We start from the raw sequence: 49204 nt of genomic DNA on the forward strand, positions 1-49204 counted from the left end.
GGATTGTTATGCGCGTAGCTATAACCATTCAAGCTTGCTGGAATATCACTCCAACCACCAAACGTATCCTCAGTGATAAAACGCCCTTCATTCGGACTATACCATCTTGCACTGAAGTCTATCAAGCTAGCTTTTGCGTCGTAGGACTTTCCAGTGAAACCAACTGCGTTGTATGGTGCTGCCATATGCGTAAATAGGTTTCCAAATGCATCATAACGGTATTTCGTGATTTGTTCACCAATTCGGTCGGATACATCCATAATGTTTCCTTGCGCATCTTGGTGGTAGTACAGTAATCCACCACGTGTACGGATGTTGCCTTCATAGCCTTCTTGTTTACGGCCATGGTAGCCAAACATCTTACGGGCGATGACTTGATCATTACCCATGTAGTACTGGGCTAATGGTTGTCCGTTTTCACCGTATTCCTTGAATACGTTCATGCCATCGTACATATATTGGGTGGTTTCAGTGTATAATGCTTCTCCGAACTTTTTCTTCAGTCCGTTCTTTTCACCGTTCCCATTTTCTAATGCATGTTCAGGGCCTTTTCCTTTTCCAGGTAGGTTTACATCATAGTAAGATTGTTCACGGCTTACTTTTCGGCCTAATGCATCGTACTTGAATTCCACTTGCGATCCGTCTGGGTAGTAGACACCTTTTAGACGGTTGTCTGTGGTGTAGTCGTATTTGACGAATCCTTCTTTTGTTTCTTTTTGGACAAGGTTTCCGTTCGCATCGTAGTAGAAGTGATCGTTTCCTTCTTGTACAAGTTCATTGTTTTCATTGTAGACGTAGTTTGTTTCTTTTCCGTCCTCAACCTGTTTGGTACGGTTTCCAACTTTGTCATAACTGTAAGTTACTTGATGAATTGGATCCTTGAAGTAATCTGGTACCTCTGGGAATTCCTTTGGACCTTCTTGATAGAACTCTGTCCATGTTTTTGGACCTTTTCCGTTACCATGGTAACGTTCTTCTTTGCCCTTACCATTGTTTGGCTTATCTTCTGGTTTACCAGTCTCTTTGTCTGGTTTGCCTTTTTCCCCATCAGAAGGTTTGCCTGTATCCTTGTTGTCTGGCTTACCTTTTTCTTTCTCTGAATCAGCTGGCTTTTCAGATTGATCAGGCTTTCCAGTCGGTTTATCTTCAGGTTTGCCTAGTGCTGAATACTCCTGTACAACCATGGCATTAGCCTTTGATCCACCAAAGAATTCCGCTATGGAGTTCCAAACTCCTTTAAAGAAGTTTACAACTGCTTCAACTGCAGCATTGAAAGTTTTGGCAATTGACGAAATGAATCCACCTTTTTCTTCGGATTTCTTGTCTTCCTTTTCAGCCTTGGTTTCTTTATCTGCCGAACTTCCCTTTGCTTCCTCTAATACTTCATCATCTTCTACAGTTTCTGTCTCAGAAACAGCTTCATTTTCATTAGTAGATGTTTTCTTAGAGCCTGTCACCAACGTTTTCACACGATTAAAGAATGAATCTTCATTAGAATCACTTGATTCTGTTTCAGCCTTATTTTCTTTCTTGTTGTTCGGTGGTGTGTAAGAAGCATTTCGAATGCCTTCGATTTTCTCCTTTGGATACGTTGCTTTCGTTAGACGAGATAGCTCATCGTATTCAAAGGTCGTTTTAGCTCCGTCTTCTTCCACTTGAGTCAGTCTGTTTCCTAGATTATCGTATGTGTAATCAAATGATACATTTACACGATCTCCGTCACCCTTGTGTTTAATAGAAGTAACTTGATCCTTTTCATCGTAAGAATACGTCGTTTTCACTCCGTTAGAACGATTTACTTCTGCTAATTGTCCATCAGGCTTATATGAGAAAGAGGTAATGTATTCATCTGGATCTGTTAGTGACGTCATTTCATTTCGTTCGTTGTATGAATAAGAAATGATGCGGTCTTCTGGATCCTTAATTTGTGTACGATTCCCTTCTGCGTCATACGTAAACTGAGTCGTTTTTCCGAGCTTCTTATTCGTGATGGACGTTACTTGGCTTAGCGCATCATACGTATAGACTTCAGTAGTGGCAGCACTTGCTGCCTTCGTCATGTTACCTAATGCGTCGTATTCATAAGCATGTTGTTCGTTTCCTAAGTTCACACCCGTTAATTCTTGGCGCTTGTTGTACGTATAAGAAATCGTTTGACCCTTTGGATCTACTTCTTTTGACAGATTTCCTACTTTGTCATAGTAGTATGAACGAGTTTCCCCAAGCGCGTTGATTTCTTTAATTAGTTGTCCCACTGAATCGTACTGCCATTCAGTAGGATTTCCATTGGCATCCACTGTTTTGGTTAACTGACCTAACTTGTCAAATAAATGAGTGGTCTTGTTTCCAATCGAATCCGTAATAGATGTCATGTTCCCTACTGCATCATAGCCGTAGTCTGTTACATGACTGTTTGCATCCTTCTTGCTAATCATGTTACCTAGTTCGTCATAAGCATAGGTTGTTGTGTAACCCTTCGGATCAATTTCCTTCGTTAGACGAGATAATGCATCGTATTCATAAGAAGTTACATGCTTTTCTTGGTTGTTAATTTTCGTTACATTTCCAACTAAGTCATAACCATACGAAATACTGTATCCTAATGGATCCGTTACTTTTGTCACGTTACCCATTGAATCATAGGCCATTGATGTGACAAATCCTCGCTTGTCTTTTACAGATTGAATGTTTCCTAGCTTTGTATAGGTAAAGCTAGTTGAATTCTTCAACGGGTCAAGCATTTCTGTCAGTTGGTCGTTTAAGTCGTACTTATACTCCCACTTCTGATTCTTTTGATCCGTATAGCTCGTCATATTCCCTGCTGCATCATAAGCCATGCTTGTTTTATAGCCTTCTTGATCCACCATTTCGAGAATATTTCCAACCTTATCATAAGATACCTTTGTCACATTCCCTATTGGGTCTGTTACTTGTGTTAGACGTTGCAATTTATCATATTGATAGTTTGTGATTTCACCTAAAGGGTTTTTACTTGTTTCTAGTAACCCTGCTTTAGTGTACGTATATTCTGTTTTCTTTAGTAACGCATTGATTTCACCTGTTAACTCACCAGCTAGATTGTATTCATATTGAGTAGTTGCACCATCTTTATCAATGATGGAAGTTAATTGATTCAATGCATCATAGCCATATTGCACTTTTTGGCCTTTTGGATCTATTTCTTCTTTTAGTCGTTGTAACTTGTCATACACAAAGCTTGTTGTGTAGCCTTTTGCATCCTTAACAGAGGTTACCTGACCAAATGCATCATACCCATATTCCGTGGCATTTCCTTTTGGATCAATTACCTTGTGAAGCTGCTGTTTATCCGTATAAAGATACGTATAAGTGGCTTCATTCGGCATTTTTACCGTTACGGATTTTCCAGCTAAATCGTACTCATACGTCGTTGCTTTTCCTTCTTCATTGACATATTTCGTTAATCTACCTAACTTGTCGTACTCGAACGAGGATTCATGCTTTAATGGATTGATGATTTTTTTCATCTGTCCTAATGAATCATAGCTGAATTCATATGTCGCATTTCTTGCATTTGTCACAGATGTCATGAATCCTAAACCGTTATAGGAATAAGTTGTAGCATGTCCATTTGTATCTATTTCTTTTACAAGCTGACCAATATCATCATATTCATACTTCGTTTCTTGTAATAAAGGATCTACAACCTTCACTAATTGACCGACATTATTATAGGAATATTGCGTCTCATTCAGTAAAGGATCAATCACTTTCACTACTTGCTGTAAGTCATCGTACTCGAACTTTGTTTCGCGTTCAAGAGGATCGATGGTTTTCGTTACATTACCAAATACATTGTACTGATAGGAAGTGACGGCCCCTTTTGGATCTTTTACGGATAAAACACGTCCCATTTTGTCATTTGTCATGATGAATGTTTTTCCATCTGCATTTGTTACTGCATCCGCAAAACCATTTGCATCATAAGAGTACGACGTATGAAGCTCTCCGTTTAAGAAAACCTTTTCTGTCTGTCCATCTGCATTGTATTGATACCTCCACGTTCCATAAGGTGTGACCGTTTTTGTAGGACGATTTAATACATCATACTCATAGGATTCATTATCCACCATTGGACCCGATTGGGAAGCTAAGCGCCCTAGGTCATCGTACGTATACGTAATCGTAGCCCCAGATGGTCCTTGAATCTTATCTACCTGTCCTCTTGCATTATATGAATAAGTAGTTACGGCTCCATTCGGTTCTTCCTTTGAAGTCACTTGTCCTTTTGAATTATACCCGAATGAATATACAGCTCCATTTGGTAAACTAGTGGATACTAATCTACCTTTACCATCATAGTTATACGTAATCGTTTGGTTCTTAGCATCCTTAACCGTTTTTATTCGATTTCCTGCATCATACGTGTAAGATGTCGTTGTGTTATCAGGAAGTGTCACGATTTTTAGGCGACCAGCTTTATCGTAATCATAGTTAGTTGTTTCACTTTTAGCATTTGTTACTGTATCAAGCTGTCCATAGGAATCATACGTAAATTTAGTAATTTTGTTATCAATACCTTTTACTTGTAAAGCTAATCCCCTTGAATCATTTGTGAATTCTTCTTTTTCTCCTAACGGATATTCACTTGAAAGAAGATTCCCCTTTGCATCATAGTTATGCTTCCAAACACGTCCTTCTCCATCCGTAATGGTTGTAGGAAGCTGGTGTTCTGGATGATAAGTAACCCTGGATGTCACTCCTAGAGAGGACTGCTCAAGTGTAACGTTATCGTTTGCATCATATTGAATCGAAATCGTCTCTTTTGCATTAATAATTTTCGAGAGACGTTTTTCGCCATCATATTCATACGTATACGTATTATTTAACGCATCTACCTTCTTCGTGACATTAAAGTCACCATTGTACCAATAAGTAGTCGCCTTCCCTAATGCATCCTTTTCTGTAACTTTACTCTCTTCATAAATATAGTTATTTAGTAGAGTACCTTCATGATGAATACTTGTAACTTTCTCTCCTGAATAACCATATGTTTTCGTTCCAGTTGTAGAATGAGATATAGTAAGGATTCGGTGATTACTATCATACGTAAAGGATTCAGTCGTTCCATCTGGATAGGTTACTTTTCGTAGTTCTTTGTTTTCATATGAATAGCTTGTCACTCGACCAATTGAGTCTGTCATGGAAGAGATAAGATCGCCATTGTAACTAAATGAAACAGTACGCCCGTCCTGGATTTTAATTTCTGTTAAACGTCCTGCGGAGTCATAAGAAAGTGTCATTCGATCGCCTTTCTTATTTTCAACTGCAATCAGCTTTCCTGCTACAGGATCAGCGTTTTCACGCCATGGAGCTTTATACCCCTTGAAAATGTATGTCATCCCATGTGGGTGCGTAATTCGATACTCATCCTTTGACACACGAGCAAGTGATGATTTTGCTTCTCCCTCTGTTGTATAGCTTCCTTGATCAAGTGGATAATAAATCGCTGTATCCTCGTCATATTCATCAACAAGTAAACTTTCATCCTTCTTATGGAAAGTATAGTTGACTTGTGACCCATCAGATTTGAATTCTGCAATATTGAAATCGGCAAACATTTGAATCGAATGCTCATACGGAAAACTCCATCCATAGCCAAATGGTGAGAGCTTTTCCTTTTGAGAGGTCTTATATAGACGCTGAGCTGTAATTGGGAACCCGTAAGAAGGAAGAACAAAATCATTCCTCTGCAGGAGAAGCTCTCCTTTTGGAAGCTCTACTGGGGATTCCTGAGACGGATTTTCAACTGGAAGTTGTCCAGATTGATTACCTATTAAGCTAGGAATCTCGGGTTCACCTTGAGCAGCTCCTTGGTTTTGTAATCCTAAAAAGTTTTGAGATTGGTTTGGTACTGCTCCTGGCTGTGGTAACCACTCCTCTAAAAGGGGATCCAAAAACAGTTCTGGTGTTGCTGCCTGTACTTTATTTGCAAACCCTGGTAGTACAGAACTTCCGATTAATAAAAAGATTAATAGATAAATAATTGCTTTGTTAAAACGAAACCTAGACAAAAATAAAAACTCCTTTCCCTCAACGATTAAAAACTGACCTCGGTAAAAAGTCATAGCTTTGTTGACAGAAAGGAGCTTCCAAATATTCTCATCAATTCGGCAACCCAGCCGTCTTCGCATTTCTATGCATTAGACCCGAGGCTTTGCGTCCCCGACTTTCGACCGGGTTTGCTAGTATCGTTGATCTATTTAATTAATTAGTAATAAGACTATTAGACTACTTCATAAGTTTACAAATTTCGCCATTAACCTGCAATAACTTTCAAAATATTACAACTAAATTGAGCATAATTACCTAACTTCGTTATTTGAAAACATGACAAAAGGAGGATGTTATATCCTCCTTTTCCCAAATAATTCGCTTACTTTTACTTAAACGTAATCGTCGCACGAATCGCTTTCGTCCACCCACTATACAAAGCATCTCTTGTTTCCTCATCCATCGCAGGACTAAAGCACCTATCCAGTGCCCAACCGTTAGCAATTTCATCCTGGTTATTCCAATACCCTACTGCAAGACCAGCTAAATAAGCTGCGCCTAACGCAGTGGATTCATTAATAACCGGACGTTCTACTGGTACATTTAGAATATCGCTTTGGAATTGCATCAGGAAGTTATTTGTGACTGCTCCTCCATCTACTCGAAGTCTCTGTAAAGGAATGCCTGAATGAACTTCCATTTCGTGAAGGACATCCTTTGTTTGATACGCTAATGATTCCAGTGTCGCACGAATGAAATGCTCCTTCGACGTACCTCGAGTTAACCCGAATACTGCACCCTTTACGTCCGTTTCCCAATATGGTGTGCCAAGCCCAACGAATGCCGGAACAACATACACACCATCCGACGATGTTACCCTTGTGGCATATTCTTCGCTATCCTTAGCATGACGTAACATTCGAAGTCCATCACGAAGCCATTGAATCGCAGAACCTGCTACAAAAATACTACCTTCTAGCGCGTACTCTACTTTTCCGTCAATTCCCCATGCAATTGTTGTTAACAGGCCTTGATCGTTTTTGATCGCTTGCTCTCCTGTATTCATTAACATGAAACAACCTGTTCCGTACGTGTTCTTTGCCATCCCTCGTTCAAAGCAGCCTTGGCCAAATAGCGCTGCCTGCTGATCTCCCGCTGCTCCTGCAATTGGAATTTGTTGTCCGAAGAAAACAGCTGTGTCTGTATGACCATATACTTCTGATGAAGGACGAACTTCTGGTAATAAAGACTTCGGTATGTTTAATATCTCTAGTAACTCGTCATCCCACTTTAACTCGTAGATGTTGTACATAAGCGTACGAGATGCATTCGAATAATCCGTCACATGAACACGTCCACCTGTTAACTTCCAGATGAGCCATGTATCAATCGTTCCGAACAACAACTCGCCTCTTTCTGCCTTATCACGTGCTCCTTCAACATTGTCTAAAATCCACTTCACCTTTGTTCCAGAAAAATAGGCATCAATGAGTAAACCTGTTTTCTCACGGAATAAGGAGTTGTATCCGCTTTCCTTTAATTCCTCACAAACCGAAACTGATTGTCTGGATTGCCAAACAATTGCATGGTAGATAGGTTGCCCCGTTGCTTTGTCCCACACAACCGTCGTTTCACGTTGATTTGTGATGCCTATCCCCGCAATTTGTTCTGGACGGACATTTGCTTCTGCTAAACAAGAGGAAATAACAGAAACAATTGAACCCCATATTTCATTCGCATTATGTTCAACCCAGCCTGGTTTCGGAAAATGTTGAGTAAATTCTTTTTGTGCTGTATGAACAATTTCTCTGCCCTGATTAAACAAAATTGCACGTGAACTCGTCGTTCCTTGGTCTAATGACAAAATATACTTTTCCAATTCCTCTCCTCCTGACTATTTCTCTTATCTCTATTACATGTGAAGAAAACTACTCTCGTCAAGTTTTTCTATTCCTTTAAATTTTGTTATGATGTTAGTTGAATGAGAATGAATTGAAGGTCATATTGCGAAAAGGTGCCAATAAACAAGAGTCTATATGCACGTAGAAAGAGAGTTTAAGTAATTTTCTAACGGGTAGGTACAAACAATCTAAAAGAAGTATGTTTCTAATTTTTTGTAGTGATACGTAAAAAATCAGTTCGTTCCATTTCGCTCCAGACACTTGCTTTCCGCGGGGAGGAAGCTGAGCCGCCTCGTCTTCGCCTGCGGGGTCTCAGCCTTTCCTCTACTTCCCGCAGGAGTCAAGTGTCCTCCACTCCATTCCACTTAGTTATTTAACTTAAAGCTCTAACACATAGGTTTTAACAACAAAAATAAAAAACGTGAATTCGTATATGAATTCACGCTGAAAATCTTATTGTGATTTACGTTTTGCACCTCGAATTGGAATCAGTTAGAAATTCTCCTAATTTGTTACATAAATCAATCATCATACTTTTCAATCAAACTTTCTAACCTCTTTAGTTCAGTTATATCGCGTCCGACTACAATGTAATGTTTAACTTCACCGTTCGTATCTTTCACCGGATTAACTGTCATTTCTAGATGAAGCCATTCTCCATTAACATGTTTCAAACGGAAATTGATTTTACTTGATGTCTTATCTTTTATCATCGTTTGAAAGTGTTCATCCACTAGTTGTACATCATCTGGATGACAAAGCTCTAGTATATTTTTCCCTTCAAAATATGAAGGCGAGTGGCCAAGTATTGTTTCATGTGAAGGTGAAGCGTATGTCAATACTCCATTTTGATCAACAATCCCAATGAGGTCTAACATATTTTCGGTAATTAATCGGTATTTTGTCTCACTTTCCTTTAGTGCCTTTTCGATTTTCTTTCGTTCCGAAATATCGATACACGATGCGATTACCTCAACAATTCTTCCACCTTTTTTGACAGGACGTAATGAAGCTAAATAGACAAGATCTCCTACTCTACCTTCATACGTCACTTTTTCACCTTTCCAGGCTCTTTCATAATAAGTTGTCTTCTGCTCAACTTCATGCAGTGGATAAAACTCTTTAAGTTCCTTTCCCACTACATCCTCGGGAATTAACCCAATACTATACAATAATTCCCCATTACATAATGTATGGATGAATGTATTGCCTTTCTTCTCAAATTTAAAAATCATCCCTTGCTGCTGGCTAATCATATCCACTAATTCCTGACGAGCTAAATGCAAGGTTTCTTCCATTCGTTCATTGTGATAGGAATCTTGTGGTACACCATTTTGTTGTACCATTTTTTCAAGATTTTCAAATTGTTGAACGAATTCATCTGGAGGAATCGGTCGACTAAATAAATAACCTTGTGCTACATCACATAAGTTGCGTTGCAGGAAAATTAAGTGCTCTCTCGTTTCCACACCTTCTGCGATAACCGTCAGTTTGAGCTGATGTGCCATTCCAATAATCGTTTTAACAATGGCTCTATCATTTGAATCACTCGTACTGTTCCTTACGAACGATTGATCTACCTTTAGTTTATGAATTGGAACTTCCTTTAAATAGTGTAAGGAGCTATAGCCTGTACCAAAATCGTCTAAACTGATTTGAATTCCTAAACTTTCTAGCTCCTTTAGTACTTTAATTCCATGCACTTTATCTAATAACATACTTTCCGTAATTTCAACTTCTAGACACTCTGGTGATAGTCCTGTTTCCTCTAGCACTTGACGAATCGTCTCGATAAGATTCGGTTGGTATAGCTGTCTTACAGATAAATTTACCGACATGACGAACGGAGGAAGACCTTGTTTTTGCCATTTAACATTTTGCTCACATGCTTCCCGTAATATCCATTCACCCAGTGGAATGATGAGTCCTGTTTCTTCTGCAAGAGGAATAAAGTCAAGAGGTGGAATAAACCCTTTCGTAGGATGATTCCAACGTACTAACGCTTCTACTCCTGAAATCTTCCCAGTTGTTAAATCAAGCTTCGGCTGATAATAAAGGATAAATTCTTTTGCTTCAATTGCTTTCCGTAAACTTGTCTCATATTTTAATTTTTCAAACGTTGTATCTTCATTGTTTGAACAGTAGAAATGAAACATGTTCTTTCCATTTTGTTTCGCTTGATACATTGCTGAATCTGCCTTTTTAATTAACGTATCCACGTCTTTTCCATCCTCAGGGTAAAGACTAATTCCGATACTTGGCGTAACATAAAGCTCATAATGTTCAAGTGAAAAAGGTGTTTCGAAGCATTGGAGAATTCGTTTCGCTACTTCCTCCGCTTCCTTTCGATCCTTTACTTTTTGAAAAACTGTAAACTCATCTCCACCATTTCTAGCTAAATTCCTATCCTGAAACAACCGATTCTTCAACCTTAGTGCAACAGCTTTTAATAATATATCTCCTGTTGAATGCCCAAGCGAATCATTGACGTGTTTAAATCGATCAAGATCAAAAAAGAACACGGCTAACGGTTCGTCACCATTTTGTTCGATCTCAGCCTTCAACTGATCGTAAATATAATTACGATTGTATAGTCCTGTTAAGGAGTCATGGTACGCCATAAATTTAATGGTTTCTTCATTTTTTTTGCGCTCGGTAATATCAATGACAGTACCAATGATTGCAGGTTTTCCCTTATATAATGCTCGAGCTCCATGAACTTCAATATATACAGTAGAACGGTCTTTTTTCATGGCGCGATATTCATCTCGGAAATTTGCACCATCTTTGTATAACCGCTTCTTCATTTTTTTCAACACATAGGAGCGGTCATCAGGGTGAATGAGTTCAATGGCATCCATGCCAATTAGCTCTTCCTTTTCGTATCCCGATAATTCTACAAGCTTTTGATTCACAAACACGTACTTACTATCTTGAATCATATATATACTGACAATCGAATCCTCTGTCAAATTACGATATTGTGACTCTGCTTCTACTAAAGCATTTTGAGTTTCTTTATATGACGTAACATCCTTAAGAATTGAAAATACCCCTTCTACCTTATTATTAACGATGATCGGTAGATTGGTGATGTTCATCTCGATTGGCTGGCCCTTTTTATTATAGACCGCGGTATCGTATGTAGTAGGTATACCTTCTGTCGCTTTCTTAAAGCTTTCAAGCGTAATTTCCAATTTTTCTTCTACGATGAACGGTAAAAACGACTTATTTAATAACTCTTCTACTGTATATCCGTAATTACCAACTACATCGTTTGCACTTAACATTTTACCTTCTAAGTCAAATGTAATGATCGTATCTGGATTGTTCTTGAATAACGATTCGTAAAATTCCCCTGTTTTTAGGTCGAAGTTCAGTTTTCTCTCCGTTCTAACATGTAAAATTATATAAGTAATAATAATGGCAAGAAGTCCAATGACAATCCAATATACCACCAGTTCACCCCCCAATACTGAAAACTCCTAGTGTTCGAGTTATCTTGCAGGTACTATATCATCAATTTCACTAAAGTTATAATGCTCGACTATTTTCGCATCATCTAAATAAACTAAAAGACTCATATCATTTTGGTTAAAATTAACGATTCTACCTACTAGTATGTGTCTTCCTTTCTTTTTCAACACTACTTTTATGTGCAATAAACACTTTTCTTTTTCCCATTGCTGAATCTCCATCATTAACTTTTCCATCCTTATCTACCTCTCTCGTGTTGTGAATTACATTAAGGGTGGAATAGAAACTTGCTTATTCTTCTAGTGAAAACAATAAAACCACCTTTTAAGGTGGCTTATCATTGTCCATCCCTTCGGCGGCCCGGCGATCATCGCATTTGCATGCATTAGACCCGTAGCTTTGCGTCACTACCTTTCGATAGCTTTGCCATTATCGGTGGATAAAAAATTATCCTATTGTATTTATATCGGTTCTTTCCCTTCATTCTTTAATGTTTTATATATTTATACATAAATAGAAGTACTGATTGAATATAAAGATAGATTGGAATTGAATAAAGCCAACGATATCCATTCTTATAGGTAAATACACCAAATTTAACATTTAGTAATTCTATTAGAACTCCGATACAAGTCCAAACTATAATATAGACAATATTTCTTTTTCCTCGCACATGAAATTTCTCGTGAAAATAAATAAACAGATACCCATAGGGGCCATATATTAAATATGCGACAATATCCATTACTGTGTATTTGGGACCATCTAAAATATCGTAATAATCAAAAGGAGTAGCCCCTATCGTATTATCAAATAAGCTCGCTACTGTAATTCCATAAAAGAGAAGAAGAAAAGTTATAAATCGATTCTTAAACAGTCTTGGGAGAAAATAAATCATGGTGTAGGACAAGATAATAACAGTTAGAATGTAAAAGTCATTTCCATTAAAGCTTTTCTCAACGAATTGAATAGAACCCATCTATGTCCACCCTCGCTTTCTTACCAGTTGCATTATTGTTAACTCCACAAGCAAAAGACTGGTTAAATAGAAGATAGAGGCAAAAACAGACCAGTTTTTATACTGAAATAACTGAAGCTTTATATTCACCACTTCAATTACCCAAAATAATCCGATTGAGATTACCAACAAGCTGAGGATTTTTCCAACCGACCGATAATATATAAACCTATTAACAATAATTGTTAATAACAACGGAAGAACGAAGCTTCGATAAAGAACAAAGCCTATATACTTAGTTGGTTCCGTGGAAACATGAATCAATTTTATAGGATCAGAAATAATTAAATAAGCATGAGTATTTATAAATACTCCAAACATTAAAAGAAGTACTTGACCTTTCTTTCCAAGTAAATTTTTTTCAAATATAAGTAAAGCAACCAACAACCAGCATAATATTACATAAATGGTAAGTGCCATCTACATCATCCAAACTTTTTTTACTTATCTTCCCCCATCCTGTTGTTTTCTACTACTTTGTTTATCCCCACAAACATGAAATTCCAGCGAACTATATGGAGTAACAATCATTGAAACGTATATTGATAAAAGGATGAATTGTAATGTCTAGAATAGAGCGAAAAAAACGTTTAACGAATTCAAAATTCACTCAATTAAAACTCAAAAATCAAGTGTTATTCGCTGTAGTAGCACTAGGTTTAATTGGGATTCTTGTACTAAATCTTCTGATTCAGTTCTCGGATGTTAGTAAATTAGAGAATCCCGAACCAATACCTACACTGATATTTGATAAAGATGGAGAAATTGCCAGCTCCATTTCCAATTCAAAAATTGAAGGAGTAAAGCTAGAGCAAATATCTCCACATTTAATTCATGCCGTTATTGCAACAGAGGATCAACGCTTTTACAAGCATAACGGACTTAACTATGTCGGAATCGCTCGTGCACTTTTTAACAACGTGACAAGTGGTGAAATCGTAGGAGGTGGAAGCACCATTACACAACAGCTATCGAAAAATGCATTTTTAACTCACGAGCAAACGTACACTCGAAAATTCAAAGAAGTGTTCATCACGAAAAAAATTGAACGCACCTACTCAAAAGACGAAATTTTAGAAAGATATTTAAATCAAATTTACTTTGGCGAAGGTTCGTGGGGAATTGGCCGTGCTTCGCAAGTTTACTTTGGTAAAGCACCTTCTGATTTAAACATCAATGAAGCGGCAACACTCGCGGGTCTACTAAAGGCACCCACCCATTATTCACCGTATAAAAACATGGAATTATCGCAAAAACGTAGAGATATTGTACTTGGGTTAATGAAGGAAGAAGGCTATATTTCTCAAGCAGAAATGGAAAAAGCAAAACGTGAACCAATCGCTTTATCTGAAAAAGAGGTAGAAGATTACAAAGGACGTTATCCTTATTATGTTGACAAAATTATTGAGGAAGCAGTTGAGAAATATAACATATCAGAAACAGAGATTCTATCCGGAGGCTTGCGTATCTACACAGAAATGAATGCAAGCATCCAAAAAGTTGCAGAGCAAGTGTACAGAGAAGAAAATAATTTCCCACAAAGCACTTCTGATCAGATCGTTCAAAGTGGGTCTGTATTTATAAATCCGAAAACAGGAGGCATTGTCGCCTTAGTCGGAGGACGCGGTGAATTTTCATACGGAGGCTTCAACCGAGCTACTGATTTAGTCCGTCAGCCAGGGTCTACAATGAAGCCACTTGCTGTGTATACACCCGCACTGGAAAAAGGCTATGAACTATATGATTCATTACTTGATCGCCCCATTCGTATTGGCACCCACGAACCTAAAAATTACGATGGGCAGTATCGTGGTGAAGTTTCCATGTATGACGCAGTTGTAAACTCTTACAACATTCCCGCTGTCTGGTTAATGTATCAAGTAGGATTAGATCAAGCTATGATATCAGTGGAACGATTTGGTATTCCGCTTGTGGAGAAAGATCGCGGGCCAGGAATTGCACTTGGAGGAATGAACGAAGGAACATCTCCCCTTGCTATGGCACAAGCATTCTCCACATTTCCAAACGAAGGGGAAATGATTGAAGCACATGCAATCACAAAAATCGAAAACGTAGAAGGACAGCTCATCGCAAGTTGGAAGGAAACAGCTACGAAAGTGACCGATGAACGTGTTGCACAAAAGATGAATTACATGCTAAAAGGTGTTGTAGATAAAGGAACCGGACGAAAAGCACAAGTTGCAGGATTTGACGTAGCCGGAAAAACTGGCACTACCGAAGTTCCTTTTGAAGGGACCAACGGTGGTTCAAAAGATCACTGGTTTATCGGATACACCCCTACAATTGTCGGTGCAGTATGGCTAGGCTATGACGATACGAACAAAAACAACTACTTAACTTCTTCCAGCAGCCAAACTGCCACGGTCCTTTTTCAAAAGATTCTCGAAGGCTCAAAAGCTGAGATTGAAAATGAAAATTTTAACTTTACCGCTGTAGCAAAATATGCGAAAGAGTACGAAAAGAAAAAGGAACAAGAAGAGAAACAGAAACATAGGAAAGAGAAAGATAAGGGGAAAGGTAAAGGACGAGATAAAGAAGGAGAAAATAATGGAAAAGGAAAGGGCAAGAAAAAAGACGATGATGATGAGGACGAAAAAGATGATGATGAAGAAGATGATGATTAACGGAGTAACAATATTAACACTTAGCCCAAGTAAAAATTTACTTGGGTTTTATTTTATACCGAAACTTTTCTTTCAATGATTGCATCGCACTTGATGATCATAGTTGAAAGCTCATTCATTAAATCGATATCAAAGAACTCCTTTATTGATAATCTTCTACCTTCTTTATCCTGATAGACTCTTACCTTAGGTCTCTGGGGATATTTCGGGTCATTACCTACAATAACACCTTTTTCCCCAGTATTTAATGTAACGGTTATTCCTACCGGGAAGATAGTAACCGCTTTCTTAAATGCTTCTATAACAGAAATATCATATCTTGTGTAGCAATATCCATATAGAATTTCCATTGCTTCATGAGGAAGAAGTGCTTTCCTGTTTATTAGAAAATCGAATTTCTCGGCTACACCAATAATCCTGGCAAATAGGTGAATGTCATCTCCTTTTAACCCTCGTGGATAGCCACTACCATCGATATTTTCATGATGTTGGTATGCACAGTGTGCAACCAAAAGATGTAACTCCGATTCTCTTCTAAGCATATCGAATCCAAATTCAGTATGTTTTTTTACTAAATCTTTCTCTTCCTCTGATTTTTCCTCTTTTTCAAGTAATTCTTTTGGAAGCTGTAATTTTCCAATGTCATGAAATAAAGCGCCAATCCCTAGTATATGGAGAGATTTTTCATCAATTCCAAGTGCCTTTCCTATGGAAATAGAATATAAACTCGTGTTGAGTGAATGTTCAAACATGGTATTATCATTTTTGATTTGAAGATGTGATAGAAGATTAATAAGATTACTTGAATGATGCAATTCTATTAATAATTGATCTAACACACTTTTCAGTTCATTTATCCCGTTGATCCGCGATGATAAATTGTTTTTTTGTGAGCTTTTGTTTGTCATTGACGAAAAAATAGATGAGAGTGTAGATGTGGTCTTTAACCTTAACTCAAAAGGAATATTATCATCCATCATCTCTATATCATCTGTAACGTCAGACTTTACATAAATGAAAGTAATGCGCTTTTTTAGTCTGTTTATGTGGGAAGTCGTTAATGAAGTACCTACATTAAGAAGAATTCTAGCATTTTCATCATAAATAGGTCTTGCTAAGATTAATCCTTCTTCTACACTTTCAATAGCTACCATTCTCATGTTGTCTCCCACTTTCCGAAAACATAGTCATTTTTCCCTAAGAAAATTATATCACCGGTAAATTGTTCCTACAATGGAATATGACAAACTTTTCAGAAAATGGAGAACAAAAAAAACATTACTCCACAAAGAAGTAATGTAAGTATAAACTATTAGAGTTCCCCGAACTGCCAAACACTGTGACTTAAGTTTCCATAACGATAACTACGGTGAAGTAAGCTTGCTTTCTTGCTAGTATCAGCTGCCCCCATCGCATAGAAAATTGGAATAAAGTGCTCGTTCCCGTAAGGAGGTACCGCAAGTTCCGCAGCTGGAGCTAACTTTTCGTATTGAAATAAGGAGTTTGTATCCCATTTTTCAAAATGCTCTGCTAACCAATTATCAAAATCAAGTGCCCATTGATCCGTACTTCCATTGTCCGCCATCATTTTTACAGCTCGTAAATTATGGACCGTACCACCACTTGCGATTACTAACACATCTTTTTCCCTCAGTGATTCGATTGACTTCCCAATCTTATACTGTTCTTCTGGTGTAAGGTTAGGGTTTACCGACATTGACACAACTGGAACATCTATATCCGGGTACATCATTTTCAGTACAACCCATGCTCCATGATCTAAGCCGCGCTTCGTGTCCACTTGAAACGAAACGCCTGCATCCGTAAACATCTGCTCCATTTCTTTTGCCGTGTCAAGATGACCTTTCGCAGGATACATAATACGATATAATGCTTCTGGAAAGCCACCGAAATCATAAATCGTGGAATACTCTGCTACCTCACTCACCATTTGAACAGGCGCTTCCCAATGTGCCGAAAATAGTACAATTGCTTTCGGCTTCGGCAATGTCTTCCCTAAAGACTGCAAGAATTGTGTATATTCATTATCCTCAATCGCTAATAACGGTGCACCATGTGCAACAAATAAAGATGGTAACATGTTTATTCCTCCTTTAATTTTACTATCCAATTTATTAAATCCTGTTGATTTTGTAATGAAACCGCATGTGGTTCTTCATAGCTTCTGAATGTAACGCGTGCACCTAACTGTTCAAAATACTCTTTACTTTCAACTCCCCACTCATATGGTAACACTTGATCATGCTTACCATGAGAAATGAAAACAGAGAGATCTGTTACTTTCTTAATTGTATATTCCTCTTTTACAAAGGCTGGAATATAACCACTTAATGCAACAATTCCCTTGATCTTATTGACGAGTGTTAATGCTAGTGTTTCTGAGAGAATAGCACCTTGGCTAAATCCAAGTAAGAATAGATTATTTGTGTCTATATTATACTGTTCAATCGTATAGTCAATGAAACTTGAAAGCCTTGTAATCGCCTCATCGAACACGTCACGGTGTGGCTTCCCGTACCCTTGAATCGTAAAATAAGCATACCCCGGAGGCTGATTTAAGTGGCCACGAATGCTAAATATATAAAATTGTTCTTCTAATCCGTCTAGTAAGGAGAGCATATTTCTTTCATTACTACCCATTCCGTGCATAAGGAATATGGCAGGATATCTTTTAATAGGATCGATATGATTTGGTTTACGTACTTCATATATCATTGGTTCGTTCATGCTCTTCACCTCACTACTGTATTAACTATCTAAGCTAAAGCAAATGGCTTATACAAAATGCATATTGAGTACATAATGTTGTATCTTAATATAGATATTTGTTATTTATAAGTTAACAAGAAACTATGTAGATTGTCAACGGTAAATTTGCTATTATAGAAATAAGTTTTTTATTAGAAAACCCCTGAGGTGATAACATGGATATTGGTACGAAAGTACGCGCAATACGCAATAGAAAGAAAATTACAATTGCCCAAATGTGTGAAGGAACGGGATTATCGAAGGGATTCATTAGTAATGTTGAAAACAACAACACCTCCCCTTCTATCTCTACATTACAAACCATCGCTACTTTTCTAGACGTTCCACTCCCCTATTTATTACTAGAAAAGAACCAGCACATGAATGTCGTTCGAAAAGAAGAACGAACGACTACAACGTTTAATGGTTTAACCATTGAGCATTTAACATCTAGAGGTGGCTTACGAACGATGATTGTAGAAGTACCTCCAGGAGGTTCAATTGGCAAGCCTCATGCTCACGAAGGAGAAGAATGCCACCTGGTGATACAAGGGAAAATTTTAGCCGAGCAAGGTGAAGATTCATTTTTATTAGAAGAAGGCGATTCATTCAGTTGGAATGCTAGTGTACCTCATTATGTAAAAAACATCAGTGATGAGAAGGCAATCGTGCTTATTTCCGTATATTCAGATACAGAACTGCGTGATGTATTTTAACATTCATATTCAAGCCAGGACTTGGAGATGCTAGAGTGAGGAAGTATAGCATTGATGGGTGGGCATTATATGGGATATATCGGACAGATCACAGTTGAGCTTGTCGTGGGACTTCTTGCGTTGTTAGTTGCTACTAAAATTGTAGGTAAAACACAAATTTCACAGCTAACTCCCTTTGATTTTATTTCAGCAATTGTTTTGGGCGAGTTAGTCGGCAATGCTCTCTACGATTCTAAAATTCATGTTTGGAGCATTTTGTATGCCATTGCCATGTGGACTTTATTAATTTATATCATTCTGATCATCACACAAAAATTCAGAAGTACCCGCACGTTTCTCGAAGGCAACCCGGCAATTCTAATTCGAAATGGAGTCATCGACCGAGAACAGTTAAGATTAAACAAATTGGATATTAATGAACTTCAGCAACTTCTTAGGCAGGAAAAAGATATCTTCTCTCTCCGCGAAGTAGAATTTGCTATCCTCGAACCAAATGGACAAATAAGTGCAATGAAGAAACCAAGATACGTAAACCCTACCGTTCAAGATCTCGGTCTACAGCAGAAAAAAGTATTTTTGCCCATCTCTCTAATCAACGATGGTGTCATTGACTATGATAATTTAAAGACCTCTGGATATGATGAACAGTGGTTGCGAGACCAACTTATTGAAAATGGAATAAATCGAGCAGAAGATGTTTTATTCGCAGATTGGATCGAGGAAGAAGGATTTTTCTATCAAAAAAAGGAGCCTCGTTAGAAGCTCCTTTTCATCCTACATGTTCTTGTATCGCCAGTTTTTCATCATGAACAAAAAGCATACCTAATTCATGATGCTCTCCATCATAAAGTGCCCGCTGCACTAAACGCAACTCACCATTATGATCTTTCACTTCTAACTTCACAAACGCTGCATTTTTTTGCAATGAATAATAAAACTCTTCTACACTACTTATTGAATTCCCATTTACTTTTGTGATTAATTCTCCAACTTTTAATGCCATTTTTTCGGCTGGAGACTTTGGGATAATTCCTAGTATCACAAGACCTTGATCACGGCGAGAAAAAAATAAATGGTCGTCATCCTGAATACGTTGCTGCAGAGACATGAGCTCTCTTCCGATAATAGCTAGTAACGCAACTGCTAGTCCCATTAGTGGAATCCAGTACGTTGACACTGCTAACAATGTCATAAAAATAGCTAATGCCATCACACGGCGCCCTGTAAAATGAGTTGCTTCACTCGGTAATCCACTGCGTGTTCGTTGGAAAAATCCTATCCCAAACGGAACTAAACATAACGCATACGCTTCTTGACCAATTGCTAAAAGCGGCCACCAAGGAAAGAAAGACGTCACTGCTTCTCCAGGTAGTAAAACGAATACAGGAAGCATCCAAAGTCGATTCGATACATGCAAGCCTATCATTCTACCTCGTTTACTAGTTTCCAAACGAGGAGAGCTAAATCGCTTGCCATCCTTCATAATGAGGTATCCCTCTGCAAGTAGCAGCAAAGCTAGTAAACTACTAAGCGCTAACGGATTCATCGCTGCAATATCTGCTACCATCGTGTCGATTGTTGCTACCCCGGTTGTTAGATGACTTGCAAATAGAGAGAATAATAGAGTCAAGCCGACAACATAAGCCGGTGACAGTAAACGTGTCTTGAATGTCAACCCAAGTACTAGCGTAAGTGCCGCCAAGAGGACAAGAGCACCGAATGGAACAACTAGCCCAAGTGCGATTGTCACTAATGATACAATCAAGCCTGGAAGCAACCCTTGTGTCAGCATCGCCTTCGTCTCACTAATCATATCAAAAATACGAACGTGGAAAAACTTCCTCTCCTGCTTGACTCGATACATCCCCATCACAATCGACAAGATAATGAAAAAATAAAACAATGGATGAACAAAAAAGCGACCTATCCCCATTAATAATTCAAAAAACCAACTATCCATACTCGCTCACCACCTCTAAAACTAGAATTCAACTACTAGTTTTCAAACTTCCGATAATTATTATCTCTATTTTACCAAATCCTTCTTCATTCGTAATTGTTTTTTAATGGAAAAGTGAAAATGTGCCTGATATTTTGTTGGTTTTTGTTGTTTTGGGGTCTTTTGGGTAGATTTCCGCTAGTTTTGTTCTGGTGTTTGGGTAGAGTTTAGTAGTTTCTTGGCCCGTTTGCGTTGGTTGAGGTGGGGTTTAGTAGATTCTTTGGTGAGTTTGTGCTGGTTTTGGGATGGAGTTGATGTATTTGGGAAAAGTTTGGGGGATTTTTATCAGCGGGTTTAGATGGTTTTCGGCGAAGGTGGCCCTTATCGGCGAAAATGAGCAGTTTATCGGCGATTTTTGCACATTTTCCGGCGATATTCTATGATATATCGGCGAAAATGATAGTTGTTTCGGCGATTTTTCATTTATTCGGCGAACCCACAACCGTTTCGGCAAATCCACCTTAATTCTGCGAAGAACATGCATCTTCTCCCACATACAAAAAAAGGCACACCCCCTAAAGGATGTACCTCTCACACTTTATTTAAATAACGCCTTCATCGCCTCATCTAGCTGTGCATCGTTTTTCGGATCGCGCACTTTTTCAATGAGAAGTTGTTGCAGCTTACCAGCTGTTTCTTTTGTGACTTTTCCAGTCTCTTCAAGCTTAGCTGACTTTTGGAACGCTTTTACCGCTTCTTCTGTTTCCTTACTGAAGTAGCCATCGACACGTCCTGGGTCAAAGCCTAATCCTTTTAACATGATTTGAGCGTTTTTCACTTGTTCGTTGTTTGCATCTACTACTAAGTCTTTTTCAATGTTCAATGGATTTGCATAGAAGTATGCAGGCTGATTAACTGGGATTGTTGGTTCCACACCTTTTTCATGAATCCAGTTTCCATCAGATGTTAACCATTTAAAGAACGTTAACTTGATGTTACTTCCATCACCCATTGGCACAGCGTTTTGAACGGTACCTTTACCGAATGATTTCTTCCCAACTAACTCATAGCCACCCGCTTCTTTCATGGCAGCAGCCATAATTTCTGAAGCAGATGCGCTTCCTTCATCGATTAGAACTGTAATTGGATATGGCTTCTTCTCTGTAATTGAAGAGAAATAACGCTGCTTTTCACCTTTACGATCCTCAATTTGCACATAAGGCTTATCCTTTGGAATGAATAGCTTTAACATTTGCTCAACACTTTCTAAGTAACCGCCTGGGTTTCCACGAACGTCGATCACAAGCCCCTTCATACCTTTATCTTCTAAATCCTTCACTGCTTTTTCGAAATCTTGTGCTGTATCTTCAGAGAAAGATGTCACTTCAATGTAGCCAACATTTTTCCCGTCTACCTTTTTCATTTCAGGATAAACTGTCTCAAGCGGAATTTCATCACGTACAACAGGAATCGTCATGACTTCATTCACACCTGGACGCATAATATCCAACTTCACTGTACTGCCCTTTTCGCCGCGAATTTTTAAAACGGCTTCATATAAGTCAAGCCCTTCAATACTCTCGCCATCCACCTTCACAACTTGGTCATTTGGTTTCAAACCCGCTTTTTCTGCAGGTGAATCTTTAAATGGTGCAACAATTGTTACCTTCCCGTCCACCATACTAACCTCAGCACCAATTCCTTCAAAGGAAGATTCAAGGTTTGATGAAAATTGATCTGCCGTTTCTTTATCCATATATACTGAATAAGGGTCTTTCAGCTTGCCAATCATCCCTTCGATTGCACCCTCTATCAGTTCTTCACCTTTAATTTCCTCTACATAGTTCGTTGAGATAAGCTCATAAGCTTGCATCACTTTCTCGAAGCCAACAGGATCTTGCGCATCGCCTTCTTCTGTTTTATTCGATCCTGACTCTACCTTTGTTTCGTTACTAGCTGATTCATGACCAAACTGATTCATAACTAAGTACGTTCCACCGCTACCAACAAGTAAAGAAACTGCCATCAATAGTGCTGTGACTTTCTGGTTCATAAAACATCCTCCTCACCCAAGCTCCAAGTTCAAGTTATGTACTATTTTAAAGCTTTCTTATCCAAATTACACTTTTTTGTTTAAAAAAACACCACAACGAACTAAAGTGTGATGCTTTCTAGTCAATCTTATGCAGTGCTTGTACATAATATGAATAACTTCTGATTGAAATACAATAGTAAATATTTTCTACTAGTTAATGATAGTTTCCTCCCTCTGCCTTTGCAAGTAATAAGTGATAAACCATCTTGTTCCTAAACAACAAAGCAGTCCCCCGAAAAGTAGAGGACTGCTTTTGTATCATTATTTCTTAACGATGACTGTCGTATGACCTTTTACTAAATAGCCATCAACGTAACCTTCAAACTCTACCAATACCTCGGATGGTGTCCAAGTAAAATCAGATCTCTCAAATTTGAATTGGCCATTTTTAGCTTGGTTGTAGTAACCGTTGTTACTATTTAGAGCACTAACACCGTTTAGTGTCGCTGAATCTAGGTTGATTTTCCCTTTAAATTCAGCTGGTACATCAACACGAACTGTGAAGACTCCTTTGTTTCCTTTAATAACTTTTGGAGTTACTTCAATAGTAGCAGGAATATATACGTTGAACGTTTTAGAAATCGTTGATTGGTTTCCTACTTTATCAATTGCAGTTACATTGATCGTGTAAGTACCCGGCTTGTTTAGAGATAAAGTTGACCCATTTTCTACTTCTAAATCATTAACTGTCATAACTTCTGATGCCATTCCAGAAAGCTTGTCCGCAGCCTTGTAAGTTAACGTTACAGAGCTTCCTAATTCATATAGTTCATTTACATTCATTGAAAGTTCCGGAGCTGTTTTATCAATTTTGACTTCAACAGTTCGAACTGCTTCCCAGTTCCCAACATGATCTATTGAGAAGTAAGAGATTTCATTTACATCTTCTTGGTTAACTGTAAAAGCAGTTCCTTCCTGATAATCAGATCCATTGATTGAATAGTAAGTCAAAGCTGAACCACTATGTTCATCAGTTGTTGTTAATGTAACCTGTACATCATCCTTAGACCATTCTTCTGTTACATTTGAAACTGTAACGGGAGCGGTTTTATCGATCATCACATTTGAAGTTTGAGCTTGTTCAATATTACCCGCTTTATCTACTGAGTAATACGAAACTTTGCTTATACCTTCTTGTGAAACCGTAAAGCTAGTTCCTTCTTGGAAATTAGATTCATTAATTGAATAGAATGTTTTTGAGATACCACTATGTGCATCTTCTGCAGTTAGCGTAACTTGTACATCTTCATTCGTCCATGCCTCTGTGATAGTTGATTGTGTCACAGGTGATGATTTATCAATCTTCACGATTACCGTTTGGATATCTTCTCTATTACCTGCTTTATCAATTGAATAAAATACAACTTCATTTAAACCTTCTTGATTAACAGTAAAAGTTGATCCCTTTTTCAATTCAGAACCATTGATCGAATAATACGTTGCTTCTACTCCACTTAGTACATCAAGGGCTGTAAGAGTCACAGGTACATCATCTGTATACCAGTTTTCCGAAACATTTGATGCAGTAGTTGGAGCCGTACGATCCACTTTTACTGAAAGTGTTTTAGCTTCTTCCTTGTTACCTGCATGATCAATAGAATAGTAAGAGACTTCATTTGTTCCTTCTTGATCAACCGTAATGCTTGTCCCCTCTTGGTAAGCTGAACCGTTGATAGAATAGAATGTGCTCGATACTCCACTTAATTCATCTGATGCTGTTAGTGTCACTGTATGTGATTGACTGAATGCAGTAGTGATCTCGTTCGTTACAGTGGTTGGAGCAGTTTTGTCAATCTTGCTATAAATTGTTTTAACTTCTTCTTTGTTTCCTACTTTGTCGATTGAGTAGAACTGAACTTTATTTGAACCTTCTGCTGTTACAGTAATAGTTGTTCCTTCAACAAATGGTCCTTCATTTACAGAATAGAACGTCTTAGCAACTCCCGTTTCATCATCTGTTGCTTGCAATGTGATTGTCTGGTCGCTATTGACCCACTTCTCGTTCTCCACTGTCGTAGTTACAGGAGCTGTAGTATCAATAATTAGCTTTGCAAGTACAACATTAGATGGCGTGGATTCACCGAATGAATTACTATAGGATGTCACCACATATTCATGGTTTGCATAAGACAAGTTTTGAATTGTATAAGAAAGATTGTTAATTTTCTCTGCAACTAACACTTTTTCACCATCAATTATCTCATATAAATTATAACCATTTGCATACGTGACAAAATTCCACACAACGCGTGCACTAGTATCACTTAACAGCGTTAGGTTTGCCTCTGGAGCTTGCATTACCGGATACACAATGGTTTCTGTTACTTTGTTAGAAGGAACAGAATCAACAAATCTTGTACTGGATGCAACTACCTCAAAAGAGTGAGTGTCTTCTGATAAATTGTAAACCTTGTAGGTTAGAGCTGTTCCTTTATAAATCTGCTCTTTCCCTTCCTGGGTTACCTTGTACACTTTATATTCGTTTGCCCATGGTACACCTTTCCAGGCAAGTGTAATGTTATTTGCATTAAAAACAGTACTCGTTACAACTGGCGGTTGAACAATCGGCCAAGTTAAATTAAATATTAATTTACTAGATTCAGGTGATTCTCCAAAACGTGTACTAAATGAGTTTACCTCATATGTGTAATCACCTTCTGGCATATTTGTGAATGTAGTAGTTGTTGTGTTGTTAACAGTTCTTTTAAAAATCTTTTCTCCGTCTACAACTTGATAAATATGATATCCATTTGCATACGTTGATGCTGTCCAACTCAGTTTGATGTCATTTCCATTCACAATACTGTTTACCACCGTTTTAGGTGCTTGCATGATTGGATGAATTAATTCAAAACTAAGGTCACTACCTTCTGCTGATTCTCCAAAGCGAGAACTAAATGATTTCACTTCATAGTGATAATCACCTTCTGGCATATTGACAAATGTATAAAATGTACCAGTAACTGTTGTCTTCAGGATTTTTTCTCCATCAACAACCTGATAGATTTTATATCCAGAAGCATAGCTTGATGCACTCCACTGCAATTTAATATCATTTCCATTCACAATGCTTTTCACCAAGTTTTCAGGAGCTTGCATTGTTGGATGCACTAAGTCTAAGCTAATTTCACTACTCTCTTCTGATTCACCAAATCTATTACTATATGAATGCACCTCATATTGGTAATTTCCTTCCGGCATGTTCACAAAGGTTGTTGTAGTGGCATTAGGTAAGTTTCTAAGAAGAACTTTACCTTCCTCCGTTATCTGATAAACGTTATATCCTGTTGCATAAGAAGATGCATTCCAACTTAACTTTATATCGTTTCCAAGTAGAACAGTTTGGGTTAATCCTATTGGTGCTTCCATCTTTGGATGAACTAAAGTTAACTTTAATTCAGTTCCATCCACAGACTCCCCAAAACGGTTACTTACAGAACGAATAATGTAAGAGTGATCACCTTCTGGTTGGTTTGCGTATGTTACAGATTTAGTAGTAACTGTGCTTTTTAATACTTCCTCACCATTAATAAGCTCGTAAACTTTATAACTAGTAGCATAAGTAGCTGTGCCCCAACTTAACACTACATCATTACCATTTTGAACTTTATACGTTACATCTTCCGGGCTTTCCATTTCAGGGTGTACGATAGAAACTTGTACTTGTGAACCTTCAGGTGATTCTCCTAGTAAAGACGAATACGCATAAACTTCAAATGTGTAGTCTCCCTCAGGCATATTAGCCAATGTAAAGAACGTTCCACTTTGAGTTTTCTTTAATATTTTCTCACCATCTACAATCTGATATAGCTTATATTCTTTTGCATATTGTACAGAATCCCACTGTAATCTAATATCGTTTATATTCGCTAAAGAATACGTAAAGTTAGTAGGTGTTGCTAATGATTCCCCATTTAACGTAACTTCAATTTTAGTACCTTCAGCAGATTCACCGAAACGTGGAGAATAAGAATAAATTTCATACGTGTACGTACCAGCCATCATTGAAGTATAAGTAGTTTGGGTTCCTGCCAGATTTCTCAATAACTTCTTCTGTCCATTTACAATCTCATAAACTCTATACTGCGTTGCGTATTCTACAGCACCCCAACTTAACGTAAACTGTGTTGGATTATTAATTTCATTTGTAACATTTGGAGGAGCAACCATCTCTGGATGCGCTAATGCAAATTCTAGTTTACTACCTTCATCTGATTCACCAAATCGAGTACTATTTGAGTGAACTTCATACACATAATCTCCCTCAGCTGAGTTCGTGTATGCTACTGATGTTCCAGTCACTGCCGTTTTAAAAACTTTTTGCCCGCCAATGATTTGATACACTTTATAATTTGTCGCGTTAGTTACTGGATCCCAAGATAAAGTAACATCATTACCGTTTTGTATCTTATAGTTAAGATTATTAGGCTTCTCCATCACAACCGTTTCAACATTAACGGTCACACTAGCACTGTCTTCTGATTCCCCAAAACGAGAACTGTAAGCTTTAACGATAAAAGTGTAGCTTCCGCCTGATTGGTTTGTATATTTTACTGAAGTGCTAGTAACCGTACCCTTTAAAATCTTCTCACCATTCACTACTTCATAAACATAATAACCAGTAGCATAAGGTACAGCGTCCCACTTCACTGTAACGTCGTTAATATTGGACGTTTCAACTGTAACATTAGGAGTCTCTAATTTAATATCTTGAATTGTAAATGTAATCGCACTACCCTCAAGTGACTCACCAAAACGATCACTTACAGAGTATACTTGATAACTATAGTCACCAGCTGGTTGATTTGTTAGCTTAAAGTTAGTGGAAGTAACTTTATTGATAGACTTCTTTTCTCCATCAATTAATTGATAGACGTTATATCCAGTAGCATAGCTTACTGATTGCCATTTAAGTTCTATGTCGTTACCATTTGTAATGTTGTAGCTTAAATTTAAAGGATTAACCATTACTGGATGCACAACATCAACTTGTACTCCTTGTGAAAAAGGTGATTCACCATATAACGAATGAAAAGCTGTAATTTCGTAATGATATTTTCCTTCAACTGCATTTGTAATTGTATACGTTCTAGCAGAAGTGGATGTTACTAACGTTTTTTCCCCATCTGTGTTTACTTCATAAACATTGTATTTCTCAACATAAGGAGCTGCAGTCCAGTTAAGAGTTATGTCATTTCCATTTTTCATTACATATGTCAGTGACGTTGGAGCAGTCATATCTGGATAAGATATATTAAACGTAACTGGTGCATTCGGACCTGACTCTTCGTCATTTAATAGTGTTGTGACAACATAACTATACGAACCTTCCGCGAGGTTATTAAAGGTAAAGCTATTTGTCTTAGAAGTCCCTACTAGTAATAATTGACCTTCTTTGATTTCATATACATTGTATCCTGTTGCCCCAACTACCGCACTCCAAGTAAGCTTTATATCATCAGGAGTAAGCTCTTGATAAGTTAGATTACTGGGAGGAAGTAAAACTGAGTTTGATTCTGCTGCAAATGCACTACTAAACGGTAGTACTAGTTGGTACATAAGCATTAGCGCAACTAGGAAGGTTGGTAAATTCAACATCCTTTTACTCATAAATAATCCCCTTTCAAATTAGGAAAAAGACAATAAAAAAAGAACCCCGACAAGGTTCATAGTTTATGAGCTATGTTTCCTTGTGGTAACCGGCTACCTTCCATTTTCATGGGTCAGGCCCTTGGCTTTGCGTCTCATAGTTTCCTATGATTTGCCTTTTTCACTAGAGTTATGTGACTTTAACTCTATGATACTGTTAATAATCACATCCTGTGAATAGACCTATATACCTATATTTATGATTATTTTACTATTTTTCCTTCTACCTCCTCTTTATAAACTATTGACTTCTGAACTATTTATAAAAAGAAGTCTACGATTATTATCGGTCCACAGCAGAAACTTTTCATAGAACTCAAACATTTACCAATAAAAAAGGCACTGCCCAAATGGACAGTGCTAATTTTAGTTAATTCAATCTTTGAATACGACCTTCAGCCTTGTATTCAAATGGCTTTGGAAGTGATTTGACATATTCCATTGTAGCTTCAAGATCACTTGGCCCAACTTCAATATTTGTAGCTCTAGAACTGAAAACTTCTTTTCCTGACATATAGTTGTTAACAACAACACTGTATTCTTGATTTGGATCTATCTTGCTTCCATCAGGAAGGAACATATCCACAACTTGCCCTGTTTTCGTTGTATCCTCATAAACGTACGTATAAGTGAAGCCAGCAATGTGATAGTCTAAACCTTTTGCTGTAATTTGATCGTTCATAATGTACAGTAAGTCTTCACCACTTAAGTTCAACTTAACTAATGTGTTACCAAACGGTTGAACAGCGAATAACTCTCCAAATGTTACGTCACCAACATCAACAGCAGAACGTACTCCTCCACCATTCATTAAAGCCATATCTGCATTCATCACATACTTCATGCCATCTGCAAGTAAGTTACCTAGGTTTAGGTCACCAAACTGACGACTAACAGTTGGGTACCCTTTTTCAAGAGCTGTTAGGGTTTTTCCAACAACCTCAGCCTTTATTGGTTCTACTTTTGCTGCATACTTTTGCATAATCGCAGCTACTGCTGGATCTGGAGTGTATTGATCTTGAAATACAGTTACAATTTCAGCCGTTTTCTTAAAGATATCCCCAGTATATGGATCAATTTCTAAATCAACATCTGAAAATGCAGATCCATAAGAGTATGCTTGTACAATTAACTTGTTGTCTACTAATCTATTTACCTTCACGTGATTATGTGCTGCAAAAATCACATCAACCTCATCATTTACTTTTTCTGCAATTTCACTTACGTCAAATGCATCTGTATATCCTGTTTGTGCTGCTGGATTATGAGCTAGAACGACAATTGCTTCTACACCCTGACTCTTAAGCTCAGCCGTATATTTATTAATGGCTTCTACTTCATCTGTAATCTTTAATGATTCATTACCTTTTCTTACAATCATATCAGGAGTTTCTTGAGTAACTACTCCAATGATTCCAACCTTTTGACCACCGATTTCTTCAACTGTATATGGTTCTGTAATTAATTGACCATTTCTAGTGTCATAGGCATTGGAAGCTACAACCGGAAAATCCATTCCGTCATAACCTGTTGTACCGTTTGGATGGTCTCCACCATTAATCATACGGTTTAACTCATCGATACCTTCATCAAATTCATGGTTACCTAACGTACCTGCATCAAAGCCTATTGCTTCAAGTACTTCAATTGTCGGCTCGTCTTGGAATAAAGCAGAGATTAACGGGCTGCCCCCAATCATATCACCTGCATGGACCATAAATGTATTTGGATTTGTTGCTTCTTCTTGCTTGAGTGCAGCAGCTAAATATTCAGCCTGTCCTGCAAAAGAAGTTCCTACTTTAGTAATGGTATCTAATTGACCGTGTAAATCATTTACTCCTAGTAATTGCACTTGTACTCCGCGGTTTAAATCTAAATTGAAGATACCGAAACCTTTTAAATCAGTTCTTCCAGTATACGTGATATCTCCACCAGCATATTGCTCTGCTTTTGGTGAAGAAGTGAATGTTACATTTACATCTTCAGAAATCGGAGCAATAGACCAGTTTTGGTCAGCTGTTGGTGTGATTTCCTTCATTTCAGAAATGTAATCCATCAAGATTTGACGGTTTTCATCTGCAGAGTCAACAACCATTTCGCTTCCTTTAACTCCAGGGAAGTTACCTCCACCACCAGCACGGTAGTTGTTTGTAACAACAATAAAGTCTTGGTTTGGATCTACTGTTTCACCGTTGTACTCTAAGTTTACAACACGGCTTGAATCAGGGTTAATGACTGCACCAGTTGGTGAATATTTAGGTGCTTTTGTTACATCGATTTGATACGTTACACCATCAATGATATCAAAATTATAAACTGGGAAACTATCATTTAATAAAGGTTGTTCCGTTGTGATAGTAGGATCAATTGTGTTGAATTTCCCTGCAGACATTTCAATCCATTCTTTAACGACAGATCCTTTTACTTTAATTGCTTTTAATGTGTTGTCATACAGGTATAAGTCACCTGCACTACGAATCGTTAAGTCACCTACTTTAATTTCTGTATATTCCTCAACACCATTACGACCAGCTTTGAACGGAGCACCTACAGATAATATAGGTAGATCTTTATATTCAGGTTTATTTAATGCAACATACTTTTCAACAAACCACTTTTGCGCACTTGTCACAACCTGAACAGATGGATCATCTTGCACTAAAGCAAAGTAGCTGTAAATATCATCTGTTGTTTTACCAATCGGTGTATTTACGTACTTAATTGTTGCTTCATGATCAGCTTGAACAGCTTTTAGAATGGCTGCATCAGGTTGGACAGTGTCAATTGCTCGAGTTGAAGATTGTGATTCAGCAACTTCCCACTTGCCTCTTACCTTCTCCAGAGTTAAATCAATAAGACCAAGAGCTCCTCCACCGTAACCAGCCTGAACAGCAGGTACTCCATTTATTGTTCCTTTTAAATAATCAACGCCAGGTAACGGTTGACCGTCAGCATCTTTGAATAGTGAATCTAGTGATTTTAAATCTTTTGCAGGGAATACTTTATGAGTATGAGAAAACGTAATTGCGTCAATTCCCTCTACTTTACTTAATGCATAAACAGCATCCTCTGTATTTGATACGTTTCCATTGAAACCAGAGTGAGCTTGTGCAATAATCACATCTGCTCCTTCTTCAAGCATTTGCGGTACAAATTTGTTAGCGGTTTCAACAATGCCTTTTGTAATTACTTTTCCATCTAAATGAGCCTTGTCCCACTCATTCACTTGTGGTGGTACAAAACCAATAAATCCTACTTTAATTACTTTTGTTTTTCCACTTTCATCTGTTACCTTTTTGTTTACAATTTTATATGGAGAAAATTGATTTCTATCATTTTTTGGATTGTTATCTTTGTCATCTACATATACGTTAGCATTTACAAATGAGAAGTTTGCATCATCATATACTTCATCTAAATAGTCAAGGCCATAGTTAAACTCATGATTTCCTAGAGTGGCCATATCGTAGCCCATCATATTCATTGCCTTGATAGCTGGATGTACTTCTCCCTCTTCTAGTGGATCAATCTTTGCTTTGTAAGTGCCAAGTGGAGTACCTTGTATTAAGTCTCCGTTGTCAACTAAAACAGAGTTTTCTACTTCTTGTTTTGCTTGTTTTACTAATGTTGCAGTCTTAGCTAATCCAAGCTTAGGAGCAGTTGCATTTTTGTAATAATCAAAGTCTACTAAGTTCGTGTGAATATCTGTAGTCTCTAAAATACGAAGCTCGACTATTGAAGAAGCTTTCTTGTTACTTGCTGTCGGCTTTGCAGCACTAACATAGCTAGTCATGAATGGAGTTGCTAAAATACTGAATGCAAGTGTACTGGACAAAATCTTTTTTGCATTGATTTTGCTGCGCTTTTTCATGATTGATCCATCCTTTTAGTTTATTGAGGAGAGAAATCTCCTCTAGTAATATAGCAAATTAAAAGAGAGATAGATATTAAGAATTTGTAAAATACGTTATTTTTGGTAGAATATACCTAAAGCCTATTTCTCTGCACATTACTTTCTATCTATAAATTTCGTAAGAAAAGTAGTTTTTTGTCTAAATTTATCAATAAAAGTTAAAAATATTTTAGCAAATAAAAAAAACACCACCCTAAAGGGCAGTGCTTTGATTCTAGTAAACTCCTACATTGTTCCAAGCAGACTTTACCACATTGTATTCTGTTGAAGTACTTCCATATAAATCGGCTGCTGCTTGAAGTGTTGCAGCACGGGCTGCACTAAAGTTACTAGTTGGACCTAAGTAACGAGTAAGTGCACGGTAGTAAATTTTTTCAGCTTTTGTAGTACCTAAACTACTAATCACGTAGTAACCAGCTTTGTTTGGAATACCACTGTTAATATGAACTCCACCATTATCTGCTGTTGTGTTGTTATAGTTATTCATATGTGCAGGTTGTCCATAGCGAGTTGGGTCGGATACGCTACGCAGAGCATCTCCGGAGATAGAAGGTGTATAAACATCTTCTCCAATTAAATAATCCGGTTCTACGAATACAGCAAAAAGGTCAGACATTGATTCATTTAGTGCACCAGATTGATTTCTGTACTCAAGTCCTGCCGTGTACTCTGTTACGGCGTGAGTTAATTCATGTGCCACTACATCAAGCGCACCAGATAGTGAGCGGAATTGAGAACCATCGCCATCCCCATATACCATTTGCTGACCATTCCAGAAAGCATTGTTATAGTTAGAACCATAGTGAACGGTTGAACGAATCGTTGCACCTGCATTGTTAAAGCTGTTTCGGTTATGTTTATTTTTGAAGTAGTCATATACCTTACCTGCATAGGCATGTGCATCTACATCTGCACGTTGAGTTGTGCTTGTAAATTTATTATCTGCATCTACCGAGTATGAACCTGGTAAGCTTGACCCATTTCTAGCTGTAAAAGTCTCAATTACTCCGTTCATTGCTTTCGTTGTATCAAATAAATAATACGTGCCGTTTGAATAATACGTGTTTAGTGTTTTTGAATCTCCTAATACCCCTGTTCCAGATCCTGTTGTTGCATACTCTGCTGCTGCGTTATAGGAATCTATCACACTACCATCTTCTGTATTGATATATACCTTCCAGTTTGCTGGATATGGATGGATAAATTGAAGAGTTACTTTTTCAGCAAGATAGTAGTTCCCTTCGAATTGATATAAGACAGTCTCAGAAGAAGTTGTTGTGTTATCAACATGTGAATGAAAATCTGGCTCTTGAGCTGCACTTGGGTCCTCTACCTCTGTCTCTTCAGGCTTAACGTTAATAGATTTCCATGCTAGTTTTGTTGCTTCATCTTTCGATAGATTAGAAGTTGCCTTCCCTTTATAGTCGAACATGACTTCTGGTTGGATATCTCCATTGATGGCTGAAATTACACCATTTTTGTCTGTATGTACCATAAAGCTTGTACCATCAACTGGTACATTTTTATATTGCTGTTCATACTTATAGTGAGTCATTCCTAATTCATCAGTCTCCTGGCTTATTAACACTAGGTCAAGATGTGGATCAAGCTTGTAAATATCTTGGTTTGCCTTAAGATATTGCTTAATTTCCTTCTCAGTTTTAATCCCCTTTTCAGAAACCTTACCGCTCACAAACATCGGTACATCTTGATCAGCCTTCCACGTAATGTTTACATGATCTTTTGCTAGATTTTTAATCTTAGCTTCTACTGCCTTCTTGTTGTTTTCTTTTACTTTCTTTTGTGGTTCTGAATCAGCACTTTGTGCAATGGCTGGAGCAGTTGTACTCAGCGTTAATCCAAGAGCTAATAATATTGCTGCTTGCTTTTTCATCTAGTATTCCTCCTTGAAAAAAGTTTTTGAAATATTTCTACAACATCATAGCAACGAACTTGGAAGTTGTGTATTGGGAAAAACAGAGCGAAAAAGTAGAATAAAACTATCTTTTGAGGAATAACTTGAGCAACCGTGACGATAGAATTAGTAGTTTGGGAAATTATGTATTCAAAGTATTAAGATAAAAAACCAGTATAGGGAAATTACACTATTTACCTCGCACATTTGGTTGAGCATTTGTCAAAAAGTCTTTCATTGCATAAAAAAAGAGCCAACCGAAGTTAGCTCTTTTCTTAAAAGTTCACATAATTTCTTGGGTTTCGTGCATTTGACTTACTCCATCCACCTACATGGATTTCGAAATGTAAGTGAGGCCCCGTTGAACGGCCAGTGTTCCCCATGTATCCAAGAGTTTGACCTTGCCCAACGGCTTGTCCTACAGAAACACTGCGGCTTTCCATATGGGCATATACAGTCGTATAAATTTTGCCATTCATACTATGAACAACGTATACAACATTCCCATAGCTTGAAGAGTATTTAGACGTACTTACTGTACCTGCTGCAGCGGCTACGATTGGTACACTACCACCACGTTTTCCGATATCAATTCCGTTATGCATACGTCCCCATCTTGGTCCGAATTCAGATGTTACAGGGCCTGCCGCCGGGCGGATGAATCCAGTACTAGATGGTGAAGGATTTGTTACGGTTTGTCCTGCTTGTTTCTGCTTTTTTGCTTCTTCTTCAGCGCGCTTAATACGGGCAAGTTCTTTCACTATAGCTGCTTTTTCAGCGGCAATAATTGCAGCCTCATCTTCAATATCATGGATTTCATGTTGCATTTCTTCTTGCTTCGCTTCAAGTGTACCCATTAAGCTCTGCTTTTGCTTTGCTTGTGCTTTTTGTGTAACTAGTAGGTTTTCTAACTCACCTAAACGAGTTTCTAAACTTTGAAGTAATTCTTCTAGTTCATTCTTCTTTTTCTCAACTAGAGCTTTGTCTTCTTCATGTTGTTTAATGATATCTTTATCCGCTTTATAGATCGTAGAAACAGCTGTTGCACGGTCAATGAAGTCACTGAAACTCTTCGAGCCTAGTAAAACTTCTAAATATTGAACCATACCACCAGTGGCTTGCAGTGTTTTTACACGTTCCTTTAATAGTTCGTTACGCTCAGCAATACGTGCTTCCACTACTTTAATTTCTTCTTGTGTTTGAACGATGCCTTCTTCTGTTTTAATAATTTCAGCTTCTTGTGTTCGGATATTGTTACCCGTTTCAGCTTGTGCTAAATCTAACTGCTTAATGTCTTGATTTAATTTATCAATTTGAGCTTCTACCTGCTCAAATTCACCTTTTTTCTCATTCAATTCGGATTTTACTTCGGATTGTTTTTTTTCTAATTCTTTTTTCTGATTGTTTAAGTCTGACTTTGTACTTGCTGCTACTTCACTATAGCTTGCTAAAGACATCGTACTAACTGTTACAATGGCAACAACGAATGTTAATAATTTTCTCCTCAACGTCAAAATCCTCCCCGAGATAAGCTTTTTCTATTTATCTATCATTCTTATACTTTGGCTATGTTAAACAATAATGTTGATCTCCGCGTGCGGCACTCGCTTTCCGCGGGGTTGGCGGTGAGCCTCCTCGTCGCTATGCTCCTGCATGAGTCTCACCTGTCCAACTTCTCCCGCAGGAGTCTCGCACCTTCCACTACAATCAACATACAGCTAAAAATCCACACTGTACTTTAACAGGGCCTATACTTTAAGAAACTTACGAATCGAAACTAAGCTTCCCCATACTCCAATGAACGCTCCAAGTGCGATAAGTAAACCACTTAATTGGAATATAAATGGAGAGACTGGAAGTAATGTGAAGAATGTTCCTTCTAACTTTGGATTAGCTGTTGTGAATATATAGCTATAACTCCAAACGGTAATAATGATCGGAATGATTGATCCGATTACACCAAGTAACAAACCTTCAATAAAAAATGGCCAGCGAATGAAACCGTTCGTCGCTCCCACAAGCTTCATAATCTCAATTTCTCTTCTTCTCGCTATAATCGTAATTTTAATTGTATTTGAAATAAGGAACATGGCAGTGAAAAGCAGACCTACAATAATCGCAACCCCAATATTTCTTGCGATTTCAAATCCTTTAAATAGCTTCTCTACAGTGCCTTTTCCGTAAAGAACCTTCTCTGTGTGATCGAATGTTTCAATTTGTTTTGCAACCTTCATCACCTGTGTCGGTTCTTCTGTTTTTACAATGTATACGTCATTAAGAGGGTTGTCCTGCTCAAACAACTCATAAGCTTGTCCTTCTTCTCCCATGCTTTCAATTAATTTATCCAATTGAGCATCTTTAGAAGAAAACGTAACTTTTTTTACTTCAGGTAATCGTTCAATTCTTTGTTGTAATAACTTGATGTCATCTTCGTTTGCACTAACATCAATGTGAACACTAATCTCAACATCAGATTCAATTGTTTTTGAAAATTGATTTAAGTTCATCATAATGGCAAGAAAGCTACCAACTAATAGTAGCGTCACGGTTACCGCACTTACTGATGCAAATGTCATCCAGCCATTTCGAAAGATGTTTTTTACACCTTCACGCATATGGCGCACTAACGTTCTAGGATTCATAACCGTAATCACCTCGCACTTCGTCTCGGGCAATTTTACCGTTTTCAATGGCAATAACACGCTTTCGAATCGTGTTTACAATTTCTCGGTTATGCGTTGCCATGACAATCGTTGTACCCCTAGTATTAATTTCTTCAAAGATGTTCATAATTTCCCATGATGTTTCAGGGTCAAGGTTACCTGTAGGCTCGTCCGCTATCATGACCTTTGGATTGTTCACGATCGATCTGGCAATTGATACACGCTGCTGCTCTCCACCAGATAATTCATCTGGTAAGAAGCGTGCTTTATGCTTTAAACGAACTAGATCTAAAACATCCATCACTCGTCTTTTAATATTCTTTGGGCTCTCTTCAATAACTTCAAGGGCAAATGCCACATTTTCATATACCGTTAATTTCGGTAAAAGCTTAAAGTCCTGGAACACAACCCCAATGTTACGGCGTAATAATGGAACCTTGCTTTCCTTTAACTTTCCAAGGTTGATATCATTAATTCTAATCGTTCCTTTTGTCGGCTTTTCTTCACGGTACATCATTTTAATGAACGTAGATTTACCCGCACCACTCGGACCAACGACATACACAAATTCCCCTGGATTGATTTTTACATTTATACCGTTAACGGCAAGTACACCGTTAGGATACGTTTTATATACATCTATCATTTCGATCATTTGTTATATCACCTGACTTTTTGGAATTGTAATAAGGTTCTTAGAAACCTAGAAGAAACAAAACATAATTCCTATTATATTTCAAAACGTGACATCATTCGACAAAAATTAGAAATTCACGTAAATTTACCAGTACACTTTACATCTGTTTTTATTATAACACCAAAAATCGTCATTTTTAGCTAAAAAATATTACATTTATATTTCAACATGCATATTTTGTATATTTTTGTATATAATAGTTGGCTTTGTTCAAAAAAAGAAAGAGTGCTGCCCTATAGACAACACTCTCTTTAACCTTATTTTTTGCCAGCTAACCAAGCGGCAACGGCTTCGGCCTCTGCACCTTGGATAACTCCTTTTGGCATGTTTCCTTGACCGTTATGAATAATGTTTAGGATTTCTTCTTCTGAATACTTGCTACCTACCTTTGTTAAACCAGGACCCATTCCACCTTGCAAGTCCCCACCGTGACATCCTGCACAGCTCTTTTGGTAGATTGGTTCTGCAGCTGTTGTTTCAGCTCCTGATGTTTCTCCACCAGCTGATTCGTTCGGCGATGCTTCTTCATCTCCGCCACCACAAGCTGCGAGCGTTAACATTGCACCAAATAAAATGACCATGAACGTCTTCTTCATTTAATAAATCCCCCTAGGTATCATGTCGTGATTATTTTATCTTAAAAGTATTTTTTTATGTATTTTTAAATCCTTCTCCGAGCACTTCTGAAGCATTCGTAACAATTACAAATGCAGAAGCATCAACACGTTTTACCGTTTGTTTCAATTTCGTGAACTCTGACTGTTGAACGACACACATTAAGATCGGACGTTCATCATCTGTATAGCCACCATAAGCAGACAGTCTTGTCACTCCACGATTTACTTCAGTGAAAATCGCTTGTCTAACTTCAGCTTCCTTATTTGTAATGATAATTGCCATCTTTGAATAACCAAAACCAACTTGTACAAGGTCAATCGTTTTACTTGTTACAAATAAGGCGATTAGAGCATATAATCCAAGCTCGATATCAAACACAATAGCCGCAGTTAATACAATCAATCCGTCAATCATTGCTACACACGTACCGAGTGAGAAACCCGTGTATTTGTTCACGATTTGAGCGGCCAAGTCTACTCCACCAGTAGATGCTTTCCCTCTGAATACAATTCCAAGACCAAGACCGACTCCAATACCTCCAAATAAGGCGGCAAGTAGAGGATCTGTTGTCGCTGGTGCCATGTCATTTGTAAGATACACGACCCATGGTAAAAATAGAGTTCCTAACAAACTCTTCATACCAAATGCTCGTCCAATGATAATAATCCCTGCAAAGAAAAGGGGAACGTTTAACGCTAATTGAACAAACGCAGGCTCCCAGCCCAATGTTGCATCCAGGATCGTACTAATCCCACTTACCCCACCAGACGCAATTCGATTCGGTAATAAAAATAAATTAAACGCCAATGCAACAATCGCAGAACCAACTAATACATATATGTACTCTAATATCCAACCAAACGGCTCTCCAATTGCCAACCTCTTCTGCCTATTTCCCATGCTGAAACCTCCCAAAAAACCTTTTATATAATTATAGACTTTAGCCCTTTAAAGGAGTGGGGGACAGGCCCCCACTTCTTTAAAGCGTTAGTGTGTGAATATGTATATTTGCCGGTAGTGAGTATATCATGACCGTTTTGTTTTGTGAATGGCAGTCGTTTGACGTGTTAAAGGGGTAAATCGTTAAACAATAAAGCCTTTTCTTTAGTTTGCTTCATTGAATGAGAATTTAGGCAAAAATAAACCCCTTATCTTTTGATAAGAGGTTCGAATTCTATTATTGTAGCTTAGAGCGAAGGTACGCGTCGATAAATCCGTCAAGATCTCCATCCATGACGCTTTGTGTGTTTCCGATTTCGTAGTTCGTACGATGGTCTTTCACCATTGAGTATGGATGGAAGACATAGGAGCGAATTTGGCTTCCCCAACTAATATCATTTTTCTCTCCGCGAATTTCATCAAGCTGTGCTTGCTGCTCTTCAATTTTCCGTTGATAGAGCTTCGCTTGTAACATCTTCATCGCACGTTCACGGTTTTTAATTTGAGAACGTTCTGTTTGACACGTGACAACTGTATTAGTTGGTGTATGCGTAATACGTACCGCAGAGTCGGTCGTATTAATATGCTGTCCACCCGCGCCACTTGCACGATACGTATCAATCTTCAAATCTTCCGTACGAATATCAATATCAATTTCCTCATTAAACTCTGGCATAACATCACACGATACGAAAGACGTATGACGGCGACCTGATGAGTCAAATGGAGAAATACGTACTAAACGATGTACACCTTTTTCTGCCTTTAAATATCCATAAGCATTATGTCCTTGAATCAGTAATGTTACCGATTTAATCCCTGCTTCATCTCCTGGTAAGTAATCAAGAGTTTCTACTTTAAACCCTTTTCTTTCTCCCCAACGCGTGTACATACGAAGCAGCATCGAACCCCAGTCTTGTGATTCCGTTCCACCAGCACCTGGGTGTAATTCTAAAATTGCATTGTTTTTATCATACGGCTCACTTAATAGTAGCTGTAGCTCAAAATCGTTGAATGATTTCGTCACAGTTTTCACTTCACTAATTAACTCTTCCAGTAAATCAGCGTCATTCTCTTCTTTTAAAAGCTCATAAGTGACATCAAGGTTTTCATACGACTCTTGAAGTTCATTAAACTGGTTAACATGATCCTTTAACCCGTTTGCCTCATTGATGGTGGACTGAGCAGCCTGCTGGTTATCCCAAAAGCTTGGCTCACTCATGACCTCATCTAACTCCCTGATTCGTGCTTCCTTCTCTTCTAAGTCAAAGAGACCCCCTAAAGTCTTCTAAGCGTTGTTTCATTTTCTCTAATTCATGTCTAATTTCTGATAATTCCATATCCGTTCACCTCATGAAAAAATTCAATTTCATTAAAAAGCCTATGCACCCGAAAAGGGGCATAAGCTTTCATCTACCTTTTAGTATATCCATCCTATAACCAATAGTGCTCAAGAAAAACAAATCTATGCATTCGCTCCACAGCATTGCTTATACTTTTTCCCACTACCACAAATACAAGCGTCATTACGACCAATATCTACACTTTTCGTAACTGGCTTTTTCTTAGGTGCTTCACCTTCAGCATTCGGGATAACAGCCTGACCCTTTGCAACCTCTTGACGCTCTAAGTTATTGCGGATTTGTGCCTTCATGACATACGTCGCCACTTCTTCTTCAATTGCCGAAATCATGCTTTCGAACATCGCGAAGCCTTCCATTTGGTATTCACGAAGTGGATCAATCTGGCCATATGCGCGTAAATGAATACCTTGACGTAATTGATCCATCGCATCAATATGATCCATCCATTTACTATCTACAGCACGAAGAACGATAACCTTCTCAAACTCACGCATTTGCTCAGGCTCAAGTTCAGCCTCTTTCTCATCATAACGCGTACGTACTTTTGTATAAATATATTCAGAGATTTCCTCTGCTTCTTTACCTGTTAATTCTGTTTCTAGCAGCTCACCTTCACGAAGTAAGTTCGCCTCTACAAAGTCAGCAATTGCTTTTAAGTTCCACTCTTCTGGCTCATCACTAGCTGGGCAATGTGCTTCAACCGTACGGTCAATCGTTGACTTAATCATCGCTTCAACCACTTCACGTAGGTTCTCTGAAGCAAGTACGTCATAACGTTGTCCATAAATGACTTCACGTTGTTGACGCAGAACATCGTCATATTGCAGGAGTTGCTTACGAGCATCAAAGTTATTTCCTTCAACACGCTTTTGAGCAGATTCAACTGCACGAGAAACCATTTTACTTTCAATCGGTTGTGTATCGTCCATTCCTAGACGTTCCATCATTGCTCGCATATTATCAGAGCCAAATCGGCGCATTAACTCATCTTCCATTGATAAATAGAATTGAGTCATACCTGGGTCACCTTGACGACCCGAACGACCACGCAACTGATTGTCAATACGACGACTTTCATGACGTTCTGTACCAACAACTGCAAGTCCACCAAGCTCTTTAACTCCTTCACCAAGCTTAATGTCCGTACCACGACCGGCCATATTTGTTGCGATGGTTACCGCTCCACGTTGACCTGCTTCTGCGATAATATCTGCTTCACGTTCATGATTCTTTGCATTTAACACATTGTGCTTAATGCCCTTTTTCGTTAAATATTTCGAAATCAATTCAGACGTTTCAACCGCTACTGTACCAACAAGTACTGGCTGTCCGTTCGCATGAAGCTCAGCAATACGTTCTCCAACGGCACGGAACTTGCCATCAATCGATTTAAAAATTAAATCCGGCTTATCATCACGAGCAATCGGTAAATTCGTTGGAATCGCCACAACACTCATGTTATAAATATTACGGAATTCCTCTTCTTCCGTTTTCGCTGTACCCGTCATACCTGACAGTGTCTTGTACATACGGAAATAGTTTTGGAACGTAATCGTTGCAAGTGTCATACTTTCGTTTTGAATTTCTAGACCTTCTTTTGCCTCGATTGCTTGATGAAGACCGTCACTATAACGACGCCCCTTCATTAAACGACCCGTAAATGAGTCAACGATAACAACTTCTCCGTCTTGTACAACATAGTCTGTATCACGGAACATACTTGCATGCGCTTTTAGCGCTTGGTTGATGTGATGAAGGATCGTCACGTTTTGCAGATCAAAAAGATTTTCAAACCCAAAAGCTTTCTCTGCTTTTGTAATTCCCTCTTCTGTCAACTGAACAGCCTTTGTTTTCACATCATACGTGTAATCTTCTTCGACCGTTAAATTACGAACAAAACCGTTCGCCTGAATATATAAAGTCGTCGATTTACGAGCAGACCCTGAAATAATTAATGGTGTACGCGCTTCATCAACTAAAATCGAGTCAACCTCATCGATTACCGCAAAGTTTAACGGACGCTGTACCATATGTTCCTTGTAAAGAACCATGTTATCACGTAAGTAATCAAATCCTAATTCATTGTTCGTGCTATATGTAATATCCTTCGCATAAGCTTCTATCTTTTCCTCGCGTGACATTCCAGTTAAGTTTAAACCAACTGTTAATCCTAAGAAGTTATATAACTCTCCCATTTCAGTTGCATCACGATTTGCTAAATATTCGTTTACTGTTACAACGTGAACACCTTTTCCAGAAAGAGCATTCAGATAAACAGGCATGGTAGACGTTAACGTTTTCCCTTCCCCTGTTTTCATCTCTGCGATATTTCCTTCATGAAGGGCAATACCCCCCATTATTTGCACAAGGAATGGACGCTTTTCAAAGACACGAGTTGAAGCTTCACGTACTACTGCAAACGCTTCTGGCAAAATTGAATCTAGTGATTCTCCTTTTGCAATACGGCCTTTAAATTCTTCTGTTTTTTCACGTAATTGATCATCCGATAACTTACCAATATCCGCTCCAAGAGCATCCACTTGATGGGCAATCTTTTCATATTTATTTACTTGGCGTTGATTACCATCGAACACCTTTTTTAACATTCCAAGCATCGAAAACGCTCCTCTTTGTCTGAATCTTAGTTTTGATTACTATAATTTTACCATTATCTTATAATCCTTGCCAACAATATCAAGGACATGCAAAATCGCAGTCACTTAAAAGTGACTGCGAGATTTGTCATATTTAACTCGGCTCAATAACCGCGTATTTTCCATCTTTACGTTTATAGACGACATTTGTATTGTTTGTCGAAGCATTTGTGTAAACGAAGAAATTATGACCAAGTAGATTCATTTGAAGAATTGCTTCCTCATTATCCATCGGTTTTAAATCAAATCGCTTCGTACGAACAACCTCTAGCTCGTCATCGTCCTCATCCTGGTATGTACCTTTTGGTTCCACACCATTAACAAAATTTAATTTTACGGATCCTTGATCACGAAACTTTCGATTCACCTTCGTCTTATGCTTACGAATTTGTCTCTCCAGCTTATCCACCACTAAATCAATCGCTGCATACAAATCGTTGTGTGATTCTTCTGCACGTAGTGTCATATTGGACATTGGGATCGTCACTTCAATCTTTTGCTTGTTATGATAAACCTTTAAGTTTACGTTAACTTGTGAGTTAAGGCCTTCGCTAAAATACTTATCAAGCTTTCCAACCTTTTGCTCCACATAATCACGTATCGCTGGAGTTACCTCAATGTTTTCACCACGAATGTTAAAATCCATACATGAACTCCTCCTTTTAGTACAAGCTCCCTTACATTATTCTACGTTACCCTAGTCCTATCCTCCTTAAACCTATAAAAAAGTTAGAATTTTTTGTGAATTATTGTATGTGAGGAAAAATGGGTTCATGACAAAAATACTGGATGTTATTGGATATTTCTTTGTGGGTTGTTCTGGGGATCGGTGTAAGAAGCTAGGAGATTGTAAGTTAGAATTTCCCTAATGAATAAAGAAAAACCCACCGCAAATGGGTGAGTTCTCTCTGTTGCTTTTAATTTCGTGCTATATAAGCGATGAAAAACAATAAGTCCTTCAGCGGTTATTTATAATAGAAATTAAAGCTTAGTTACGTTAGAAGCTTGTGGTCCACGGTTTCCATCAACGATTTCGAATTCAACAGTTTGACCTTCTTCTAATGTCTTGAATCCATCAGTTTGGATTGCTGAGAAATGTACGAATACATCGTCTCCGTCTTCGCGCTCGATGAATCCAAAACCTTTTTCTGCGTTAAACCATTTTACTTTACCTTGCATTGACACAACATTCCCTTCAAATCATATACTGTAGGCGTTTTACGTCCACAATTTGATGATACCGAATGAAAAAAAATTAGTCAATTTTTACTTTTCGAGTGAATTTTAGGCATTTCGACAAAGTTTTTATATACCATAAAACAAAGAAAATCCTGTAGGTTTTTTCTACAAGATTTTCATATCTTCTATTTCTTTTTGTCGAAAAACATTCCGTCAAAATTGACGTTTTTATATGGATTTACGTATTTTTCGTTTGTGTTTTTTTGTTTCTTTAATTTATTCATATCAGCTTGGACCACGAGTCTTAACTTCGCCAGCTTAACATCAATGACTTTATTGTATTCGATGATTTGATTGCCGAGTTGCTTTTCTTCATCTGAGTATGGACCCTTCATCTCATCAAGAAGGCACTGACGGTCCTCTAACAGTTGTTCGATTTGTTCAATAACATCATCACGTTTTTCTGAGTCTGGCTCTTCAGTAATAAGCAACTGGTGAAGCTTTGATGTTACCGCATAAACCTGCCCGACAATACTCATTAAATTGACCCAGTATTTCCATATTGCTTTTGACGATTTACTTGAATTACTTGCTTCCACGTGTCACGGAATTCAGTGACGAATCCTTCTACTTCATCTAGAATAGCAGTATCATTTTTGATGTTAGCATCCATTAAACGTCGGTTGATGTAGTCGTACATAGGAAGTAGTTGTTTTGAGATTTCTGATTCCAGGTTAAGAGTAACCATTAGTTCTTGAATAATTTTTTGTGCTTTTTGGATATTTGTATTCTTTAGTTCAATGTTTTTATCCTCTATACCTTTTTTAGCTATATGGATAAATTTAAGGCAACCGTTATATAACATTAACGTTAACTCACCAGGTGTTGCTGTGTTAACTGAGTTTTGTTGGTAGGATTGATATGGGTTTGGTATAGCCATTTTCTAACACTCCTTTACTATAATATTACATTCCGCCAGTAAATGAATTCATAAGGAATGCAGATTGTTCATTTGAACGTTGGATTGCTTTCTCCATTGCTGTGAATTGACGCCAGTAGCGATCTTCGATTTTTATAAGTCGATCTTCGAATGCATTAATACTGCTATCCGTTGACATAATTAGCTTACCGATAGAAAACTGACTATTAGTTCTTAGTGAGTTTCCAGCTTTCTGCTCAATGTTCTTGATCGTAGTTGAAATGGTGGCTCTAAGGCGCCGTGCTACTCCTTTGTCCTCCTGTGTAGGACCATCGTTAGAAAACAAATTGTAAACAGCATTAGGGTCTTTACTTATCGCATCCCTTAATTTAGCTTCATCAATGATAAGTTTACCCTTATCTAGATAGTTTGGTGATGTCTTTATGCCTATTTCAGCTAATTGGTTAAAAGTACTTCCTGTATTCACAGAACCATATAAATCCATTCTGAGTTTATTTAAACCACTAGATAGAGTCGTGTCCCCTCTTAACATACCACTTTTAGCTCTTTCTTCCCAAAGCTCAATTTCGCGGTCTTCCATTGATTCTTTCTGTTCAGAAGTTAATGGCTTATAAGTACGATAACGCTCTTCAGATGTTTTAGCATTAATCTTGCCAATGATTTCATTATATTTATCAACAAACCCTTTAATTGAATCAAAGATTCCATTAACATCAGTAGATGAACTAATCATAATATCTGTATTAGAGGCGGCTTTTAATGTATATTCAAAACCATTAATTTGGAATGTATTAGAAGATCTTGTTGTTGATAAGCCATTAATTGTCACCTTAGCATCTTGTCCAACCTGTCCATTTGCTCCTGCTAGTTGATTATCTGCTGCAAGATTTAATGAACCTGTTAAGAAATCACCAGATAAAACGATTTCAGGTAGATCTGTTGTTCCACTTTTTGCATCTCCACTATTCTTCGCTGTTAAGGATACTTTCCCTGTCTGGCTATCAAAAAATGCATTTACACCTGCTGATGACTGATTAATTTTACTTATAATTGAATTTAGAGAGTCAACTGCAGGGTCAATCGTAAAACTAACTGCTTCTCCCATGCTTCCATCACTCTGTACAGATTGGATAGAAAATGTATTGGAAGTATAGTCAGTAGCAAGATTTGCGCGTTGGTCTACTAGCTTTCCATTCGGATCAAATGTACCAGTAGAATTTTTAATAGAAGTTGAACTATTAATATATGCTGCCTTCGCTAATTGCTCCACCTTAATCGTTGTATCCATATTCGATGTGGAGTTAATGTTTTTAACAGAAACATCACTTTCATTAGAACTAGTCATATGTTTCTTAGTAAACGTCGCTTGACGCAATACCCCATCAAACGTAAAGGTATCAAGTTCCTTCAATAGAGTATTCATGGAACGATAATCGTCTCTTTGCCATTCTAATATTTGCTTTTTTTGAACTAGCTTATCCAGAGGCATACGTTCAGCCTTCATTAAGTCTTTTACAAGAGTGTCGATATCCATTCCACTTGCAAGTCCACCTATTCTTACCACTTCAAATCACCCCTTTATATCTTTTTATCAACTAATAAACCAACAAACTTTGTCATTTCTGCGTAAAAGTCTAATATTTTTTTAGAGGGAATCTCTTTCACTACCTCTTGAGTAGAACTGTCTATGATTTTCACATAGTACTCCTTTAGTTCCTCATGCATTTCAAACTTCAAGGAAGTGTTAGAGGGTTGCAGGAAATCATTCATTCCTTTAACAATTTCCTCAACTTTATCCTTTGGAAGCTTCGGAACTTCCTCTTGTAATCTACTATTACCGTTATCATTTTTTGATTCAGGTTTTGTTGAAATTGTGCGGTTTGTTAATTCAGCCTGTATAAGCTTACTTGTATTTGAAGAAATGCGGTCGATTGACATATTTCTTCTCTCCTTCACCTAATATTGTCTACTTGTTATATCGACAATAATTTTTAGTTATTAAGAAATATCCAATACTTTTACATATTTTTTCGAAAAATGCTATAATAAAAGGAACGCATGTTCCGTTTTGGGAGGAGTAATGGGAAATGCACATATTTAAACTAACTGATATACAAAAGAATATACTCATTGCAAGCATCATGGGAGATGGCGAAATTACAAAGATCTATAAAAACTCTAGAAGGAAATATAATAGTTACCGCGGGCATTTTGGGGTTCAACAACTGGAATAGCGGCTATGGAAGATATCTTTCTTACCAGAAATCCTTTATTTAAATCCTAAAAACAACACCATTTTATCTAAATCAAGTTAACTGTTCACGGAATTATTTCCCCATTTTTATCAAATAGAGAAAGGAAAGGTGTTACCAGTAAAGCTTTTAAAATATTGCCAGTTGATTAACTTTTTAGCCATACTTTATATGGATGATGGATCATTAACGATTTCCAAAAGAATCAATCACAACAAAAAGAAAATATACCTAACTCCTCACATTTCATTATACCTACAAAATTACACAAAAAATGAACTTCAAATCTTACAAATTCACATTCATCAAAAGTTTGGTATTGCATTTTCTCTAAGTAAGAGAAAGGATGGGAACGGGTACATCCTACGTTTAACCTCCACCCAAAACACATATGACTTCCTCAACTAGATTAAAGATGTAACGAAATCCTGCCCTAGCATGTACTATAAAACAGACTGGGAATGGAGATTTAATTATGAATGTGAAAAATTTTTAAAAAGCCATGAAGAGTATGAAGTTGTAGCAACCAGTCCTGATCGATTTAAAATTATTCTGACGGGGAAGTAACTCTTTTAATAAACTTAAAGAGACAAGGAAGTACTGATCAAGAAATTGCCTTAAAGTTAAACCGTTCCTATTGGTCTGTTGTAAACAAAGTTAAGGAACTAAGAAAAAATGGTCTCCTTTTATAAAAGGAAGACCATTTTTAATTAATGATAATTAACGAAGAAGTTGAAGAACTCCTTGTGGTTGTTGGTTCGCTTGCTTTGCGACTATGTCTTTCGATCATAGAATAGACTATATCTTCACCCTAGTTTTATATAGGGGCTGGGCACTTCGAATGACAGTTTGTCATCCTACGGATTTCATAGTCATAGCCATTGCCTTAGACCGAATATCCTAGTCGTTGAACCTTCTCCACCCTTTCGGGACAGGAGCTTGGCTGCTGATTATCCATTGTAGTATCTTCTCCATTTTCGAACCATCACACTGACCGTTTCCGGTTATGTTGTGGTTGAAGAAGCTTTAGGAAGTTCCAGCAATTCACCCAGTTATACTCTAGTTCGTTACCAAACTAGACGCCCTGTAATCATTATCTCAGAAGTTGTAATACTCCTTGAGGCATTTGATTAGATTGAGCTAACATTGCTTGTGCAGCTTGAGAAAGGATTCCGTTTTTAGTAGATTCCATCATCTCTTTCGCCATGTCAACGTCACGTACACGAGACTCAGCAGCTGTTAGGTTTTCAGAAGAAGTACCTAAGTTGTTGATTGTGTGCTCTAGACGATTTTGGTTTGCACCAAGCTTTGAACGCTCTGCAGAAACAGTTTCAATTGCATCATTGATTGTTGTAATAGCTCCTGTTGCTGCTGCTGCAGTTGTAGAGATATCAATTCCAGCTGTAACTGTTGCATCGCCACCAGCTGTTGTTGCTGCAGTACCTGTTCCAACTAATAAAGTAGAAGCGTCCATTGCATTAATAGCTAAGTTCATTGTTTGGCCTTCGTTAGCACCAATTTGGAATGTTAATGCAGATGCTCCTTGACCATCAAGAAGTTTCTTCGTATTGAATTCTGTCGTGTTAGAAATACGTGTAATTTCTTTTGCTAGTTCGTCAACTTCACCTTGTAAAGCTGCACGATCAGTAGCAGTATTTGTATCGTTAGAAGATTGAACCGCTAATTCGCGCATACGTTGAAGGATAGAGTGTGTTTCGTTTAATGCACCTTCAGCCGTTTGAATTAAAGAGATACCATCTTGTGCGTTACGAGAAGCTTGATCTAATCCGCGGATTTGTCCACGCATTTTTTCAGAGATTGCTAGACC

33 protein-coding genes and 3 riboswitches are annotated in these 49204 nt (G+C 37.8%); of the genes, 5 read left to right on the plus strand and 28 right to left on the minus strand.

What is annotated here, in order from left to right; all coding sequences use genetic code 11:
- From JR050_RS01145 to JR050_RS01170, 6 genes are all read right to left on the minus strand, one after another.
- Positions 1 to 6053: RHS repeat-associated core domain-containing protein (locus JR050_RS01145; RefSeq protein WP_204201680.1), on the minus strand; the 6053-nt coding region annotated here is incomplete at its 3' end.
- A 95-nt stretch (positions 6054 to 6148) separates the two neighbouring features.
- Positions 6149 to 6236, minus strand: a riboswitch (cyclic di-GMP riboswitch).
- Between the two features lie 185 nt (positions 6237 to 6421).
- Complete coding sequence (glpK, locus tag JR050_RS01150; protein ID WP_204201681.1) at positions 6422 to 7912, minus strand: glycerol kinase GlpK; 1491 nt, start codon at positions 7910 to 7912, stop codon at positions 6422 to 6424.
- A 543-nt stretch (positions 7913 to 8455) separates the two neighbouring features.
- A complete protein-coding gene (locus JR050_RS01155; protein WP_204201682.1) occupies positions 8456 to 11392 on the minus strand; it encodes a PAS domain S-box protein in 2937 nt (978 codons plus the stop codon).
- 39 nt (positions 11393 to 11431) lie between these two features.
- Positions 11432 to 11647, minus strand: a complete 216-nt coding sequence (locus tag JR050_RS01160) for a hypothetical protein (protein WP_204201684.1) — start codon at positions 11645 to 11647, stop codon at positions 11432 to 11434.
- A 115-nt stretch (positions 11648 to 11762) separates the two neighbouring features.
- Positions 11763 to 11849, minus strand: a riboswitch (cyclic di-GMP riboswitch).
- Positions 11850 to 11898: 49 nt separating this feature from the next.
- Positions 11899 to 12390 carry a hypothetical protein gene (locus tag JR050_RS01165; RefSeq protein ID WP_204201686.1) on the minus strand — a complete coding sequence of 164 codons (492 nt, stop codon included), beginning with the start codon at positions 12388 to 12390 and terminating at the stop codon, positions 11899 to 11901.
- Positions 12391 to 12849: a hypothetical protein gene (locus JR050_RS01170; RefSeq protein ID WP_204201687.1), complete on the minus strand. Its 459-nt coding sequence runs from the start codon at positions 12847 to 12849 to the stop codon at positions 12391 to 12393.
- A gap of 143 nt (positions 12850 to 12992) precedes the next feature.
- Here JR050_RS01170 and JR050_RS01175 point away from each other — a divergent pair, with 143 nt between their 5' ends.
- Entirely contained in the window at positions 12993 to 15074 is a 2082-nt protein-coding gene (locus JR050_RS01175; protein WP_204201689.1) for a transglycosylase domain-containing protein, read from the plus strand.
- 53 nt (positions 15075 to 15127) lie between these two features.
- Here JR050_RS01175 and JR050_RS01180 read toward each other — a convergent pair whose 3' ends face one another.
- The 3 genes from JR050_RS01180 to JR050_RS01190 form a co-directional block, all read right to left on the minus strand.
- A complete protein-coding gene (locus JR050_RS01180) occupies positions 15128 to 16234 on the minus strand; it encodes an HD-GYP domain-containing protein (protein WP_204201690.1) in 1107 nt (368 codons plus the stop codon).
- Between the two features lie 152 nt (positions 16235 to 16386).
- On the minus strand, positions 16387 to 17175 hold the full coding sequence (locus JR050_RS01185) for a dioxygenase family protein (RefSeq protein WP_204201691.1): 789 nt from the start codon (positions 17173 to 17175) through the stop codon (positions 16387 to 16389).
- Between the two features lie 2 nt (positions 17176 to 17177).
- The gene (locus JR050_RS01190; RefSeq protein ID WP_204201692.1) at positions 17178 to 17822 is read right to left on the minus strand and encodes an alpha/beta hydrolase; all 645 of its coding nucleotides are present in this window, start codon (positions 17820 to 17822) and stop codon (positions 17178 to 17180) included.
- Positions 17823 to 18019: 197 nt separating this feature from the next.
- On the opposite strand from JR050_RS01190, the gene JR050_RS01195 reads away from it, so the two are divergent.
- Together JR050_RS01195 and JR050_RS01200 are read left to right on the plus strand one after the other, a co-directional pair.
- A complete protein-coding gene (locus JR050_RS01195) occupies positions 18020 to 18559 on the plus strand; it encodes a helix-turn-helix domain-containing protein (protein WP_204201693.1) in 540 nt (179 codons plus the stop codon).
- Positions 18560 to 18628: 69 nt separating this feature from the next.
- The gene (locus JR050_RS01200; RefSeq protein WP_204201711.1) at positions 18629 to 19318 is read left to right on the plus strand and encodes a YetF domain-containing protein; all 690 of its coding nucleotides are present in this window, start codon (positions 18629 to 18631) and stop codon (positions 19316 to 19318) included.
- Positions 19319 to 19328: 10 nt separating this feature from the next.
- On the opposite strand, the gene JR050_RS01205 is transcribed toward JR050_RS01200, so the two are convergent.
- From JR050_RS01205 to flaG, 18 genes are all read right to left on the minus strand, one after another.
- The gene (locus tag JR050_RS01205) at positions 19329 to 20519 is read right to left on the minus strand and encodes a PDZ domain-containing protein (protein WP_204201694.1); all 1191 of its coding nucleotides are present in this window, start codon (positions 20517 to 20519) and stop codon (positions 19329 to 19331) included.
- Positions 20520 to 21096: 577 nt separating this feature from the next.
- Positions 21097 to 22551: a S41 family peptidase gene (locus JR050_RS01210; RefSeq protein ID WP_204201695.1), complete on the minus strand. Its 1455-nt coding sequence runs from the start codon at positions 22549 to 22551 to the stop codon at positions 21097 to 21099.
- Between the two features lie 303 nt (positions 22552 to 22854).
- Positions 22855 to 28203 carry an OmpL47-type beta-barrel domain-containing protein gene (locus tag JR050_RS01215; protein WP_204201696.1) on the minus strand — a complete coding sequence of 1783 codons (5349 nt, stop codon included), beginning with the start codon at positions 28201 to 28203 and terminating at the stop codon, positions 22855 to 22857.
- Positions 28204 to 28284: 81 nt separating this feature from the next.
- Positions 28285 to 28369, minus strand: a riboswitch (cyclic di-GMP riboswitch).
- 243 nt (positions 28370 to 28612) lie between these two features.
- Positions 28613 to 32113 carry a bifunctional 2',3'-cyclic-nucleotide 2'-phosphodiesterase/3'-nucleotidase gene (locus JR050_RS01220; RefSeq protein ID WP_204201697.1) on the minus strand — a complete coding sequence of 1167 codons (3501 nt, stop codon included), beginning with the start codon at positions 32111 to 32113 and terminating at the stop codon, positions 28613 to 28615.
- A gap of 256 nt (positions 32114 to 32369) precedes the next feature.
- On the minus strand, positions 32370 to 34049 hold the full coding sequence (locus tag JR050_RS01225; RefSeq protein WP_204201698.1) for a M4 family metallopeptidase: 1680 nt from the start codon (positions 34047 to 34049) through the stop codon (positions 32370 to 32372).
- A gap of 296 nt (positions 34050 to 34345) precedes the next feature.
- Entirely contained in the window at positions 34346 to 35578 is a 1233-nt protein-coding gene (locus tag JR050_RS20445) for a murein hydrolase activator EnvC family protein (RefSeq protein WP_204201699.1), read from the minus strand.
- A 240-nt stretch (positions 35579 to 35818) separates the two neighbouring features.
- On the minus strand, positions 35819 to 36712 hold the full coding sequence (gene ftsX / locus JR050_RS01235; protein WP_204201700.1) for a permease-like cell division protein FtsX: 894 nt from the start codon (positions 36710 to 36712) through the stop codon (positions 35819 to 35821).
- Positions 36702 to 37388, minus strand: coding sequence for a cell division ATP-binding protein FtsE (gene ftsE / locus JR050_RS01240; RefSeq protein ID WP_204201701.1), 687 nt, complete (start codon positions 37386 to 37388; stop codon positions 36702 to 36704). Before ftsE ends, ftsX begins: the two co-directional genes overlap by 11 nt.
- A 299-nt stretch (positions 37389 to 37687) precedes the next feature.
- Positions 37688 to 38026: a cytochrome c551 gene (gene cccB / locus JR050_RS01245; protein WP_204201702.1), complete on the minus strand. Its 339-nt coding sequence runs from the start codon at positions 38024 to 38026 to the stop codon at positions 37688 to 37690.
- Between the two features lie 55 nt (positions 38027 to 38081).
- On the minus strand, positions 38082 to 38948 hold the full coding sequence (locus JR050_RS01250) for a YitT family protein (RefSeq protein ID WP_204201703.1): 867 nt from the start codon (positions 38946 to 38948) through the stop codon (positions 38082 to 38084).
- 277 nt (positions 38949 to 39225) lie between these two features.
- Positions 39226 to 40327, minus strand: a protein-coding gene (gene prfB / locus JR050_RS01255) for a peptide chain release factor 2 (protein WP_204201704.1) whose coding sequence is annotated in 2 segments (ribosomal slippage) — positions 39226 to 40254 and positions 40256 to 40327 — 1101 coding nt in all. Because the reading frame shifts where the segments join, the coding sequence is not laid out codon by codon here.
- A 125-nt stretch (positions 40328 to 40452) separates the two neighbouring features.
- Positions 40453 to 42966 carry a preprotein translocase subunit SecA gene (gene secA, locus JR050_RS01260; protein ID WP_204201705.1) on the minus strand — a complete coding sequence of 838 codons (2514 nt, stop codon included), beginning with the start codon at positions 42964 to 42966 and terminating at the stop codon, positions 40453 to 40455.
- Positions 42967 to 43099: 133 nt separating this feature from the next.
- A complete protein-coding gene (gene hpf, locus JR050_RS01265; protein ID WP_204201706.1) occupies positions 43100 to 43651 on the minus strand; it encodes a ribosome hibernation-promoting factor, HPF/YfiA family in 552 nt (183 codons plus the stop codon).
- Positions 43652 to 43986: 335 nt separating this feature from the next.
- Positions 43987 to 44184, minus strand: a complete 198-nt coding sequence (gene cspD / locus JR050_RS01270) for a cold-shock protein CspD (protein ID WP_204201712.1) — start codon at positions 44182 to 44184, stop codon at positions 43987 to 43989.
- 185 nt (positions 44185 to 44369) lie between these two features.
- A complete protein-coding gene (fliT, locus tag JR050_RS01275) occupies positions 44370 to 44723 on the minus strand; it encodes a flagellar protein FliT (RefSeq protein WP_204201707.1) in 354 nt (117 codons plus the stop codon).
- Positions 44723 to 45124, minus strand: a complete 402-nt coding sequence (gene fliS, locus JR050_RS01280; RefSeq protein ID WP_204201708.1) for a flagellar export chaperone FliS — start codon at positions 45122 to 45124, stop codon at positions 44723 to 44725. The genes fliT and fliS overlap by 1 nt, the downstream gene beginning before the upstream one ends.
- Before the next feature lie 25 nt (positions 45125 to 45149).
- Positions 45150 to 46688: a flagellar hook-associated protein 2 gene (locus JR050_RS01285; protein WP_346726688.1), complete on the minus strand. Its 1539-nt coding sequence runs from the start codon at positions 46686 to 46688 to the stop codon at positions 45150 to 45152.
- A 14-nt stretch (positions 46689 to 46702) separates the two neighbouring features.
- Positions 46703 to 47062 carry a flagellar protein FlaG gene (gene flaG, locus JR050_RS01290; RefSeq protein ID WP_204201709.1) on the minus strand — a complete coding sequence of 120 codons (360 nt, stop codon included), beginning with the start codon at positions 47060 to 47062 and terminating at the stop codon, positions 46703 to 46705.
- Between the two features lie 149 nt (positions 47063 to 47211).
- Here flaG and JR050_RS20155 point away from each other — a divergent pair, with 149 nt between their 5' ends.
- Together JR050_RS20155 and JR050_RS20160 are read left to right on the plus strand one after the other, a co-directional pair.
- The gene (locus tag JR050_RS20155) at positions 47212 to 47358 is read left to right on the plus strand and encodes a hypothetical protein (protein ID WP_239454014.1); all 147 of its coding nucleotides are present in this window, start codon (positions 47212 to 47214) and stop codon (positions 47356 to 47358) included.
- Between the two features lie 129 nt (positions 47359 to 47487).
- Positions 47488 to 47784 carry a hypothetical protein gene (locus JR050_RS20160; RefSeq protein ID WP_346726689.1) on the plus strand — a complete coding sequence of 99 codons (297 nt, stop codon included), beginning with the start codon at positions 47488 to 47490 and terminating at the stop codon, positions 47782 to 47784.
- Positions 47785 to 48469: 685 nt separating this feature from the next.
- On the opposite strand, the gene JR050_RS01300 is transcribed toward JR050_RS20160, so the two are convergent.
- Positions 48470 to 49204: flagellin N-terminal helical domain-containing protein (locus JR050_RS01300; protein ID WP_204201710.1), on the minus strand; the 735-nt coding region annotated here is incomplete at its 5' end.

Source organism: Bacillus suaedaesalsae (assembly GCF_016890225.1).
Lineage (GTDB): Bacteria > Bacillota > Bacilli > Bacillales > SA4 > Bacillus_BS > Bacillus_BS suaedaesalsae.

Coding starts and splice junctions, on each gene's coding strand:
- JR050_RS01160 (WP_204201684.1), bottom strand. CDS start 11,647: ATGGAAAAGTTAATGATGGAGATTCAGCAATGGGAAAAAGAAAAGTGT.
- JR050_RS01165 (WP_204201686.1), bottom strand. CDS start 12,390: ATGGGTTCTATTCAATTCGTTGAGAAAAGCTTTAATGGAAATGACTTT.
- JR050_RS01170 (WP_204201687.1), bottom strand. CDS start 12,849: ATGGCACTTACCATTTATGTAATATTATGCTGGTTGTTGGTTGCTTTA.
- JR050_RS01175 (WP_204201689.1), top strand. CDS start 12,993: ATGTCTAGAATAGAGCGAAAAAAACGTTTAACGAATTCAAAATTCACT.
- JR050_RS01180 (WP_204201690.1), bottom strand. CDS start 16,234: ATGAGAATGGTAGCTATTGAAAGTGTAGAAGAAGGATTAATCTTAGCA.
- JR050_RS01185 (WP_204201691.1), bottom strand. CDS start 17,175: ATGTTACCATCTTTATTTGTTGCACATGGTGCACCGTTATTAGCGATT.
- JR050_RS01190 (WP_204201692.1), bottom strand. CDS start 17,822: ATGAACGAACCAATGATATATGAAGTACGTAAACCAAATCATATCGAT.
- JR050_RS01195 (WP_204201693.1), top strand. CDS start 18,020: ATGGATATTGGTACGAAAGTACGCGCAATACGCAATAGAAAGAAAATT.
- JR050_RS01200 (WP_204201711.1), top strand. CDS start 18,629: ATGGGATATATCGGACAGATCACAGTTGAGCTTGTCGTGGGACTTCTT.
- JR050_RS01205 (WP_204201694.1), bottom strand. CDS start 20,519: ATGGATAGTTGGTTTTTTGAATTATTAATGGGGATAGGTCGCTTTTTT.
- JR050_RS01210 (WP_204201695.1), bottom strand. CDS start 22,551: ATGAACCAGAAAGTCACAGCACTATTGATGGCAGTTTCTTTACTTGTT.
- JR050_RS01215 (WP_204201696.1), bottom strand. CDS start 28,203: ATGAGTAAAAGGATGTTGAATTTACCAACCTTCCTAGTTGCGCTAATG.
- JR050_RS01220 (WP_204201697.1), bottom strand. CDS start 32,113: ATGAAAAAGCGCAGCAAAATCAATGCAAAAAAGATTTTGTCCAGTACA.
- JR050_RS01225 (WP_204201698.1), bottom strand. CDS start 34,049: ATGAAAAAGCAAGCAGCAATATTATTAGCTCTTGGATTAACGCTGAGT.
- ftsX (WP_204201700.1), bottom strand. CDS start 36,712: ATGAATCCTAGAACGTTAGTGCGCCATATGCGTGAAGGTGTAAAAAAC.
- ftsE (WP_204201701.1), bottom strand. CDS start 37,388: ATGATCGAAATGATAGATGTATATAAAACGTATCCTAACGGTGTACTT.
- cccB (WP_204201702.1), bottom strand. CDS start 38,026: ATGAAGAAGACGTTCATGGTCATTTTATTTGGTGCAATGTTAACGCTC.
- JR050_RS01250 (WP_204201703.1), bottom strand. CDS start 38,948: ATGGGAAATAGGCAGAAGAGGTTGGCAATTGGAGAGCCGTTTGGTTGG.
- secA (WP_204201705.1), bottom strand. CDS start 42,966: ATGCTTGGAATGTTAAAAAAGGTGTTCGATGGTAATCAACGCCAAGTA.
- hpf (WP_204201706.1), bottom strand. CDS start 43,651: ATGGATTTTAACATTCGTGGTGAAAACATTGAGGTAACTCCAGCGATA.
- cspD (WP_204201712.1), bottom strand. CDS start 44,184: ATGCAAGGTAAAGTAAAATGGTTTAACGCAGAAAAAGGTTTTGGATTC.
- fliT (WP_204201707.1), bottom strand. CDS start 44,723: ATGAGTATTGTCGGGCAGGTTTATGCGGTAACATCAAAGCTTCACCAG.
- fliS (WP_204201708.1), bottom strand. CDS start 45,124: ATGGCTATACCAAACCCATATCAATCCTACCAACAAAACTCAGTTAAC.
- flaG (WP_204201709.1), bottom strand. CDS start 47,062: ATGTCAATCGACCGCATTTCTTCAAATACAAGTAAGCTTATACAGGCT.
- JR050_RS20155 (WP_239454014.1), top strand. CDS start 47,212: ATGCACATATTTAAACTAACTGATATACAAAAGAATATACTCATTGCA.